Below are 54,098 nucleotides of genomic sequence, written 5' to 3' on the forward strand. Positions count from 1 at the left end.
GCAAATAAAGCATCATCTTCACAAATTAAGGTATATTCTTGTTCACCAATAGTTTCATCATTAATGATTTTTTCATAAATGGTTAAATGGCTTAATGTACAGCCAATTTCACCTTTGGTAACATTACGACCATAATATTGACCAAATTTAATAATATCGAAAATATTACCAAGGCTAACAAGATCTTTTCCCATAGTATTTATGGCATTAAATACTTCAAAATCCGCTGTATCAGGTTGTGAGAAAAATAATTCACGTCGTTGTACATCTTTTTCTAAAGAAATTAAAAATTTTTTCATTTTATACCGCACTTTTTTCTGGAGTTAGCTCAGTAACTGGATATTTAAAATAGTAAATAATTGAAATGACTAATCTTGTAAGGCTTGAACCAATAAAGGCATAAGCTACGCCATATAATTGATAATCTTTTAATAGATAAAACAAAATCACAAATACCGCTATTGCAATAATTTGTCGTGTAAATAATAAAACTTGCTTGCCAAGCAATAGCATATTTTGTGACAGCACCCAAGATAATCCTGCAATAATGGAATTAATAATAAACCAGATTAAGACTGGTGCGACTTCTACATATTTAGCACTAAAGAAGAACTTAATCACGGGTTCTGCAAGTAATGGAACTAACACTACTGCGCCAACACTCATTAAAGCAATCAACACTAATACCGACTTAATTCTATTCATATTATTCAGTAGTCCTGCATAGAAATAATCAGCTAACATATTAATAAATTTTGTTAATAATGAATCAAAAGCAATACAAACAGTATAAAGCCCCAATGTATAGTTGCCTAAGAAAAACATAATCATAAATTTATCTAAACTTGAAGTGGTTGCCCCAAAAATCTGTAACAGATTTTGCTTGAACCAAGTTTTTAGAAAAAAATTACGATTAATTGGTTTAATCTCGTTACCCACTTTAAAATTTTTATTAATATGAGCAAGAAAGTAAATGCAAGCGAGCGCTTGAATAAGACTAAATAATGTTAATAGATAAATAACAATATCTAAGAGTTGTTCTCCAAAAATAAAATAACAAAGCCCATAAATAGAAACTAATAAAATAGGTTGCTGTAATGTTAATTTTCGATAAATACGCAAATTGGCATCGATTTTACTTTTTTCTAAAGTCATTGTAAGAATCGCTGTAAGCACAACATTCAAGACAAACAAAAGATGAAAATCCGTAAAATCAAAGCAAATTAATCCAAGGGTGGCAATAATACTCGCAAACACTAAAAAAGCGATAAAATAAGTCTGCCAACCTTCATATTGTTTTTTACGCATTGATAACGCCAAAGCAAACCCAGAACCGCCCGTAGCAACAGTTACTGCATAAGAAACAGAAGTAATAAATAATTGATGTAAACCTCGGTCTTGCACAGATAATAATCGTGCTAAAACAAAGGAACTAACCATTGTTAGTATTAAACTTAAAACGGTAACAAATACTAAACGTACTAAATTATTATTGATGCTCATACTTTTGGCTATAGACTACATTATCCATTGGTTATATTGCTATTCTCACCATAAGCACAATCTAACTGTCTAATTATTCTAATTGACAAAAATATGGCAAAATATTAGCTAAAGTTTTTATTAGAGCAATGCTTTATGAAGTAGATAATACCTAGCAAAAAGCTATTGTCTAAAATATAGTTAAGTTGCTTATGATAGCATTTAGTCTATTAAACTTAAATAAGTGTGAACGCTTTAGACATTGCATTTAAAAAATAATTTATGAATAATACAAATAACCTCAAAAATACTTAGGAAATATTATGTTTGAATTAACCAAATTAATCACAAGTATCCTACTTCCACCTTTTAATGTGATTATTCTTTTAATTTTTGCTTTTCTTTTTATTATTATCGGATTAAAAAAACTTGCCATCCTATGTGCGCTTTTAGGTTTAGGCATTCTCTATATATTTAGTATTCCCTATACCACGCAATTACTAAGTGATAGTTTGGTACAAGAAGATAATTTATCTATTGAAGATTACCGAAAAGCCCAAGCTATTGTGGTCTTAGGTGCGGGATTAAGAGATAGTAAAGAACTTTATAATAATATTACTGTTCCTGGTGTTGCATTAGAACGTATGCGTTATGCAACTTATCTACATAAAGAAACAGAATTACCAATTCTTATTAGTGGTGCCAGCCCAAATGGCAACTCAGAAGCCAAAGTAATGGGACAAGAATTTTTTACCTTCTTCGGAATACAACCAAAATGGCTTGAGGAAAAATCGACAAATACTAAACAAAATGCAGAATATACGAAAAATCTATTTGTATTAGAACATATTAATAAAATTATTCTTGTCACTAACCAATGGCACATGCAACGAGCTAAATTGCTTTTTGAACAACAAGGTTTTGAAGTTTTACCTGCCAGTGTGGGATATGGAAAAACCCCTAACAGCTATGGGTTAAACTATATGCATTTTATTCCACAAGGTGGTGCCATAGCCGATAATATGCAACTATTAAAAGAATGGTTAGGATACTTAAAAGAAAAACTATTCTAAAACCAAACTGCGGTAATTTTTGGGAAAATATTATTTTTGATAAAAAATTGAATTGCAATAAATCATGCTCCAAAGGAAGGGGCTTCCTAGTTTTTTTGCATTATAAAAAACCTGAAATCATATTAAATGTCTTACTTAATATAAATAATTAGATTCGTTTAATATTCATAAAAAAGAGATATGTCATTATTGAGTTTAGTTTAATTTTTTGTCGGAGGAATAAAATGAAGCTGACATTGAACTCGGTTGGTGAAACTGCTTTAATAACCTTATACGCTAAAGCGATGGATTATAAATCAAAGAATTCTGTTCTAAAAGATCAAATCTCATGGGAGCTTTATTGTAAAATTGATTATGATTTTTCCAAGTTAAAAAATAAGTGGCTCTCCTATTATGGCATATTAGGAAGGGCGAAGACTTTTGATCAAGAAATTAGGAAATTTATAGAAGCTTCCCCAAATTGTATTATTGTTTCCTTGGGTGCAGGATTAGATACTGAGTTTTATAGAGTTGATAATGGACAAATTGATTGGTACAACATTGATTTTCCTGAAACTATTATAGCGAGAGAAAGTCTATTTGATAAACATCCTAGAGTTCATAATATTAGTAAATCGATACTGGATCCGAGTTGGGTTAATGATATAAAAACAGAAGGACGAAATGTTTTATTTATTAGCGAAGGGGTTTTGATGTATTTGACAGAACAAGAGGTGAAGTTTTTGTTGACTACTTTAACGGATTCCTTTGATTACTTTACAGCCTATTTTGATTTACTTTATAAAGGCATGGTAAAGAAAGGTAAGCATCATGATGTGGTAAAAAAAATGAATGTAGACTTTCTTTGGGGGAGCACTGATGGTAGCGAAGTGGTAAAATTAAATCCTAAAATTAAGCAAATAGGCTTTATTAATTTTACTCATAATATGATGTCTTTAGTGAGTGGCTGGAAAAAATTATTTTACCCTTTTATTTATATTTTTAATAATCGTATGGGCTTATATGAATATAAAAATAGTAGTAAGTGATAATATAAAACATATTTGTATAAAAAGAGAATGTTCAAAAGTTCAATAAACGAAAAAATAGAAGCTTTATATACAAAAGCTAAAGGCTAATCTGGCAGCCATGTTTAAAATCACCGTGACTGTCAGATTAATTTCAGCGTATTTACTCTATCCTATATTTAATAAGATGGTTGTAATGAATAAAATATGAGAGTTTCCTTTTGAATTTAGATTTAATTTTATACCTATATTCCAAACAAGAAACTCTCAATCTTTATAACAAATTATCAGTTCAATTCTATAATTAGGCACATCACATTATAAAATATCCCGCAATTTTTTTACTTTCCAAATGCCCTGGAATCGTTTTCTTTAGGTTAAGAGCATCATCCAATATCAGATTAAATGGATAGCCTTTAACTTTGGCTTGTTTGATAAGTTCACCACTTTCATCTAATAATACAGTAATATTTTTATAATCTAGCCCTTTATACCATTCAATAAATTTTTCTGTTGATTTTTCTCCTTTTTGATTTGGTGAAACGATAGTAATAACTTCAAAAGTTTTATTGGGTTCTGCACTAAGCTCATCAATTTCCGCTAAACCTGCTAAACAAATTGGACACCATGATGCCCACATTTTTATATAAAGATTTTTTCCTTTATATTTATCTAAAGTAACTATGTTGTTATTAAGATCTTTTAATTGAATGCCACTCATATTTTTTTCTGTATCTGCAAAAGCATTAAGGCTAAATAAGATAGTAATTAATCCAAGTAATTTTTTCATTTTGATTTTCTCCTATACTACATAAAAATATGCAAATTATTAGTTATCAATAAAACGCCCATTAAAATAATGAGTAACCCACCGAAAATTTTAAATTTGTTTAAATGTTTATTTAATAGCTTTACTCTTTTTAATAATTCATCTGAAAAGAATGAAAAAATGATAAAAGGTAAAGATAATCCTAATACATAAACAAACATCATTGCTCCACCATAAAGTGCTGAACCTTCATCACCAGATAAAGCTAATACGGATGCTAAAATAGGTCCTATGCAAGGCGTCCATCCTAGACTAAACGTTAATCCTAATACAAAGGCTTCAAATGAAGAACTTTTTCCATTGGTTTTAATTTCAACTAATTTAGTTTTTTCTAAAAAATTTATTTTGATAAGACCTAACTGGTGAATACCTAAAATTATTACGATAACTCCCGCAATAATTCGAGTTACATCATTCAATAATAAATCACCTAAAAAACCGAAACTAAAGCCTAAACTAACAAATGTGAGTGATAATCCCATAATAAATAGGAAGGTATTTAATACTTTCTTACCACCTTTACTAAGTATTCCAAAATAAATTGGTATAATTGGGAAAATACAAGGTGATAAAAAAGAAGCCAATCCTGCTAAGAAAACACTACTGATAAGTAAATTCTGCTCTAACATCTTATTTACCCTTTACTAGATTAATTAAATAACCATAATTTTCTTTTTCCATCTGGGATAATGGGATAAATTTGATAGACGCACTGTTAATACAATAACGTAAACCGCCTTTATCTTTGGGACCATCATCAAAAACATGCCCTAAATGAGCTTGACCACTACGACTTAATACTTCTGTTCTTAGCATATTAAAGCTGGTATCTTGCGCATAAGTAACTACATTTTTATCGATAGGTTGGGTGAAACTTGGCCAGCCACATCCAGAATCATATTTATCTGCTGAAGAAAATAACGGTTCTCCCGTAGTAATATCAACATAAATTCCTGGTTCTTTATTATCCCAATATTCATTACTGAAAGAATGCTCAGTATTTTTCTTTTGTGTAACGCTATATTGCAGCGGCGTTAATTTCTCTTTTAATTCTGCATCACTAGGTTTTGGATAATCTTTCGGATCAATAATGATATTATTCGCTTGTTCTAAATCTATATGGCAGTAACCATTCGGATTTTTTTTCAAATAATCCTGATGATATTCTTCTGCAAGAACGTAATTTTTAAGTGGTTCAACTTCAACCTGAATTTTGTCTTTATATTTTTTTTGTTGAGCCTCAATCTCTTTCAAAATAATTTCCTTATCTCGTTCATTTTGATAATAAATTCCTGTGCGATACTGTCTTCCACGATCATTACCTTGTTTATTAACACTTGTTGGATCAATAACTTGAAAATAATATTTAAGTAATTTTGATAATGAAACCTTGTTAGCATCATAAGTAATTTTTACAGTCTCAGCATGATCTGTTGCTTTTATGAGATGATAATTTGTCTTATCTGTTCTACCATTGGCATATCCTGAGGTAGCATCTTTTACGCCATATATTTTTTCCATATATGCCTCGATTCCCCAAAAACAGCCTCCCGCTAGGTAAATGCTACGAATATCTTCAGATTCTGATTGATACATTTTATTCTCCATCGTATTTTTCTTAACATCACTTGCTATAACTGGAAAAGTCAACATACTCATTGTTGATACTAATGTCAGTAAGAATGTAGAGTACTTCATTTTTTTCTCTATCAAAAAGCTCATAGTATTTTCCTTTTTTTGCTAAAATGAATGAAATCTATTAATAAATGAAAGAAAATTCCTCTTTCATTTTATTAGTCGTCATAACAACAAAATTCTGACAAAAATTTTTATTTTTTTTGAAAAAATTTATAACCATATGTTAATAAAAGAAATTTCATCAAAATTTTCTGACAAACAAATCTCAGAAATTCGATCGCAAATGCTAAAATTTGCTCAATTACAATTAAATGACCGTATTTCAGCAGAAGATATGGTACAAGAAGCGCTACTAAGTGCAGTTAAAAATATTGATAATTTTCGCCATCAAGCTGCGTTAAAAACTTGGATTTTCGCTATACTAAAAAATAAGATTATTGACTATTTACGCCAAAAAGATCGCTTTGTTAACGAAAGTGAACTAATTACTGATGAAAATACTAACTCATTTTTTGATGATAATGGGCATTGGCGTAATGAATACTCTCCCACTCGGTGGCAAGAAGATATTGTTTATTCAAAAGAATTCTGGATTTTATTTGAAATTTGTTTAACCAAACTCCCAGCAAAACAAGCGAGAGTATTTATGATGCGTGAATATTTAGATGCATCTTCAGATGAAATTTGCCAAACAATTAATATTACACAAGATAATTTATATACATTAATATATCGTGCAAGATTGCAATTGCAGCAGTGTTTATCTAAAAGACTCAAAGAAGGTGAATAATGAACTGCCAACAAGCCACTAAACTGATTTCAGATTCAAAAGAACGAGAACTTAATTGGCAAGAAAAAATAGGAGTTAAATCACATTTAGTTATTTGTCCTCATTGCCGTAACTTTAAGCAACATTGCGATAACCTCAGTAAACTAATGAAAGATTTTGCAGACGGGAAAATAGATAAGTCATTGTAAATGATATGTAGGAGATCAGACTTGAGCTGACACTTCGACATAAAAAATGAGAGTAACTTGTTTCGATTAAATTTAAAGAAATCATATCAACAAGTTACTCTCGCTTTTATCATAATCTATCTTATTAGATTAATGGTGTTGTAGCATAAGTGCAAAAATCATCATTGAAATATATTCTTCTGGGATCTCATGATCATTTAATTTCAATTTACCATTTTCTAAACGTAAATCTAATTTAACGGATTTCTCATCTTCCACAATAACATTTTGCTGATGTAAATCTTTTATTAATTGATCAATCTCTTGTTGAACTTGTTTATCAGACTTTTCATTTGTCTTCTCGGATAGACTATCAATATAATGATACAAGTTAGCTAAAGCAGATTTATCTACATAAGTACTCCATGATAATTGCTTAAATAAAGATAAAAACTTACCTGATTTTAAAGTTCTATTTAAGTCAACGTTAGCCAACTCAATATTTATATTATGGCTCATTAAACCTTTATCATTTTTAATCGAGAACGGCAAAATTTGCAAGTGCGGTTGATTTTTTAAAATTTCCATCAACAAACTATCAACGGCTTTATTATCCTCTAAGAGCGCAGCATCAGACAATTTATTTAGTGCCGAAGCTAATAAATGCTCAGCCTTTACATTAATTACCACTTCACCTAAATTTTTCTGATTAAATGTAACCGCAGATAATTTATTTTTTGAATCATAATTTAAAAAGCCATCATTCTCGGTAGCTTGATAGGAAAAATTCCATTGGTCAAACTGCATCATTGATAATCCATTAACCTCTGGCTTTTCATAATGGTAACTATATTTTAAATTACCCAATATGCCATCATAATTACCTAAATATAATTTTTGACTATCAGTAATCTCTGCTTGCCCTTTTAAATCTTGCATAGCGATATCCAAAGATTGCAATTTATTTTTAGTTTCATCGCCATATTCAAAGCTTTTTAGTTGTTCTCCTGATAAGGTTATCTTAGCATCTTGCAAACTATAATCGTATTTACCCTCCCCTTCTTTATTCACATCAAACTTTATAGATGCATCTGACCAGCTTGCTTTTATATCATCTGAAGACTCAAATTCACCTGCTGCAATAAATAAAGCACCTTTTAATTGTTGCGCATAAGTTAATGTCAACTCGGTATTAAGTGGGATTTTATCTTTTACTGTATCAAACAAAATTTGTGTTTGTTCATTTTTAACCAATTGACTTGTTTCTGAAAAAATTGCAGGTGTAAAATTAAGTTGACGAACCAAATTTAATGGCAATGGCCCATGGTATAATTTACTTTCAAAAGGCAATTTTCCTTTTTTGTTTTGATCTTTTAAAGAGGTATATTCAATTGCATAATGAATATCTGATGAAAATAAACCGCGTTCAAAGCTTACATCAGTAATTTTTAACTCATAATTTAACTCTTTAACTATATCCAATTGAGATAATTGTTGATTAACTCGATCAAGTTGATATTGATGCTCTGTTTCTGCGGTTTTTCCTGTAAACCATGCACCACCTGTCCAAACCGCCCCCAACGCAATAATCACAGCTGCTGCTAATTTAGATTTATTCATAAAGTTAATTTCCTATTTTTATTCTGTAAGTGATGTTTAAACTATCATAGTTTAAGATTTTTTTCGAGTTATTCATTTAGCATACTGATAAACCAAGCTTTATCATGATTTTTATAATATAGGGCAATATTCAATAAAAAATCTAAAAAATTTTAGTAATCACCCTTGAACTTTATCTGAATGTCCTTATTTATGGTAACAAGAATAAATGGAAACGTTTCTTCAAAAAGAAATTTATCAAAATTGCTCTTGAAATATCGAAACGCATCCACATCTTAGGAATACGTAAATAAATTACGAAACGAATTTAATCAGGAGACTCAAAATGGGAAAAATTATTGGTATTGACTTAGGTACAACAAACTCTTGTGTAGCTGTAATGGATGGTGACAAACCACGCGTTATTGAAAATGCAGAAGGTGATCGTACAACGCCATCAATTATTGCTTATACTGCTGACAACGAAACCTTAGTTGGTCAACCAGCAAAACGCCAAGCAGTGACTAATCCACAAAATACATTATTTGCAATTAAACGTTTAATTGGTCGTCGTTTTAGCGATGCAGAAGTACAACGTGATGTAAACATTATGCCATTCAAAATCACTGAAGCAGACAATGGTGATGCATGGGTGAATGTAAAAGGTGAAAAATTAGCACCGCCACAAATCTCTGCTGAAGTATTGAAAAAAATGAAAAAAACTGCAGAAGATTTCTTGGGTGAAACAGTAACTGAAGCAGTTATCACTGTGCCAGCATATTTTAATGATGCTCAACGTCAAGCAACAAAAGATGCAGGTCGTATCGCTGGTCTTGATGTTAAACGTATTATCAATGAACCAACAGCTGCAGCTCTAGCATATGGCTTAGACAAAGGCACTGGTAATAAAACTATCGCAGTTTATGACTTGGGTGGTGGTACATTCGACTTATCAATCATTGAAATTGATGAAGTGGGTGGTGAAAAAACTTTTGAAGTATTAGCAACTAACGGTGATACTCATTTAGGTGGTGAAGACTTTGACAATCGTGTAATCAACTACTTAGTAGATGAATTCAAAAAAGAACAAGGTGTTGATTTACGTAACGATCCATTAGCAATGCAACGTTTAAAAGAAGCAGGTGAAAAAGCTAAAATTGAACTTTCATCAGCTCAACAAACTGATGTGAATTTACCATATATCACTGCAGATGCTACTGGTCCAAAACACTTAAATATTAAATTAACTCGTGCAAAATTAGAAGCATTAGTAGAAGACTTAGTGGCTCGTTCATTAGACCCTGTAAAAGTTGCCTTGAACGATGCTGGTTTAAGTGTGAGTCAAATTGATGATGTTATCTTAGTTGGTGGTCAAACTCGTATGCCATTAGTACAACAAAAGGTAGCTGATTTCTTTGGCAAAGAACCACGTAAAGACGTAAACCCTGATGAAGCGGTTGCTGTAGGTGCTGCTGTTCAAGGTGGCGTGTTATCTGGTAATGTGACAGATGTGTTATTATTAGACGTTACACCATTATCATTAGGTATCGAAACGATGGGCGGTGTGATGACAACTCTTATTGAGAAAAACACAACGATCCCAACTAAGAAATCACAAGTATTCTCTACAGCAGAAGATAACCAAAGTGCGGTAACAATTCACGTACTTCAAGGTGAACGTAAACAAGCGTCAGCAAATAAATCTTTAGGTCAATTTAACCTAGAAGGTATTAATCCTGCTCCTCGTGGCATGCCTCAAATTGAAGTAACCTTTGATATTGATGCGGATGGTATTATCCACGTATCAGCTAAAGATAAAGGTACAGGTAAAGAACAAAAAATCACTATCAAAGCTTCTTCTGGTTTAAGTGATGAAGAAATTCAACAAATGGTACGCGATGCTGAAGCTAATGCAGAAGCTGACCGCAAATTTGAAGAATTAGTACAAACACGTAACCAAGCTGATGCTTTAGTTCATGCAACTCGTAAACAATTAACTGAAGCGGGTGATAAATTATCTGCTGAAGATAAAGCTCCAATTGAAACTGCAGTAAATGAACTTGAAGCAGCAACTAAAGGTGAAGATAAAGATGCTATCGAAGCAAAAATTCAAGCATTAATTCAAGTTTCTGAAAAATTAATGCAAGCAGCTCAACAGCAAGCACAAGCTGATGCAAATGCACAACAATCTCAAGATGGTAAAGCTGGCGATGATGTTGTAGATGCTGAATTTGAAGAAGTTAAAGATAATAAATAATTCATCTTCAATTAACTCATTAAGGGCGTAGCAATACGCCCTTTTGGTATATAAGAAAATGGCAAAGAAAGATTATTATGAAACGCTGGGTATTAATAAAGGTGCGGATGAAAAAGAAATCAAACGTGCTTATAAACGCCTAGCAATGAAATATCACCCAGATAGAACCAATGGTGATAAAGACGCTGAAGAAAAATTCAAAGAAGTCAACGAAGCATACGAAATCCTTATGGATAAAGAAAAACGAGCAGCTTACGACCAATATGGACACTCTGCTTTTGAACAAGGTGGATTTGGTGGTGCTGGTGGCTTTAGCGGTGGATTCGGCGGTTTTGGTGGTTTTGAAGATATCTTCAGTGAAATGTTTGGCGGTGGTAGCCGTCAACGTGTAGTACGTGGTGAAGATTTACGTTATGACATTGAGATTAGTTTAGAAGAAGCCGTTCGAGGTACCACAAAAGACATTAAAATTGATACTTTAGTTGCTTGTGATCATTGTAATGGCTCTGGTGCAGAAAATGGCTCTAAAGTAGAAACCTGCCCAACTTGTCACGGCTCAGGTCGTATTCGCCGACAACAAGGTTTCTTTATGACAGAAACCGCATGCCCAACATGTCATGGTACAGGTAAAAAAATTGAAAAAGCTTGTAAGCATTGCCATGGTGACGGCAGACTCCATAAGAAAAAGAATCTTTCCGTCAAAATTCCTGCAGGCGTGGATACCGGTAATCAATTACGTCTATCAGGTGAAGGGGCAGCAGGTGAAAATGGTGCTCCAGCAGGTGACTTATATGTTGTGATTCATGTAAAAAATCACCATATATTTGAACGTGATGGCAGTAACTTATATTGTGAAGTACCAATTAGTTTTACAATGGCAGCTCTAGGCGGTGAAATTGAAGTACCAACATTAGATGGCCGTGTAAAATTAAAGATTCCAGAAGAAACACAAACGGGTAAGCTTTTCCGTATGCGTGGCAAAGGGGTAATGTCCACAAGATCAGGCTATGCTGGGGATTTAATCTGTAAAATTACGGTAGAAACCCCTGTGAAATTAAATGAAGAACAAAAAGAGCTATTAAGAAAACTTGAAGATAGTTTAGAGGGGCAATCAAAGCAACGCCCTAAATCATCAAGCTTTTTAGATGGTGTAAAAAAATTCTTCGATAACCTAGGTAAATAGGTTTAACCTAAAATAAAAGTGCGGTAGAAATTTTAAAAATTCTTACCGCACTTTTTCAATCTAAAGGCTACATTAGTTAGATATAAAAAGATCTTGCCTTTCTCATTTTACAATACGTAAATGTGAAGATGACTTTTTATCTGTTGTTTTCTTCGTTTTTGCTTTAGTTTCTTGCTTTGAATCATCCACTACATTGATAAAATTATTAGGTTGATCAGTTGTCGCTAGGCTAGGTGCCTTATCTAACTCATCATAAATAGCTTCAGGCTCAAACATTACTCCATCACCATTTTCACGTGCATAAATAGCTAACGCAGCGCCCATAGGAATATAAATCTCACGAGGAATACCTTGGAAACGAGCATTAAAGGTAATTGCCTCATTGGTTAATTGTAAATTTGCTACCGCACTTGTGGAAAGATTCAATACAATTTGGCCATCTTTCACATATTCTTGTGGTACATCTACCCCATAATAAGTTGCATCGACTACTAGGTATGGTGTAAATATATTATCAATTAACCAATCATAATAGGCTCTTAATAAATAAGGGCGCTTTGGTGATGAGTTATTTTCCATCTTATTTTTCATCCATTAAATTTTTAGGAGCATTTGCACCTAAAGATTGCACGAATGAATCGCGTTCAAATATACGAGTCATATAGCTTTTAATTGCTTTTGCACCAGCACCAGTAAATTCAACTCCTAATTCTTGCATTCTCCATAATAATGGTGCCATATAGCAATCCACTAAACTAAACTCTTCACTCATAAAATATGGCATTTGTGTAAAAATAGGAGCAATAGACAAGATTTCTTCTTTTAGCTGTTTCAAAGCATTAGCACGTTCATCCTCATTCCCTTTTTCAGTTTTTTCTAATGTTGGATACCAATCTTGTTCAATACGTAACATTAGCAAACGTGTTTTTCCACGAGCAACTGGATAAACGGGCATTAATGGGGGATGAGGAAAACGTTCATCAAGGTATTCCATAATAATACGTGAATTAAATAATACTAAATCACGATCAACTAAAGTTGGTAATGTACCGTAAGGATTTAACTCCATTAAATCTTCTGAGAGTGCTTGCGGATCCACAATTTCCGTTTCATAAGCAACACCTTTTTCGGCTAAAACAATACGTACCTGATGGCAGTATATGTCTGATTTATCTGAAAAAAGAGTCATTATTGAACGTTTATTTGCAGCGCTTGTCATCTATTCCTCCGACGACTTAAAATAAATTTTTAAAAACTTTTATTAACTTATTTATATTAATAAATAAGAATTAGAAATGGTCGTTCATTTTACCATAAATCCACAAATGATTTCCAAGTTTCTATCTTTTTTTTATAAAAATACTTCTTTTTAATCATATTTCAGCAATAAAAGATAAAAAAAATTGCAAGCCCCGAAAGACTTGCAATCTCTGAATATAAACGAAAATATAAAATTAACGTTTTGAGAATTGTGGACGACGACGCGCTTTGCGAAGACCCACTTTTTTACGTTCAACACGACGTGCATCACGAGTAACAAAGCCCGCTGCGCGTAATACTGGACGTAAAGACTCATCATATTCGATTAATGCACGAGTGATACCGTGACGGATTGCACCCGCTTGACCTGAAATACCGCCACCTTTAACTGTAATGTAAAGATCTAGTTTTTCAGTCATCTCAACCAATTCTAATGGTTGACGTACGATCATACGTGAAGTTTCACGGCCGAAATATACGTCTAATTCGCGTTGATTGATAGTGATTTTACCACTGCCCGGTTTGATGAAAACACGAGCTGAAGAGCTTTTGCGGCGACCTGTGCCGTAGTTTTGATTTGCTGCTGTCATTTTCGTGCTCCGTGATTAGATATCTAAAACTTGTGGTTGTTGTGCTGCATGTTCGTGTTGTGAACCCGCATACACTTTTAATTTACGGAACATTGCTCGGCCTAAAGGACCTTTTGGCAACATACCTTTAACCGCAATCTCAATCACTGCTTCAGGACGGCGTTCGATCATTTCACGGAAAGTCGCTTGTTTGATACCACCTACATAACCAGTGTGCCAGTAGTAAAGTTTATCAGTTTCTTTACGACCTGTTACTGCCACTTTATCTGCATTGATAACGATGATGTAATCACCAGTATCTACGTGTGGAGTATATTCTGCTTTATGTTTACCACGTAAACGACGTGCTAATTCGGTAGCTAAACGACCTAAAGTTTTACCTGTCGCATCAACTACATACCAGTCACGTTTAACTGTTTCTGGTTTTGCTACAAAAGTTTTCATTAATTTAAATTACCAATATTAAATATTAATACCCAGTGTTCGTTTGAACACAACCATTGATCTTAATCTAACACCCCTTCGAGTGCGATTTCGATAAAATATAATGTGTGGTGGGAATCCAACACATCAACAGGGTTTGCGGATTATACATAAAATATACAATAAAAGCTAGTCGTAAATAAATTTACACAAATAAATCTATCTAGAGATACAAGACAAAAAACAAAAATAGCGATATGATAATCATATTTACTATAGTAAGGAGTACTAATTATGCAAACTGAAATGTTATTCCCTGCCCTCGTTGGTTTTATTATTGGTGTAATCTTAACCTATTTATTACTTCGCCTAACTAGAGGTTCAATCAAAGCTGAGCAAGAATTAAAGCATGTCAAAGCTGAATTAAATGAAAAACAAAAACAGCTTGAAAAACATTTTGCTGAAAGTGCCAATCTGCTAAAAACTTTATCCGAGGACTATAAAAACTTATATCATCATTTAGCAAATGCCTCTAATCAATTATTACCTGAATCAAAAGAATTATTTACAATCAATACATTAGAGGATAAAACTCGTATTGAACCAACGATTTCTGATTCTGAATCAAAAACTTTTATTAATGATAAAGAAGATCAACCACGCGATTACTCTTCTGAAGGTGCTTCAGGTATTCTACGAGCAGAACGTTAATTGTCATTATTTTAAAAAGTGCGGTAAAATTATCGCACTTTTTCTCTCACAGATCTTCCCTAAAACATTTAAATCCATTAAGTTAAATTTAAAATTTCTTACTAAAAATAGCTATTTACACCCAATAAACTTGAATTTTTCGAACAATTTCCCATTTTATTTGTCATAAGAGACATATCTCTTTGATATTATTTTACTTGTCATTTATTTAAGTATTTAAAGGAAATAAAGCAAATGAAAAAAACAAGTTTTACACTGACAGCAATTGCATTGGGATTATCTGTTATTATGACTCCAGCAGTAACTATGGCTGATTTTAGTTCATTTTTTGGTGATAAAAAAACAGAATCTGCCCCTTCTGCTCCCGATGAAACGAAAGTTCAACCAATGGCAACTCAAGTGTCAGCAACCTCTGTATTATCAGCTACACCAAGTTTAGCTCCAATGTTAGAAAAAGTATTACCCGCAGTAGTCTCCATTGCTGTAGAGGGGAATGAAAAAGTTGCTAATCGTTCATTTGATATTCCAGAAGAATTTAAATTCTTTTTTGGTGAGGATTTCTTTGGTAATGATTCATCTAAATCCTCTCCAAGAAAATTTAGAGGTTTAGGATCTGGTGTGATCATTAATGCAGAAAAAGGTTATGTATTAACTAACAATCATGTCATTGATAAAGCAGATAAAATTACTGTTCAATTACAAGATGGTCGAGAATTTAAAGCCAAAGTATTAGGAAAAGATAGTCAATCTGATATTGCTGTTATCCAATTAGAAAATCCTAAAAATTTAACCGCACTTAAATTTGCTGACAGTGATAAATTACGAGTTGGTGATTTCACTGTTGCTATTGGAAATCCATTTGGCTTAGGTCAAACAGTAACATCAGGAATTATTTCGGCATTAGGTCGTTCTACAGGATCTGATAGCGGTGCTTATGAAAACTATATTCAAACAGATGCAGCAGTTAATCAAGGTAATTCTGGCGGTCCATTAATTAATTTAAATGGCGAATTAATTGGTATCAATACGGCTATTCTTTCACCAAGTGGTGCTAATGCAGGTATTGCATTCGCAATCCCATCCAATATGGCTAATAATCTTGCACAACAAATTAGCGAATTTGGTGAGGTTCGCCGTGGTATGCTCGGTATTAAAGGTGGTGAATTAAATGCTGAATTAGCTAAAGCATTTAATGTCGATGCGCAACAAGGTGCTTTTGTCAGTGAAGTTATTCCTGGCTCAGCCGCAGATAAAGCAGGAATCAAAGCTGGTGATGTTATTACCGCAATGAATAGTCAAAAAGTTTCAAGTTTTGCTGAAATGCGTGCAAAAATTGCAACGGCAGGTGCAGGTAAAGAAATTAATTTAACCTATTTACGAGATGGTAAAACTAACGATGTAAAAGTCACCTTACAATCTGATGAAGAAGCGAAAAAACTAGCTGATGCACAGGAAATAAATCCTGCATTAGATGGTGCGGAACTCTCTAATATTGATGAAAATGGAAGAAAAGGGATTAAAGTAACTAAAGTTCATGAAAATTCGCCAGCTGCGAGACGTGGTTTAAAATCTGGTGATATTATTGTTGGTATTAATCGCACTAGAACAGAAAATTTAACTCAATTGCGTAAAGCATTAGATGAAAAAACTTCTGTTATTGCACTAAATATTGAACGAGGCAATAATAACTTTTATTTACTTATTCAATAAATAATTATCTTTTAGCCAACATAAAAAGTGCGGTTTTTATACCGCACTTTTTCATTTTATCCACTATCTGTCCAAGAGTTGAAAATAATCTCATCAATCTCTTTCAATAATTTAATTTACCAAATCAAATTTTTTTCTTATATATAAATAAGTTATTTTATGTCAACATTTAACAACAAAAATTTAAGGCTTGAAATATTCTTATTAACCCTCTATCTTGTAGCTTAATTGATTATCTCCCCCATATATAGTGTTTTTACAGGTTGGACTTTTTATGAATAAAGCATTAATGGTCACGAAACGTGATGGACAAATAGAGCCTCTTGATTTAGATAAAATTCACCGCGTAATTACTTGGGCGGCAGAAGGTTTAGATAACGTTTCTGTATCACAAGTAGAATTACGCTCGCATATTCAGTTTTACGAAGGTATTCGTACCTCTGATATTCATGAAACAATCATCAAAGCAGCGGCAGACTTAATCAGTAAAGACTCTCCAGATTATCAATATCTTGCGGCACGTCTTGCAATCTTTCACTTGCGTAAAAAAGCATATGGTCATTTCGAGCCTCCTCGTTTATATGAACATGTAAAAAAACTAGTTCGTTTAGGAAAATACGATAATGATCTTCTGATTGATTTCAGTCGTGAAGAATGGGATGAAATGGATAATTTCTTAGATCATAGCCGAGATATGACATTTTCATACGCAGCAGTAAAACAATTAGAAGGTAAATATCTTGTACAAAATCGTGTTACTGGTGAAATCTATGAATCAGCACAGTTCCTTTATATTCTTGTTGCAGCAAGTTTATTTTCTAAATATCCTGCTGAAACTCGTTTAGATTATATTCGTCGTTTCTATGATGCTATTTCAACATTCAAAATCTCATTACCTACACCAATTATGGCTGGCGTTCGCACACCAACTCGCCAATTCAGTTCTTGTGTGTTAATTGAATGTGCCGATAGCCTTGATTCAATCAATGCCACTTCATCAGCGATTATTAAATATGTTTCTCAACGTGCAGGCATTGGGATCAATGCTGGGGCTATTCGTGCATTAGGCAGCCCAATTCGTAATGGCGAAGCTTTCCATACTGGATGTATCCCTTTCTATAAACACTTCCAAACAGCAGTTAAATCTTGTTCACAAGGTGGTGTTCGAGGGGGTGCCGCAACAGTTTACTTCCCTATGTGGCATTTAGAAGTTGAAAGCCTGATGGTATTAAAAAATAACCGCGGCGTGGAAGAAAACCGAGCCCGTCATATGGACTACGGTGTTCAAATTAATAAAGCAATGTATCAACGTCTAATTAAAGGCGGCGATATTAGCTTATTCAGCCCTTCTGATGTTCCAGGATTATATGAAGCATTTTTTGCGGACCAAGATAAATTTGAAGAACTTTATACAAAATACGAACAAGATACAAATATTCGTAAACGCACTGTAAAAGCGGTCGAGCTCTTCTCATTATTGATGCAAGAACGAGCATCAACAGGTCGTATTTATATTCAAAATGTTGATCACTGCAATACACATAGCCCATTTAACCCAGCGGTTGCACCTGTACGTCAATCTAACCTATGTTTAGAAATTGCTTTACCAACCAAACCATTAAATAATATTAATGATGAAAATGGAGAGATCGCACTTTGTACACTTTCAGCATTTAATCTAGGTAAAATTGAAAATCTTGATGAATTAGACAATCTTGCCGATCTTGCAGTACGTTCATTAGATGCACTATTAGATTATCAAGACTACCCTGTCCCAGCAGCTCGTCGCAGCTCCTTAGCGCGTCGTTCATTAGGGATTGGTGTAATCAATTATGCTTATTATCTCGCTAAACATGGTGTTCGTTATTCAGATGGAAGCGCAAATGATTTAACGCACCGCACATTTGAAGCAATCCAATACTATCTATTAAAAGCCTCAATGAACCTTGCTAAAGAACAAGGTGCATGTGAATATTTCAATGAAACCACCTATTCTCAAGGTATTTTACCTATCGATACTTATAAAAAAGATGTTGATGCATTAACTCAAGAAGCATTACATTATGATTGGGAACAATTACGTAAAAATATTATGGAATTCGGTTTACGTAATTCGACCTTAACAGCGTTAATGCCATCAGAAACCTCATCACAAATATCTAACGCAACAAATGGTATTGAACCGCCTCGTGGGCATGTCAGTGTAAAAGCATCAAAAGATGGTATTTTAAAACAAGTTGTACCTGATTATGAAAACTTAAGTGATAGCTATGAATTACTGTGGGATATGCCAAGCATGGATGGTTATTTACACCTTGTTGGTATCATGCAAAAATTCGTAGATCAATCTATTTCTGCAAATACTAACTATGATCCAACTCGTTTTGAAGATGGTAAAGTACCGATGAAAGTCTTGTTAAAAGATTTATTAACGGCTTATAAATATGGTGTAAAAACCCTTTACTATCAAAATACACGTGATGGTGCCGATGATGCCCAAGAAGACATGGACGACGGCTGTGCAGGTGGTGCTTGCAAAATTTAATGCATCTAAAACGGCTAAAAGCTTAATAGTTTTTAGCCGTTTTTTATAAATAAAAGCTTCGGGGGAATAATATGCAGAATACAAAAATCCACACCTACTACGCCCATTCTGCTAAAGATCAGCCTTACTCCCAATGTATGATGTTTAAAAAGTTTCCATAAGTTATTAAAATTTACTGTAAATAAGAGTTTGATAAAACGAGGTGAAACAGAGAATAAGTGTCTTCTATTATTTTTAGTATTAGAACTTGAAATGAATAGAATTCAATTCAAATAGAAAGGACTAAGTCCGATAAAATATCGAAATTAGTCCTCGAAATAATCTGCCTTTTATGGGAAATCCTAAAGGCAATTAAGTAGAAAAACTTTACTGATTAAAGAACAACAACATCAATAGCAGATGGGCCACGTTGAGAATCTTGTACATTGTATTCTACTTTGTCGCCTTCATTTAATGTTTTAAATTTGTCGCTAACTATACCAGAAAAATGGACGAATACATCTTTACCACCAGCTGTTGGAGTAATGAAACCGAAACCTTTATCTGAGTTGAACCATTTTACTGTGCCTTGTAATTTAGACATGGTATTTCCTTTTTGTAAGAACTAAATTTGTATGCTTGAAAACAAGCGGTGACGCTAAGAACGATAATTGAAATTGGTATTAAGAAAAACCTAGAAACAAATTTAAAACTTGCAATGAGGAAGAACTATAATAACGAAATTTGATTAAAACTATACGCTTTATTAGCTTGGTTGGCATTAAAGCATGGAGAACAATGTAAAGCAAACACTTTCTTAAATTACATATCTATTATGTGATATACCCCACAATTATGACATTTTTATAGCCATGTATTAATAAAAGACAATTAATTTAATTGATTTTTAGTTTGTATAAGAGCTTCACATTCCCAACCAGCATATTCACCAAAATAGGTGTTAGCAAGTTGTTCAAACTTTTCAACTAACATATAAATTTCTTTCGTATTAAATGCCAATTCCTGTTCCATTTTAACCATATAAAGCCATTCTTCTTCATTTACTTGAATGGGTTCATCAGTATACTGCAATGTATTAAATGAAATATTGTCTAAACTCGCACTTTCAAGAAATTCAAATAGATTATCTTTATGTTCAAAATAGAATGTATGTTCTACAAGGAACGTATCTTCAAGATTACGTCCATGTTGAACTAATAAATCTAAAATTTCTTCTGTTGCATTTATTTTACTTTCTAAAGGTGAAGGTAACAGAAAATCAAAGTAAATATCCCAATTAGGATCATCCTGAATATCAATTTGGTTAGCATAACCAAGATCTTTTACCACGGAACAAAAAGCCTCTGTATTATTGGTATAAAAGTACAATTTAGCTTTACTTTCACTAACAATATACCCAGCATAAAGCGTTTCAGATAATGCATTTAATGTACTTAAGGCCTGCATAATATTTCTAAATAAAATTTGATGTTCTTCGGCTTGAGGTAACCCTTCATCATCTGCTGTATAAGGAATGGTAAACTGAACCACTTTTTTAAGTGATCCAGCTTCAGAGGCATATTGCTGAAAAATAGCAAGATTCACTGAAAAAATGGCAACTTTATCATTTACCAAAGTACGATAGGTTTGCCAATTTCGTTCCAATTCCATAGTATTTCCTTATAAAATTTATTCAAATATTGCCCAAATTGGTGCGTGATCTGAGGGTTTTTCCATGGCTCTAATATCTAATGCAATACCCGTATCAACACAATGTTCTGCTAATTTACTATTCACTAAAATATGGTCAATACGTAAACCTCGATTTTCATCAAAACCTTTTGAACGATAATCAAACCATGAATATTTATCACTTACTGTTGGATTTAATTTACGAAAAGTATCAACTAAGCCTGCTTCATATAAGCGATTATACCATTCACGCTCTTCAGGTAAGAAAGAACATTTACCTGTTCTTAACCAACGTTTACGGCTATCTTCACCAATACCAATATCTAAATCAGTTGGGCTAATATTCATATCTCCCATAATTAAAATATTGCTTTCTGGATTATGTTCAGTTGTCACATAATTTAAAAGATCTGCATAAAACTTTTCTTTTGCAGGAAATTTAGTTTCATGATCACGACTTTCGCCTTGTGGAAAATAACCATTAATCACAGTTAGCCCACCGAATGGTGTATCAAAATCTGCCATGATAATCCGTTTTTGAGCTTCTTCAGTATCCGTAGAAAAACCTCTACGTACGGCATTAGGTTCTTGTTTGCAAAGTAATGCCACACCGTAATGACCTTTTTGACCATGGTGATAAATATGATAACCAAGATGCTCCACTAACTCATAAGGAAAAACTTCATCTGCTACTTTGATTTCTTGTAAACCGATAATATCAGGTTGATATTGATTCACAATTTGCTCCAATTGATGAGGGCGAGCACGTAATCCATTAATATTAAAAGAAATAAATTTCATATTGTTCCTATAAATTTACTTTAATGTTTGAGAGTCATTATACTGTTTTTTAGTAATTTTATAAAATTTCCCTAAAATTTACCGCACTTTACTCTTCTATTTGTTGCGCTTTCTGTACTTTTTTAAATTGTTCGTATAAATTTTCTTCTTGAGGTGGCATTTGTAGATAAAAACCATTTTCTTGAATTTTTTTCATTACCTCGTGCTTATCCGCATGAATTAATTTTTTTTCACCTGCAAGATTAAATAACATTACAAAAATAGGTGTACCAAAGGCAGTTCTTAATTCACTTGGCACATCATTAAAATGATCTCGATTAGCAACATACAAATACATTCCTTCTTTTTTTTTGCTTTTATAAATTGCACATAACATTGTATTTTTCCTTTTAAAACTTTATATTGGTATTGAATGATATACTCATTCAACTTATTAATTGATTAAGGTGACTTTTATGGCTAATGATATTGTTGAACTTCGTACAGGACAATTTTCTGCTGTTTTTCTGACAATCAATAGTTCCAGTTTGAGCGTCATTAAAAGAGCACTTAATAAAAAATCAAAAAACTCACCTTCATTCTTCAAAAATCTTACTGTCGTTTTACAGTTTACCCCTCAGCTTGAGAAGTTAAATCTCCATACCTTAAAAGAACTCTTGAAAGAATTTAATATTCAAGTAATTGGCGTCGCTGACTGGCAAAATGCCTTACAAAAAGAAGTTATTCTAACAGCTAATTTACCAATTTTGGGTAAAACTTCACAATTAGATGAGATTTTATCTGAACCTCGAGTTCAACCCACAAAAATTATTGATGGAGATGTTCATACTCAACAAGTTATTTACGCGAAAAATTCTGATTTAATTATTCACGGTGATGTCGAAGAGGGTGCCGAAGTTGCCGCTGATGGAAATATCCATATTTATGGCAAATTGTTTGGTCGAGCCATGGCTGGAGTAAATAGTGGTTCTGGAGCAATTTATGTTCAACATCTAAGTGCTGAGTTTATCGCAGTCAATCATCGTTTTCTTTATAAAGAAAAAATCCCAACCGAATTTATGAATAAATCAGTTAGGATTTTTGCTGAAAAAGATAAATTAATCTTTAAACCATTTTTATCTTTATAAACTTGTTACTAATTATTCAGTTGCTTCAGATTTTTTCATCTCATCTGCTTTTTCAGAAACGGCTTCTTTAGCTGCTTCCATTTTTTGTGATGCAGCATCTTTCATTTCAGCTGCTTTTTCAGAAACTGCTTCTTTAGTCGCTTCCATTTTTTGTGACGCAGAGTCTTTCATTTCAGCAGTTTTTTCAGAAACTGCTTCTTTTGTTGCTTCTGCTTTTTGTGATGCAACAGCTTTCATTTCAGCGGTTTTTTCAGAAACGGCATCTTTAGCTGCTTCCATTTTTTGTGACGCAGCATCTTTCATTTCAGCTGCTTTTTCAGAAACCGCTTCTTTAGCAGCTTCAATTTTCTGAGCCGCAGCATCTTTCATTTCAGTTGCTTTTTCAGAAACTGTATTTTTTACTTCATTGGCTTTTTCAACTGTTGTATTTTTAGCATCTTTAGCTGCTTCAGTTACTGTTGCTTTCGCTTGTGAAGCTTGTTCTTTAGCTTGGTCACATGCAGTTAATGCTAAAGTTGCACCTAATACTAATGCTGCTAATGCGGATTTTTTCATTGTTTTGCTCCTAAATGGATAAGTAATTTAATTACATAAAATAACAAGACTCATATTCTTGTTGTGGGTGGCAAGTTTAAGACAAAAAAACAATAAACATGATCTTGAGATCACTTTTGCTTTTTCTTTCCGTCTATTTTTTAAAACATTCAAAATGCTCACTTAACTCTTTGATTACAAAGATTAAAAGAAAGTTCATTAAAAATGCTCATGTTATCGAATTATTTTTTTAATAAAACTGAATAAATTTAACTTATCTAGTTGATATTATTATAAAAATATAATTAATAAAGTGCGGTATATTTTATAAAAATTTTTATTCATTTGTTTATGAATTGAGCAATAGATTGATAATTCAGTTCAGAAAAAACATGAATATGATGCTGCTGCAAAAGTTGTGTTGTCATTCCATGTCCATCAATTAGTCGCCCTGAAAAGCTACCATCATAAATTTTTTGACTACCACATGAAGGACTTTTTTCTTTCAAAATTGCAAATTGTATATAATTATCTTGCGCAATTTTTAACGTTTTTTCTGCACCTAATTGAAATGCTTTTGATACATCATTTCCAGCTTGATCCACTACCTTGCCATAAATAATTTCAGCGGGAAGTCTTGGTGTGGATAATCCTCCCAATACTTCAGGACAGACAGGAATTAGTTCAATCTCATTTTTTTCCAAAAAGTTAACTAATGTCTGTGAAAGGTTATTCCCACCTGAATACTTAACATTTTCACCTAATAAACAAGCACTAATTAAAATTTTTATTTTTGGCACCGCAGTTTTATCCTTTATCAATAACAAAAAAGCCAAATATTAATATTTGGCTTTTAGATGCTTATTTATAATTATTCTTCAATAGTACGAAGCAACTCATTAAGCCCTACTTTACCTAAAGTTTTCGCATCGACTTTTTTCACGATGACAGCACAATATAAACTGTGTGAACCATCTTTAGATGGGAGGCTTCCTGAAACAACTACAGAACCGGCTGGAACTCGTCCATAATGTACTTCGCCCGTTTCACGATCATAAATTTTAGTAGATTGTCCAATAAATACGCCCATTGAAATCACGCATCCATCTTCAACAATCACACCTTCAACAATTTCTGAACGAGCACCAATAAAGCAATTATCGCCAATAATTGTTGGATTAGCTTGTAACGGTTCTAATACACCACCGATACCTACACCACCAGATAAATGAACATTTTTACCAATTTGAGCACATGAACCTACAGTTACCCATGTATCAACCATCGTGCCTTCATCGACAAATGCACCGATGTTTACATAAGATGGCATTAAAACAGTGTTTTTCGCAATATAGGCACCTTTACGTACTGTCGCAGACGGCACGACACGGAAACCTTCTTGTTGGAAACGTTCTTCAGTATAATCAGCAAATTTTAATGCGACTTTATCGTAATATTTAGTTTCAGCACCATCAATAAGTTGATTTTCATGAATGCGGAATGATAACAATACGGCTTTCTTTAACCATTGATGAGTTACCCATTCGCCCTCAATTTTTTCAGCAACGCGATACTTACCACTGTCTAGACCTGCAACAACTTCTTCAATCGCTGATTTAGTTTCTGCATCAACAGTTTTTGGAGTAATTTCAGCGCGTTTTTCAAATGCGGCTTCAATGATAGATTGTAAGTTTGACATCTTTTTTCCTATATAAAATAAAATAGTGAATAATCGCAATATTTTTACCATATTTTCACGAAAAACTCATCTGTTTTTCCTAAAATAGTCTAAAATAAACTTGCTTCAAAATATTGCTAAGCTATTCTAGCTACGACATAAATTTGGTAATGAACATGATGATAACACCTACTAGCTCAACACAACGTCCTGTCAATGTTGTTGCATTTGCTTTTTTACTAATGGCTTTTCTAACGGGCATCGCCTCTTCATTCCAAATACCCACATTGAGCTTATTTCTCTCCCAAGAAATTCATGTATCTCCCTTTATGGTGGGAATGTTTTATACTTCCAATGCAGTAATGGGAATCCTGTTAAGTCAGATTTTAGCTCACTATTCAGATAAACAAGATGATCGTCGTAAACTAATCATTTTTTGCTGTCTAATTGCAATGCTAGGTTGCATCACTTTCGCTTATAATCGAAATTATTATGTTCTAATGTTCTTTGCCACATTCTTACTTGCCTTAGGATCTTCTGCCAATCCTCAATCTTTTGCATTAGCTCGTGAATATGCAGAACATTCAAAGCGAGAGGCGGTGATGTTTACTACGATTATGCGTACCCAAATTTCACTTGCCTGGATTGTTGGTCCACCACTCTCTTTTTATATTGCTCTTGAATGGGGCTTTGAATATATGTATATGGTAGCCGCCACGGCATTTCTATTTTGTGCTATGATTACTAAAATATTATTGCCTTATATTCCATCTTTAACAGTTAACTCGATATCGCAAAAACAATATGCTTCAGAAAATCATTTATCTGAATCCAATCAGAAAAGCATTGCTTTATTATTTATTAGCTGTTTTCTCATTTGGAGTTGTAATGGCATGTATTTAGTCAGCATGCCACTTTACATCATCAATGAGCTACATTTATCCCAACGTTTAGCAGGAATTTTGATGGGAACAGCCGCTGGTTTGGAAATTCCAGTCATGCTGATTGCAGGCTATTTTACGAAATTTATTCGTAAAAAATTATTAATTTTGACCGCACTTTTTACGGGATTATTGTTCTATTTTGGTCTGTGGTTTGCTAAAGAAACTTGGCAATTTCTTTGTTTACAATGTTTAAATGCCATTTTTATTGGCATCATTGCAACCATTGGGATGGTCTATTTTCAAGATCTAATGCCTAGTAAAATGGGTTCTGCCACAACATTATTTACAAATGCCGCTAAAAGTAGTTGGATTCTAGCAGGACCATTAGTTGGAATAATTGCTCAAATTTGGAATTATGGCGCAGTATTTTATATTGCCGTCGTTTTTATTGTTATATCTTTACTTACCATGAGTAAAGTAAAATCAGTTTAACTTTTATTACTTATTAAGAGAATCATATGGATTTTGTACAGAATTTACCTATTTATGCAAAATTTTTCTTAGGTTTAGTTGCCGTTATCAACCCATTTGGGGTGCTGCCTGTTTTTGTTAATATGACAGATCATCTCACTAAAGCGGAGCGTAACCATACAAATTTTGTCACCTCTTTTTCTGTAGGGATTATTCTATTAGTTAGTTTATTATTTGGAAAAATGATCTTAAGCTTATTCAGTATATCCATTAATTCATTCCGTATTGCTGGTGGAATTTTAATTATCAGCATTGCCTTAACAATGATTAGCGGTAAACTTGCTGAAGAAAAACAAAATAAAGATGAAAAAAATACTGACTTTTCTAATATGAGTAGTATTGCTGTGGTACCGCTTGCTATGCCTATTCTTGCTGGACCTGGTGCAATTAGTTCTACCATTGTTTGGGCATCACAATACAATCATTGGTCTGATTGGCTTGGTTTTAGTTTTGCCATTATCATTTTTGCACTACTTTGTTATGGGCTATTCCGCTCCGGCCCTTCGGTGGTCAAGTTTTTGGGAAAAACAGGAAGCAATGTTGTCACCCGTATTATGGGGGTAATCTTGATGTCTTTGGGGATTGAAAGTATTGTAGTAGGTATTAGTAATTTATTCCCAGGACTACTACATTAATGAAAAAAGTGCGGTAGAAATTTAAAAAAATCTATCGCACTTTTAGCTAGAGACTAAAGGTTATTAACGCCATGTCTTAAATTGATTAATTAAACCATTTGTTGAACTATCATGGCTAGTAACTGGTTCACTATCGCCTAATTCAGGAAGAATGCGGTTAGCAAGTTGTTTGCCTAACTCAACGCCCCATTGATCAAAGCTGAAAATATTAAAAATTACCCCTTGAACAAAGATCTTATGCTCGTACATAGCAATTAACGCACCTAAACTAAACGGCGTAATTTCTTTTAACAAAATTGAATTTGTTGGTTTATTACCCGTAAATACTTTAAATGGTACAACATCTTTTACATCTGCTAACGCCTTTCCTGCCTTCACAAATTCTGCTTCAACTTCTTCTTTTGTTTTACCGAATGCTAAAGCTTCAGTTTGTGCAAAGAAATTAGACAGTAATTTATTATGATGATCTGCTAACGGATTATGTGTTTTGACGGGCGCAATAAAATCACATGGAATTAATGTTGTGCCTTGATGGATTAATTGATAGAAAGCATGTTGACCATTTGTACCAGGTTCCCCCCAAATAATTGGACCCGTTTGATAATCGCTGATAACTTTACCATCGCGTCCCACATATTTACCATTTGATTCCATATTTCCTTGTTGGAAATAAGCAGCAAAACGATGTAAATATTGATCATAAGGTAAGATTGCTTCAGTTTGAGCACCTTGGAAGTTAGTATTCCACAAGCCAACTAACGCTAAAGTTACAGGAATATTTTTTTCAATTGGTGTGGTGCGGAAATGTTTATCCATTTCATACGCACCAGTCAATAATGCTTCGAAGTTATCAAATCCGATTGATAACGCAATTGAAAGACCAATTGCTGACCATAATGAATAACGGCCGCCAACCCAATCCCAGAAACCAAACATATTGTCAGTATCAATACCAAATTCTGCAACATCTTTTGCATTAGTTGAAAGTGCTGCAAAGTGTTTCGCTACATGTTTTTCATCTTTTGCTGATGCTAAGAACCAATCACGAGCTGATTTTGCATTAGTCATTGTTTCTTGCGTAGTAAAAGTTTTTGATGCAACTAAAAATAAAGTAGTTTCTGGGTTTACTTTTTTAAACACTTCAGCAATATGTGTACCATCTACATTTGATACAAAGTGCATTGTTAAATGATTTTTATATGGACGTAGTGCTTCTGTCACCATATAAGGTCCAAGATCTGAACCACCGATCCCAATATTCACTACATCAGTAATCGCCTTACCTGTATAGCCTTTCCATTCACCAGAAATCACACGATTACTGAATGACTTCATTTTAGCTAATACTTCGTTCACTTCAGGCATTACATCTTTTCCATCCACTAAAACAGGAGTATTTGAACGGTTACGTAAGGCAGTATGCAATACTGCTCTATTTTCTGTACGGTTAATTTTTTCACCACTGAACATCGCTTCAATAGCTTCATTTAATCCGCACTCTTTTGTCAATTGATGTAATAAATCTAGAGTTTCCTTGGTGATTTTATTTTTGGAATAATCCACTAATATTTCATTATTAAAGGTTAATGAATAATCAGCAAAACGATCTTGTTGTTGATTAAAAAGATCTTGAATAGTGACATTTGTCAATTTTGCTTTATGTGCTTCTAAAGCTTTCCACGCCATAGTACTCGTAGGATTAATGTTTTGCATTGTTTTTCCTTTTTATTGAATAAATTAGTTAAATTTCGTTAACATCAAGTGTATGACAAATACTAACACGTTATAGATTAAAACTAATTATTGTTTTAATTATGGAATTAATAGCTTTAATCTACATACTCCGTTAACACACGAGGTGTTAATTTAGTCATTAATTCATAACTGAGCAAACCTGTAATATCTGCAACTTCTTCAATTGGTAACTCTTTTCCCCAAAGAATAGCTTCATCCCCCACTTTATCTTGGCAATCAGGTCCTAAATCCACAGTCACCATATCCATAGATACACGTCCTACAATTGGCACTCGGCGACCATTTATATAAACAGGGGTTCCAGTTGGAACATTACGAGGATAACCATCACCATAACCAATAGCAATTACGCCAATTTTAGTATCTCGCTCACTTATCCAAGTGCCACCATAACCAACAGGTTCGCCTTTTTTATGATCTCGAACAGCAATTAATGAAGAAGTTAATGTCATTACAGGAACTAAATCATATTCACTACTTGGCGTACTTGTCGGTGACACACCATACATAATAATACCTGGACGAATATATTCTAAATGAGAATCTTCCCAAAATAAGATACCTCCAGAGGCAGCAATAGTACGATCGCCTTGTTTATCTTTGGTCGCATTTAAAAAGCGTGATAATTGAATTTGGGTATAATCACAGTCTATTTCATCGGCACGGCTAAAATGACTTACAAAACCGATCTCTGAAACATTTTTGCAATTTGTTAATTCATCATAAAAATCATCTACTTGTTCAAGACTAACACCTAAACGGTGCATGCCCGTATCAATTTTTAACCACACTTTAATAGGATTATCAAGATGAGCTTGTTTTATTGCATCAAGTTGTTCTTGGTTATGAATAACCGTTTGAATATTATTTACTGACAAGATAGGCAAATCATCAATAGAAAAAAAGCCTTCAAGTAAAAGAATCGGCTTAGTCACACCGTTTGAACGCAAACTTAATGCCTCTTCTAAACGAGCTACGCCAAATCCATCAACTAAACGCTCTACCGCAGAAGAGACAAAAAGCACACCATGTCCATAAGCATTCGCTTTGACCACGGCAATAATTTTACTATAAGGTGCTTTTTTTCTAATGGTTTGAATATTATGTTTCAGTGCAACTGAACTAATTTTTACTGTTGCTGGTTTCATATAAACTTCTTAGTTATATTTTTATACTAATAATCGTCATCATTAAATTGATGCGAACCTGCATAATTATCAAAACGGGAATACTGCCCTTGGAAAGTTAAACGTACACGGCCAATTGGACCATTACGCTGCTTACCAATAATAATCTCTGCAACATTGTGATTTTCTTCAGTGGTTTCATGATACACTTCGTCACGATAGATAAACATAATCAAGTCAGCATCTTGCTCAATAGAGCCTGATTCCCTTAAATCTGAGTTAACAGGACGTTTATCGGTACGATTTTCAAGTGTTCGATTCAACTGTGAAAGTGCAACCACAGGCACTTCTAATTCTTTTGCTAGAGCTTTTAATGAACGTGAAATTTCTGCAATCTCTAAGGTACGATTATCAAAACCTGGGGCCCGCATAAGTTGTAAGTAATCAATCATAATTAAACTTAAACCACCATTTTCACGATAAATGCGTCTTGCTCTTGAACGCAATTCTGTTGGCGTCAAGCCCGCTGAATCATCAATATACATATTGGGCTTATTGGTAAGCATTCCCATAGTACTAGAAATACGCGCCCATTCATCATCTTCTGTGATTTGTCCGGTACGAATTTTTGTTTGATCCACACGAGAAAGCGACGCTAATGAACGCATCATAATTTGATCTGCTGGCATTTCTAAGCTAAAAATAAGTACAGGTTTATCACTTGATAAAGCCGCATTTTCACAAAGATTCATAGCAAAGGTTGTTTTTCCCATTGATGGGCGAGCTGCCACAATAATGAGATCTGAAGGCTGTAACCCAGCGGTTTTCTTATCAAGATCTTTAAAGCCCGTTGTGACCCCTGTTACGCCACCAGCATTTTGATTCTTGGATAAAAATTCAATCTTATCAATAGTACGTTCAAGGATATTGAGAATATTTTCAGGTCCTTCATTTTCAGAACTACGTTTTTCTGCGATTTTAAATACTTCACGTTCAGCTTCATCAAGAATTTCTTTAACATCACGACCTTTAGGTGCATAAGCACTTTGTGCAATAACATTACCGACACCAATTAACTCACGTAAAATCGCTTTTTCACGCACAATATCTGCATAAGCGATAATATTGGCGGCACTTGGTGTATTTTTAGATAATTCTGCTAAATAAGCAAAGCCACCGACATCTTCTACCACACCTTTATTTTTCAAAGCCTGATCTAGGGTAATTAAATCAATAGGATTATTTTGACGTGCAAGCTCTTCCATTTCTTTAAAAATAAAGCGGTGAGCTACTGTATAAAAGTCTTCGGCAATCACATGTTCAATCACATTTTCCCAATGTGAATTGTTCAACATAATCCCACCTAGGACGGCTTGTTCAGCTTCAATAGAATGAGGTGGAACATTAACTTGTGCGGTTTGCTTATCACTAGATTGGGAAGGCGGTCGTAGCATAAATATGACTCTCGATAATGACTGAAAAAACTGTTATATCATATACCAAATCACGATGATATTTAAGGGGCAATATAAAGTGCGGTGATAAAAATCAAAAATTTATCTTATTCTAGAAATTTAAAAAATATCATTTTGAACAGTCAAAAGAAATCTGATTACTCCCATTAATGATTTGTTGCAGAATATTCTAGAACTTCAACGAGTATTGTTCCTAAAGTTATGGTGAAGAAGTGATACTAAAAATAAAAGAGTCATATTTGATATTGCCCAAGTAACCCATGTTTTTTCTATGGCAAGCTTTCAAAGCCAGTAAGTTTCGCATTTAAATCGACTATGCTAATGCTTTTCGAATATTATTAGTGAAGGCTTTCCCTTTAAAGGTTCTATAAAGCTTAATACCGCTAATATGTGGAATTTTGGTTGTCGGACTTTATTCATTGTAGGAAGAATTTTTATTTATAGGTGAATATGATGAACAACTTTAGCCCTTTACTAAATTTTTATCTGGATCAAATTCCTGATGATCACGGGCGTTTTATTAGCGATATTTGGCAGTTTAGTATCTTTAGATTAGAAGATACTCATAATTATATTCAGTGGATTTTTCCCCTAGAAACCCCTTCTAGATTTCATCCAGCCCCAACTTTAACCAAACAAGATTGCTTAGATTTTAGCAATTCTGAATTGCTCAAAACCAATATGCAGAAATCTCTTGATGTGATGTTAAACTTTTGGGGCTTAACTCCTGATGGGCTGGAAATCACCGCACAAAAACCACTCACTCAACATGAATATCCATGGCTCAAACCAAATAATCACAACCAATTACGCATCCCCGAACCATTCATTCCCTTGCAATTTGTGGGCAGATAGAGCTGGCGAAAGCCTTGCAGCAAGCGGTAACGGTAGTTGCGAAAAAATATGGCGATGTATCAGAAAATACGATTTCATTTTGGCAAAATGCCACTGAAGTGTTGGCTTAAGACAGTTTATATAAAACCGCACTTTAGTTGTCCAAAGTGCGGTCTGTATTTTTAAAATTTTATCTTTATTTCTTTAGTTGACGACGAGCTTCTACGGCATCAGAAAGTTGTTGTAAGACAATTTCTGTATCATCCCAGCCAATACAAGCATCTGTGATACTTTGACCATAAGTCAAAGCTTGACCAGCAACAAGATCTTGACGTCCTTCCACTAGATGACTTTCCACCATGGCCCCGAAGATTTGTGTTGAGCCACTGGCAACTTGTTCACAAACATCAGTACATACGTCCATTTGTTTTTTAAATTGTTTACTGCTGTTAGCATGACTAAAATCGACCATAACATGTGGAATACGGCCAGACTTTTCAATACTTTCACAAACTTTTGCGACACTCTCAACATCATAATTAGTCGCTTTATCACCACCACGTAAAATGATATGGCAGTCAGGATTACCTTTAGTTGAAACAATCGCAGAATGACCAAATTTTGTAACTGATAAAAAATGATGAGAAGATTCCGCAGACCCCATCGCATCTAAAGCAATTTTAACACCACCATTTGTTCCATTTTTAAAGCCTACCGCACAAGATAAACCAGAGGCTAATTCACGATGCACCTGTGATTCAGTAGTACGGGCACCAATTGCCCCCCAACTCATAAAATCAGCAAGATACTGAGGAGTAATCATATCTAAAAACTCACTAGCGGTAGGTAAACCTAAATCATTAATATCTGACAATAATTTACGAGCCATCCGTAGGCCATCATTTAATGCATAAGTATCATTTAGATAAGGATCATTAATTAGCCCTTTCCAACCAACTGTAGTGCGTGGTTTTTCAAAATACACTCGCATAATAATTTCTAATGTTGCTTTATATTTTTCACGCATTATTGCCATACGCTGAGCATATTCCATAGCAGCTTTAGGATCATGAATTGAACAAGGTCCAATAATAATTAATAAACGATCATCTTCACCATGAATAATTTCATGAGCTTTTTTACGTGCATTTTTTACTGTTTTTATTGCAATATCACTTGCTGGATATTTTTCTAATAACGCAATAGGAGGAAGCAACTGTTCAATATTCGCAATTCTTGTATCGTCATTTGCGACATGAATGTCATTTTTATTTTTACTCGCCACTATAATCTACTCTCTGTATATAATATTTATTAAACTAAAAAACTTATAATGAATTATGTTTACTTACTCTAACATTAAATTTTGCATTGGTAAACTAGTACATTTATATTTTATTAATGACTACTTAAAACTTGTGCAGGTTGTAGTTTTGCAGCTCGATTAGCTGGGTATAAACTAGCAATTAAGCTGAGAATTAATGCTGCAACCAACACTAATAGTACATCTTGCCAATGCAATTCGCTAGGTAAGAAATCTACAAAATAAATCCCATCAGACAAGAGTTTTTTTCCTATTAAAGATTCAATGCTTTTAATAATTGAAGTTAAATTTAAGGAAAGAACTATGCCTAACACAATCCCAATTAAGCAACCTTTCATGCCTGCTTGTAATCCATACCAAATAAAAATACGCTTAATAAAGCTGTTATTAGCACCAAGTGTACGCATGATAGCAATATCACCAGCTTTATCTTTCACTGCCATAATCAATGTCGACACAATATTAAAACAAGCTACGCCAATCACCAAGACCATAGCAATATACATAACTGTGCGAATCAGCTGAATATCTCGATACATATAGCCAAATTTATTAATCCAAGTCTGTAAATTGAGCATTTGTGGATAATCATTGAGGCTAGAAAAATTAACCGACTGAACCTTGAATGGATCGGCCACTTTCATTTCCACACCCGTCACTTCATCTTTGTCAAAGCTCATAAATTCTTGTGCTTGTGTAAGCGACATTAATGCATAACTATGATCGAGCTGACCATCTAAACGTAAAATACCTGTCACTTGAAGGCGTTCACGTGTAGGTTGTGCCAATTGCTCACTGGAATTTGCTTCAGAAATTAATAAGGTCACCCAGTCTCCAGCATTTACATCAAGCTCTTTGGCAATGCCTGAACCAAGCACTAATCCACCTTGTGAAGCAAATTGTTGCCATCCATCCTCAAGCACAAATTTTCCTAATGAACTCACTTGATCTTGTGACTTCTGTTCAACGCCATGCACTTGCACAACTTTTAATTTAGCACCATTTTCAACTAAAGCGGTAAAACTCACATAAGGAGAAACTGCTTGAATATCAGGATTACTCATTAAACGCTTTTCTAAATTTTGCCAATGCGTAATACTGGAATGACTACCTGTAATATCAGCATGAGGTACAACGGCTAAAATACGATTATTCAATTCTCGTTCAAAGCCATTCATCGCACTTAAACCAAGGATCAAAACAGCCACCCCAAGGGCGATACCAATACTTGAGAATAAAGCTATCAGTGACACTAAATGATTTTTCTGCTTGGCTCGTTGATAGCGCCAGCTAATAAAAAATGGTGTATTCATACTCTTCCACCTTTATTCTTCTGGACGTAACACACCATCTTGCATCACATAACGACGAGATAATTTCTGTGCTAAATTTAAATCATGGGTGACTAACAAAAACGCTATGCCTTGTTCTTGATTCAATTGTTGAATCAATTCAAAAATACTTTCCGTGGTTTTATGATCAAGATTCCCCGTAGGCTCATCAGCTAACACTAAAGCAGGATTATTCACTAATGCACGGGCAATGGCGACACGTTGACGCTCCCCGCCTGAAAGTGCGGAAGGTTTATGAGAAATTCGATGAGATAAACCAACTGCATTTAACATTTTTTCTGCACGATGTTGAGCCTCAGTTTTATTTTGATGCCCAATCAACATAGGCATTAATACATTCTCTAACGCCGTAAAATCAGCCATTAAATGATGAAATTGATATACAAAGCCTAAATAACTATTACGTAATTTGGCTAATTCATCTGAAGAAGCTTTCTGCAAAGATTTTCCTTTAATAAACACTTCACCAGAAGTGGGTTGATCAAGTCCACCTAAGGTATGTAACAATGTACTTTTCCCTGAACCAGAGCTTCCTACTATTGCCACAAGCTCTTTATCATTTAATGAAAAAGTGACATCTTTGAGCACTTGAGTTTGTATTGAACCTTCAGTGTAATACTTGCTGATATTCTGACAATTTAATAAAATTTCGTTATTCATATTCATTTTGTTCTGTTAAGCAGGTGAGTTGACTTGCTAATAAAATTTTTTATTTTTCCACCGCACTTTTACTCATATCTTAAGGCTTCAGCTGGCTCTATTTTGGCGGCTCGATATGCAGGATAAATGGTAGATAATAGCGATAATAATAATGATAATGTGATAATCATAATAATCTGCACGGCTCTAATAGAAGTAGGTAGAAAAATGCCTCGTTGCCCAAGCAGATGGACGATAGTATCTAAATTCAAGGTCGCCAAAATACCTAATATAGTACCAATAGTGGTACCCACTAATCCCACTAAACAGCCTTGTGAAATAAAGATATGACGCACTTGCCGTTTGGTCAAACCTTGAGTTTGTAAAATGGCAATTTCTCCTTGTTTATCCACCACCATTAAACTAAGTGATGTGACAATATTAGAAATTGCCACAATAATAATTAAGCTAATCAATAATCCCATCATATTTTTTTCCATTCGTACCGCTTGGAAAAATTCGCCTTTTTGACTACGCCAATCAATAATTTGGTAGTTTTCTGAAAAATACTTCGGTAATTCAGTAATTAAAAAAGGATCATTAAGGAATAACCGATAACCTTGTGCCTCACCTGGTTTGATTCTCATTAAACGACCAATATCGGCTAAATTAGTAAAAACTTCATAACCAGAAATATCATTATTATCAGAAAAATAAATTTCACTGACTGTAAATATACGTTGAGTTGGAACTCGACCAAAAGGTGTATATTGACTATTTTCAGTAATCATTAACCGCACTTTATCGCCAATATTTAAATTCAGATTTTGTGCAAGTTGCGAACCAATAATTAATTTAAATTGTCCTTGTGGTAAAAGGCTATTAAATTGATTTTCATCTAAATAGCTAAGCAGAGAATCATCCTGAGATGACTGAACGCCGATTACTTGACCTGCACTAACACCTTTTGCTGTTTGAAAAATGACATTGGTCGTATTAATCGCAACAGCGTTTTGTACAAACTCAGGTAAGGGGGATAATGGCTGTTTGCTGTTTACATGCTGTTCAGCGACTAGTACTGCATGAGGTATATGAGCAAGCACTTGTTGCTTTTGATGCTTTTCTAAACCATTCATTACAGAAAGTACGATGATCAAAGCCATCACCCCTAGCACAATACCGGCACTGGCTAAATTAGTGACTAATCGACCAAAACGATCAGCACTTTTTGCTCGCCAATAACGAAGTGCAACATAAAAAGAAACAGGAAAATTCATATTACCTTGTGTCTAGCTTTAGCTAATTAATAATGTTTAATAAAAATAATGGAAATCAAAGCCATAGCATTAGATCACTTCTAATCACTCGTACCTTATCCACAAATTAGCGCCGATTATACGTTTATTTGCCTGTCGCGACAAATTCTTCAATATTATCCCGCACTTTACTGATTAATGTTTGAATAGCACTCTCAGATGCCCAAGCAACATGTGGGGTAATAATTAAATTAGGCATCGTTTTCGCAGCTAAAACAAGTGGATTATCTTTTTCTGGTGGTTCTTTTTCTAATACATCTAATGCAGCACCTGCGAGTTGACCTGATTTTAAGGCGTCTAATAATGCCTGTTCATCCACTAAAGGTCCTCTACCTGTATTAATTAAAAAAGCTTCTTTTTTAAAGAGTGACAGGGTTTCTTTATTAATTATATTTTTTGTATTTTCAGTCAATGGGCAATGTAATGTGACAATATCTGCTTGTCTAAGAACCTCTTCAAATGGTGTATAACCTGCTCGACAAGTTGTAGCACCACGATGTTCAGCATAAAGCACTTTCATGCCAACAGCTTCTGCCAAACGACCAACTTCAGAACCAATACAACCTTTGCCTACAATCCCCATAGTAGAATTTTTAATATCTCGGATTGGATAATCAAAATAGCAGAATTGTTTGCTTTGCATCCATTTTCCTGCTAATTGATCTTTATACCATCCCATCAAACTATGCATAAAAGAAAAACTCAAACCAATAACATGTTCAGGAACTGTTGTCGCTGAATACCCTGTCACATTTTTAACTACGACACCTAACTCTCTTGCAGCATCTAAATCTATGTTATTTGTTCCTGTAGCTGTTACAGCAATCAATTTTAAATTAGGTAACTTTTCTAATACTTGACGAGAGAAAATAACTTTACTGGTTACCACAATGTCAGCATCTTTAGCGCGCTCAATAGTTTGGTCTGCTGAAGTATAAGGATAATCAACCCACTCATGCTCAAAACTTGGGCGAGGAATAGGATGATGAGGAGGAAGTGCGGTGCTATCTAAAAAAACAATTTTCATAGAATCTCCTTTGCGTAAGAATATGAATCTAATTATTCAACAAAATAGTGAGGGACAAAATGGCTATCATTACCTGTTACAGGAGTGAAATCTTCTCGTAACCCCATGCCACAAGCTTCATCTCCAACTATCCAAGAACCTATCATTGGATACATTCCATCAAATGATGGCATATTAAATTTTTCTTGGTAGATATAGTCATTACGATTATAAAATTCTGAATGTTCGCTACCCTTTGCAGCAAATTCTAATTTATTTTCTAATTCACAATAAGAAATATTTGCCCCCTCTCTCCCAAGAATAGGCTTTTTCACCAGTATACGATGAGGCCTTGGATTGTCTTCTGGTTTGAAATAGGCTGGCAACAATAAATCATGACGTTTATGTTTTTGCCATAATTTAGCTAATAAGATTTTATTGCTAAGTAATAATTTCCACATAGGTTCAAAAAATTTCGTATGGGAATGAGGAATATATTGAGCAAATTCGACATTAGTAAACCATTCTAAAGGGCAAAGTTTGAAAATCAACTCAATATTATGATTGTTTAAATCAACAAACGCTTTATGTTGTTCATCATAACCAATATCTTCTATTGCAAGCTGGTGAATATTCCAACCAGCTAAATAAGCCACATCACATAAATAGTCAATATTTCCCCAATCTTCACGTCCGGCTTCTTGCATACCTGAGAAATGAAAACTCGATTTACCAGTGATTTGTTTAATATCCTGAAAACGTTTAACTAAAGCTTCATGAATCCAGTTAAATTGATCACGATGTTGTAAATTCTCGACTTGTTCTAACCATTTCCACTGCACTACTGAAGCTTCTAATAATGAAGTGGGCGTATCCGCATTATATTCAAACATTTTAAGGCTTGAACCATCATAGCCAAAATCAAACCGTCCATAGAGTGACAAATCTTTGCGATTCCAAGATTGTTCAATAAGCTGTTTTTGTAAATCAGTGAATTGATAATGTTGATAATCACCTTTCATCACCTCATCAGCAACAAAATCCAAGCACATAGCATGCAATTCATTAGTGGCATCTTCAATTCGATCTATTTCAGCCAAAGTAAACTCATAAGCCACATTATCTGACCAATAATTTGAACCATCTGTTGAAGGTAAATTATAGTAGTCAAACCCCACTTCTAATAATTGGGCTTGCATATCTACTCGCTGTGGAAAAGTTGCAATACGTTTCATCTAGCCACCAAAACTACTTGATTTACTTGCACTAGAATTACTTGAACTAAATCCACCACGTTTTACAGGACGGCTAAATGAATCGGCAACACTACCTTTCATCACAATGGGTTTTGCCGCAGAATGATTAGATTGTGGTCGAATTGTTTGCCCACTATTCGTTTGTACTGCGCGATTACCTTGAAAATAACTTGGACCCATAAATGATGACATCATACGAGCTGCCATATAGCCTGCGACAAAGCCTGAACCTGAATGACTAGATTCATCATGATTAGCTGATTCATTGAATATGCTTTGAGGTGTTTCATTTCCCTTATTCAAGTCAGCCAGTGCTTTCGTATCTTGCTCACATAATTCTGGCGTTCCCCAGTCTGCAACACAATCTTCGAGTGATTTATATACATCACGTTGCACATTTTCTTCTGAACAACCGCCTAATAAACCTACAATGGATAACGTCACTAAAGCTTTATTTTTCTTATTCAATATTATTTCCTTCATTTAAAATGAATTTTATAATCAATTTAGTTTATTAATACTAAAAGATTTCCCCCTAACAAGCGAGCTTTTTTATAAAAAAAGTGCGGTCAAAATTTCTAAAATTTCCGGTATTATGTAGCAGTTGCACAAAGACCGAAAATTTAACTCAAATTCTGACCGCACTTTTAGTGACTGTCTTAGAAATCCTCAAAGTATTGTTGAATCACTTTTGGATCTTTTGTTTGTGTTAAGGCTAATTGTAATAACACACGTGCTTTTTGCGGATTCAATGTACCTGAAGCCACAAAACCATATTTAGAATCATCTACTTCAGCATCACGTGTTGTGTAACCCGTTGGCACACGAGATGAACGCACCACTACCACACCATCTTTCGCTGCCTTTTCTAAACGTTCTAAGTGTGCGGCATTCACGTTACCATTACCCACGCCCGCTGAAACAATACCTTGATAGCCCGCATCCAATAATGAATTTAACGGCTCAATTGGTGCATTAGAATAAGCATAAACAATACCCACTTTCGGTAAGCTGTCTAATTTATCTACGTTAAATGGTGTGTTTACGGTATGTTTACTTTCAGGTGAACGTTCATAATCCACTTTACTGTTATGGATGTAACCCAAGGTACCATAGTTTGGTGAATGGAATGTTTGTACTGCAGTAGTGCTCATTTTGGTCACGTCGCGCGCACCTAATACTTCATCATTCATCGCCACTAATACGCCGCGACCAGATGATTTTTTATCGGTTGCCACGACGACAGCGTTATAAAGGTTTAATGGACCATCCGCACTTTTTTCTGTCGCAGGACGCATAGCCCCAACTAATACAATTGGTTTTTCACATTTTGCAGTAAGGTCTAAGAAATAAGCGGTTTCTTCCATGGTATCGGTACCGTGAGTAATCACGAAACCATCTGTATCTTTACATTGTGCATTAATGGCTTTAGCTAATTTTAACCACACATCATCGCTCATATCTTGTGAACCAATCTTCACAATTTGCTCACCTTTTACATTCGCAAGTCGCTTAATTTCAGGCACAGCCTCAATTAATGCCTCAACATTGAGCTGTCCGGCTTTATAAGCAGAAGAAACAGCGGTTTCACCGCTTCCGGCAATGGTGCCGCCAGTCGCTAAAATCGTAATATTGGGCAATTCCGCGGCTTGTGCGACCGAAAAACCTAGTCCAAGCATCATAAGTGCTGTTAATTTTTTTAATTGCATGCGCCACCATGCTTCATGGGTTTCTGGGCTGATTTCTAAGCGAGAAATTTGGAATTTTCCATCAAGATAGCCGCGAGCAAGGGCAAGATTTGAAATACTACTTTTATAATCATCGTATTTTTGATGCTCAACTAACTCGCCTTGTTTTGGCAAGTTTTTACGGAGTGCCGTGAAGTTTTCATCTTCTGCTGCTTCGCCTGTAATTTCAACGTCTGTTCCAGCAATTTTACTTGGCTCACCCGGAGTGACATTCGCAATAAGTAAATCTCGTTGACCTTTGCGTTTTTTTAATTCAAAGGCCACGGAAGAACCATAATAACCGAAGACTCGAAGGCCTTTATCAACAGCATTTGAAACTAATTGTTTATAACGATCTGAGCCGTCCATCTCACCTTTATCAATAAGTTTGACATTCATGTCAGTGTTGCGAATAGCACGCTCACCCTTGATCCCGCGGATCTCAATATCCACGGTTTGTTCTGCAAGGGCTGAAAAACTCATCCATCCAAGCAAAATTGCGGTTATTTTTAACGAAATTTTTTTCATTTTATTACAAGCTAAACTTTAAAAAAGATCCACATCAAACCGCTTTAGTTTACCGATAAAATAAGGGGATTACCAACGCAATTATAGATGGCATTTGAAATTTTTATGTGCGTGTGAGCGTTAATACGACAATGCGATCAAAGAAAGAGTTTCCTGAGATCTGAAAAAATAACGGTTTTTCTATTTATTCATACAGTTAACCAAAATGTAACTGGGCCATCATTGGTGAGGCTCACTTGCATATCTGCTGCAAATTGTCCGTTAGCAACGGTCACTTTTTCTGTACATTTTTGCGAAAAATATTCATATAATTCGTTAGCTAATGCTGGTGCGGCACCTTTTGAGAAACTTGGTCGTAGCCCTTTTTGTGTGTCTGCAGCTAAAGTAAATTGGGATACCACAAGCACTTCGCCACCGATTTGTTGCACGTTTAAATTCATTTTGTCATTTTCATCACTGAAAATACGGTAATTTAACACTTTCTCAGCGAGCTTATCTGCTTTGGCTTGGTCGTCTTCTTTTTCCACGCCTAATAAAACCAATAATCCCTTGCCGATTTGTCCCACAATTTGACCTTCAACTTCCACTTTAGCTTGAGTCACATGCTGGATTAATGCAATCATTTTACTTCCTCTAAATTTGTTTGATTCATTGACTGCACTTCTGCAAGCACTGCAGCTAACTGTGCACCGAATAACACCACCGTCCAGCTGATTTGAATCCACAATAACATGATCGGCAGTGTTGCCATGGCGCCATAAATTAATTGATAAGATGGGAAGGTGGTGATGTACCAAGTAAAAGCTTGTTTCCCTAAAGTGAAGAAGATTGCCGCAATTAATGCACCTGCGGCAGAATGTTTGATGCTGACTTTCTTATTTGGCACGACCATATAAATAAGCGTGAAGATAAACCAAGTAGAAAGAAATGGCACAAAACTGAGTAGTTTTAAGCTAAAAGAGAGCGTTTCCGATTGCACAAATACAGATTTGACGTATGAACTTGCCGCAATGCTGGTACCGATTAAAAGCGGACCGAGCGTTAAAATGAGCCAGTAAATGGCAAATGAAGTAAAGATCGGGCGATTACTGGTGTCTTGCCAAATGCCATTGAGTGTACGGTCGATAGAGTTAATGAGCATTAATGCCACTAAAATCAAACTCACAATTCCCACGGCGCTCATTTGCTTGGAATTATGGACGAATTCATCAATATATTGTCCCACAACATCACTCGCGGAAGGGGCGAAATTGGTGAAGATGAATTCTTTCAATGCACCTGTTACCTCGTTAAAAACGGGAAAGGCGGAGAAAATTGAAAACACTACCATAATTAATGGCACAATGGCGAGCATGGTGCTGTAGGTGAGTGAACCGGCGGCTTGCGTTAATTTATTTTCTTGAGAACGCTGCCAGAATAATGCGAGAAAAGAGGTTAAGGTCATTAGAGCAAGCCTCCACAACAATGTTTAAATTTCTTCCCTGAACCACAAACACAAGGCTGTTTATTGCTTGGGAGCGGCACAGTGGGGTCCACAAAATACCAACGTCCATCGATTTTTACAAAAAGAGAATATTCGTGATGCACTTGCGGCTGTTCGCTGCCTTGAAAATGTGCTTTAAATTCAACCGTACTTTGTGTTTTGGTTAAGGTTTCTGTTTTGATAATGTCTAAACCGAGCCATTGCGTTTCATTAGCCCAATCTTGCAGGGCTTTTTCATCTAATAAGGTTTGTTGGCTTGGCACAGTGGTTTGCACGATATAAGGAATATTTTTGAGCACAAATGCTGAATAGCGGGAACGCATAAGTTGTTCCGCTGTTTCTGGAAACATATTGCCTGAATGAAAGCGTCCGCAACAATCTTCGTAAGAAAGCGAAGATTGGCACGGACAAAGTGCGGTCGTTTTAGCCGACATTTTAGGCCGCCTGCTGTAAATTACGTAATTGTGAGTTAACAGAACGTTTAAACGCTGGCGCTAATTCCTCAATGGCTAAGGCTTCTTCTAATTCTGCGACACTTGAAGGAGCAGAAAGTAGCGTGTTTAAACGACGAATTGTCCATTCTGGATAAGGACGATGTTGCAAGATGAGTTCATCGCCTTGATGAATTTCACCTTCTTCGATCACGCGAACATACCAGCCTGTCCAACCTGATTGATGAATAACCTCTCTTGCATTCTCATTCTTGGTATTATGAGATAAACGTTTGCAAGGTTTACGTGGTTGAGAGACTTCTAAAAGCGTAGTGCCAATTTTGTAACGATCGCCTATACAAACATTATCTTCATGTAAGCCTGATACGACAAAGTTTTCACCGTAAATGGCACTACCGTGGAAATCAAACTTTTCACCAAGCAGCTCGTTTAAAGCGTCGAAAGACACATCAGACATAAAAAACAAGGCTTTATCAACACCACCGTGATGGGCTTTTAAACCAACATCGTTACCTTCTGCACCAAGCGTGTGCACTTTTACCATCGGTACCGGTTTTTTACGGATAGCACTTTCATATGAGCTGCCATAAGGGAACGTTAAGGTTTCTATCAATCCTGTTTTAATAATAAGAATTTTTGCGTTTGACATCTATTTTTCCTGCTTTGAGTTAGTTTTGATAAATTATACCGTAAAATCACTTAAATTTTGACCGCACTTCGTTTTTTCCTTATCATTCGTCTTAAATAAAACCAACAAAACAAAAGAATCTTTATGCAATATTCTCTCGCACGTACCGAACAAGGTCAAACCCTTGGCATTACCGCAAAAATGGCAAACCGTCATGGTCTGATCGCTGGGGCGACAGGGACGGGTAAAACCGTAACATTACGTAAAATGGCGGAGGCGTTCAGTGATGATGGCGTACCAGTCTTTTTAGTCGATGTAAAAGGTGATTTGTCTGGTTTAGTCAAAGCTGGCACATTCAGTGGCAAAGTGGCAGAACGCATTGAGCAATTTGATTTAGGTGGCGAGAGTTATTTAAATGGTTATCCTGTGTCATTTTGGGACGTATTTGGTGAAACAGGTATCCCACTTCGCACCACGATTTCTGAGATGGGGCCATTATTACTTTCCCGTTTATTAAATTTAAACGTAACCGAAGAAGGCTTATTAAACCTCGTATTCCGTGTTGCAGATGATAAAGGCTTGCTACTCATTGACTTAAAAGATTTACGCACAATGCTTAAATTTGTGGCAGAGAATGCAAAAACCTTCCAAGTAGAATATGGTAATGTTTCAGCCGCGAGTGTAGGGGCGATTCAACGTGCCTTACTGACACTTGAAAATGAAGGGGCGACCAATCTTTTTGGTGAGCCGGCATTAAATCTTGAAGATTGGTTACAAACCCGTGATGGTCGTGGTGTGATCAATGTTTTAAATTCTGAAAAATTAATTAATTCCCCAAGAATGTATAGTGCGTTCTTGCTTTGGTTAATGTCTGAATTATTTGAGCAATTGCCGGAAGTCGGCGATCCAGATAAACCAAAATTTGTGATGTTCTTCGATGAAGCACACTTACTTTTTGATGGCGCACCGAGTGTGTTGGTGGACAAAGTGGAACAAGTGGTTCGTTTAATCCGTTCTAAAGGGGTAGGGATTTATTTTGTAACCCACAATCCATTAGATTTACCGGATACCGTGTTAGGCCAATTAGGTAACCGCGTTCAACACGCATTACGTGCTTTCACGCCACGCGATCAAAAAGCGGTGAAATCCGCAGCAGAAACGTTCCGTTCAAATCCTGCTGTCAATGTGGTTGAAACCATTTCAACTTTAGGTGTGGGCCAAGCATTAATTTCATTCTTAGATGAAAAAGGCATGCCAACGCCCGTTGAAGTGGCGTATGTTTATCCGCCAAAAAGCCAACTTGCACCGATTACTGAAGAAGAGCGAGCAGCGTGGGTGAAAGACGATGATCTTTATGCATTTTATAAAGATTACGTGGATAATGAGTCAGCTTTCGAAGTGTTAAATGTGCAAGCGGATTTAGCAGCAGTGCAACAAAAACAAGCCGAACAAGCGCAGCAAGAGGAAGAGAGCGGTTTATTTGGTCGCTTAAGCCGTATGATTTTTGGAACACAAAAACGCGGGGATAAACTTTCTTCGACAGAACAAATTGTGAATAGCGTGGCAAAATCAGTCGGTCGCAATATTCGTAATGAAGTGACCAAACAAATCATGCGTGGTATCTTAGGGGCATTGAAAAAATAACGAAAATTTGACCGCACTTTGCGGCAAGAATGATAAAAAGGAGATGATTATGTCTGATGTATTTCACTTAAACCTGACTAAAGCACAATTAAAAGGTGCCACATTAGCTATCGTGCCGGGCGATCCAGCGCGTAGTGAACGTATTGCTAAGAAGCTTGATAATCCTGAGTTTCTTGCAAGCACACGTGAATACACTTCTTGGTTAGGCTATTTAAATGGTCAACCGGTAGTCGTATGTTCAACTGGTATTGGTGGTCCTTCTACGTCTATCTGTGTGGAAGAGCTGGCTCAGCTTGGCGTACGTACATTCTTACGTATTGGTACAACAGGCGCAATTCAACCACATATCAATGTAGGTGATGTTCTTGTTACAACGGGTGCAGTCCGCCTTGATGGTGCAAGCTGTCACTTTGCGCCAATTGAATATCCAGCAGTGGCAAATTTTGAATGTACCACGGCACTTTTCAATGCGGCTAAAGAAAAAGGTATTGAGCCATTTGTAGGAATTACAGCCTCTTCAGATACTTTCTATCCAGGTCAAGAACGTTATGATACCTACAGTGGTAAAGTATATCGTGATTACCAAGGCTTGTTAAAACAATGGCAAGATCTCAATGTGATGAACTATGAGATGGAGTCAGCCACATTATTTACGATGTGTAATGCCCTTGGCTTACGAGCAGGTATGGTGGCAGGTGTGATTGTGAACCGTACACAACAAGAAATTCCAAATGAAGCAACCATGAAAGATACGGAAGATAAGGCAGTATCAGTGGTAGTGGAAGCAGCAAGAAAATTGTTAGCATAATGTGTAAAAGGCGTTTTTAATAAAAACGCCTTTATTTTTTACCATATTAAAACAAGTGAATTCTGCTATTTCGCCTCTGAAAATATTTTTATCTCAATATTTAATTTTTTTTCAAAATGCTGCAAAAATGTGATGCGCGTCACAAAATTCGCTCTCCTTTTTCATTAAAATTCTAAAACTCTAAACAGTATTTTTACTAGAAAGGATTCATTATGAGCAGTACAACAAATCTTTCATCAAGAATGAATGGTATGAATAGTAGTTATTCAACCGAAATCAAAAGTAAATATTTAAAATATCAGCTTCATTCTCTTATCGGTGTTTTTATTGGTTACATGTGTTACTACATTGTCCGTAATAACTTCGTCCTATCCACTCCCTATCTGGCAGAAAAATTAGAGCTTTCTAAGACGCAAATTGGTTTACTGACATCCTCTTTGCTGATTACATACGGGTGTAGCAAAGGCGCAATGAGTATCTTGGCAGATAAAGCTAATCCTCGCTACTTTATGGCTTTAGGGCTTCTTCTTTGTATTCTTATTAATATTATGATGGGGTTCTCAACAAGCTTCTATTTATTCGTAGGATTAGTCATTTTATTAGGGGTATTCCAGGGAATGGGGGTTGGTCCTTCAATTATTACTGTTGGATATTGGTATCCACGTAGCCAACGTGGGCGAGCAAGTACAACTTGGAATGTATCACATAATTTAGGTGGTGGTATTGTGGCTCCTATTGTAGGTGCTAGTCTTGCTTATCTCGGTTCTGAACAATGGGAAATTTCTACTTATGTTGTACCGAGTATCATTGCCTTAATTGGTGTTTTCCTTGTGTTATTTTTTGTGAAACGCCGTCCTGCTGAAGAAGGACTGCCAACCGTTGAGGAAATGTATAACGAAGAAACGGTTAATACAAAATTAAAAGGTCATTTATCTGAAAAACCAGAAAACATGACTGCATTCCAAATTTTTTATAAATTTGTCGTTAAAAACCCTAATTCTTGGTATCTCGTTGGTGTTGATATTTTCACCTATATGGTTCGTTTTGGTATGTTAACTTGGATTCCGCTTTATCTTCTTAAAGAAAAAGGTCTTACTAAAACAGATATGGGCACTGCATTTATGATTTTTGAATGGGCAGCTATTCCATCAACACTCATTGCTGGATGGTTAATTGATAAATTTTTCCGTGGAAAAATTATGTATTTACCAATGATTTGTATGACGATTGTCTTCTTCTGTGTATTCGGCTACATGAACTCAGAATCTATTTTTGCCATTATTTTATTCTCTGCAATAGTTGGGTGTTTGGTCTATATTCCTCAATCGATGGTTGCAGTACAAGCAATGGAAGTTATTCCTAGTTTTGCATTAGGATCTGCAGTAGGGTTACGTGGATTTATGAGTTATATCGTTGGCTCCACATTTGGTACAACATTGTTTGGTTTTGTTGTAGATAAATTTGGTTGGAGTAGTGGATTCTATACCATCATGTGTGGTGCGGTGATGTGTTTTATTTTCTGCTATTTATCTCACCGTGGCTTGCAAAAAATTCTTAATATGCAATAAACGAAAAAGGCGTTTTGAATTAAAACGCCTTTTTTATTGAGCCTTAACTATTTGCCCTTGCAAAAGCAGCGGCTTCAGCAACTAATTGATCATCAGGTCGAATGCCTGTGTAGAGCTCAAATTGTTCGACGGCTTGTAGCACAATTACTTCAGCACCAGAAATAGTTTGTTTACCTTGCTGTTGAGCAAGTTGGATAAATGGTGTTTCAGCAGGAATCGCCACCACATCAAAAGCGGTTTGAGCTTGCTGAATGAGATTTTCAGGAAAGGCGAGATCAAATTCTTCTTTTCCACCTTTCATCCCAATTGGCGTAACGTTGACTAAAATGTCCGGTATTATTTAGCAGTTGCACAAAGACCGAAAATTTAAACAAAACCATACAAAAATGCCCTTATTTCGATAAGGGCATTATTTTTAATAAATGTATTTTACAGAATTCTACTTATTTTTCCATTACTCACTTTTCCGTTTTCTTCTAAACAGTCTTTCTCGTTGCTCCTCTAGCAACATTTGTTCCATCATTGCAGGATAAGCCTGTTCGCAGAGAGCAACGTATTCAGGTTGGGTGAGGTGTTCTCTAATTTTAGTCGGGCAACGTAGATAGATTTTATCTTCTGCAAAACTACTAATAATAGAAAGCATCTGATAAAGTTTCCCATCTTCGGTTTCAAACACTTCATCGGTAAATTGTATTTCAAAGATAGCGACCAAGACTTGATTATCAGTAATTTCATACGTTCCATAAAAGACAAGTTGATAGCGAGGTAACATAAGATACTGATTACTTTCGCTAAATGTTCTAAACTACTAAGCCTTTTTCAACCAACTTGTCTTATTATTCATTATTAATAGATTTTATCTTTGTTGAACTTAATACTTTACGAAGTTAATAGCCTTTATTTAAAATTATTAGTAATAGCTAATAATAATTGACATTTTGAATATATAACGTAGTATAGTTCCCTTTATATGATTTGCTTGATATAAAAATGACAACAAATGTTTGTAATTTACTGCCTGATTCGAAAGTTTTTGCGTGTGATTCTAGGTGGTCCTATGAAACTGATGATTTTTTCTATTACATAGATGATTCAGGTTATGATAAGATTTGCTACACAGATAAGGTGTTAGCCGTTTTTGCAGGGAATGCATCGGTAATAGATAGTCTAAAATCTGGATTAATAATGGTTGTATTGGTGATATGCCGTCCCCTGAAGGAGCTAGTATCATAGCGTATAATTTTGTTGATGATACTCATTTTAAAAGGAATCATTCGTTTACTTTACCATCAAAGGATGTAGTGGAAGTTATTTTTTCTGGTTCAGGCACTCGTGATGCAATCAGAAGCTGGAGAAGCAATAAATGTGCTGTACAAGCTGTAAAGGACGCTTGTGTTACCGATCTCTATACTGGTGGAAGAGAAAAGTTTTTTGATATACAATCAAGAAATAATAATATCAGTTCAACTCAATTAGAATTGTCCCAATTATTTAATTTACTACTAAGGGAGGGATTTGTTATGAAAAAACAAGTTTACCAAACAATGCCATATCCTCTGAAAGATTATGTAAATGATCCAGAAATAAGAAATGACTTATTTGCTCTTTCATCAGGAAAAGCTTCATTTGATGCCCCGTCTCCTGAAGCCGAAATGAAATGGGATGAAGAAGAAGTTCAAGAGCTGAATTTATTTTTTCAAAAATGTAGATAATAAGCTCTAATCTTACATAAACTAAAGCAATCCCTCATAGGATTGCTTTTTTATTTAATTATGCATTTATGCAATTGCAAGATATTGGCTATCATTTGAAGCTTCCATACATAAACTTTCCAATCCGAATTTTGCCGTAGGTTTCTTATTTCCCTGCCAGTAGCCAGTTAAATCTCGTGAAGGTCTGGCTTTCAAACAACGTTTTAATACGTTGTCGAATTTGTCTTTATCTGACTGGTAACGAAAATCCTCACGCCATGCGGCTTCAGTCGCGTAGTGCATCATGTAATTATTTCCCATCTTATGATACACACCCATAATCATTCTTCTAAATCTCGCAAAGAAGGATTCAGCTAGGTTATTGGTGGTGCCGTCAATCGAGCAATATTCTTGCGAATGATTTACGCGACATAAGTCATAGTGAAATGCCAAGCCATCATAAGCAGGATTTTCATCAGCACAAATTGTAGATTTTGGTGCGACTAAGCGATGTGTTAAAGCAAACATATCATCAGCATTTTCCTCTTTAACTAACGCAACGAGTGTGCGGTCTGCTCCTTTTATTATTTCCTGATTTGTAGCTTGTTGACGGAAAACCATAACGCAGGATTTGTCTTTACGTTGGTGACATCTCTTACGTCTATCAATTCGCTTATGTTTAAAATTTTTTGGTCGAAGGTAGTTATTCACATAACAACCATCAATATGAATAATGCCCGTGAGTGGTGTGTAATCTTGCGTTTTTTCAACTGCTTCACGGAATTTATGTAGTAATGCCCATGACGTTTTATATTGCACGCCAATATGACGAGATAAGTTAAGAGCAGAAATCCCTTTACTATTGATAGTGAAATAATAAACCGATAACAGTAGCTTTTTTAGGGAAAGTTTAGTGTGCTGAAAAATCGTACCACTTTTTACAGAAAAACGATGTTGGCAATGTTTGCACTGCCATTGCTTACGAGAAGAAATAAAATAGGCTTTATGCTCAATCTGGCAACGAGGACATTGAACAGTATGAAAACAATGAGAATTTCCCCAACGAGCATTTTTAAGAAGAATGAGTATTTCGGTATCTGATAAATCGTAAATAGCTAACGCAGAGAGATTGCGAAGTGCAGAAAGTAAGAGAGGTGATGTTTTTTTCTTGTTGTTTTTCATCTTTTCGTTCAACGTACATAATCAAGCTCCAACTTATTGTTTTATAGTCAATAAGTCATATTTCTCTTGCTAAATTGGTTGAACGAATTAAATATGAAAAAGCAAACGAGAAGATTTGCCTAAAGTAGGCAGTATTTTAGATCGAAACTTGATCGATTTGCAAGAATAAAAAGCAATCCCGAAAGGGATTGCTTATATATATTTTAAAGTAGCTGTTGTAAACTATTATTTTGTTGCTGAAATAAACAGCTTATATAGTCTTCCATATATTTCCAATCTGGAGTATTTTGATTAGTTATGGGTAGGGAAATATTTTCTTTTCTAAGTAAGTCTGGAAATAGTCCATTATTATATGAATATTTATGAGTAATAGTATTCAAACAAGCTACCAAGAACAAACAAGTGTTTTTAGATAAATAACTTGTGTCTATATAATAAATATCCCTACCTGAGACAAATTCTTTCTCTTGGTAGAAAAAAACGGTATTTTCTGCTCCAAATGAAATAACGCCTGATATTGTAGGTTGCATTTCTGATGTCTTAATAATATTGCATTTTATTCCATTGTTAAATTTTGTTCTCACAACATAAGGGATGCTATCAGATTCATTTTGCAAATTACATTCTTGAACATTTTTTGAGTGGATAACTTCAGGTTTTTTAATTTCAAATAATTCACCAATTTGAAAAGTTCCCCACTTTGTTATGTCTACACGTTTTGTTGTTGGTTTTCCTACATAGTTTACAACGGTAGAAATACCACCTCTCTTTATAAAATATAACCGCTTAATGTAGTTCTCCATATATTCCCAGTCTGGTTGATTGTTCGCCGTAGCTGGTAATTTTATTTTTTCTTGTTTAATTGAATTAGAACTTCCCATATCATTATATTCATAAAGTCTACTTAATGTTTTTCTTAAAATTGTACTTATAAACATACCATTTTTTTCATTAAGATTATCGTTATATAGCAAAATGATTGAGCTTCCCCCTCCCCCACGACCAAGAAAATCTGTTGGTTGATAAAAACAACTACCATCAACAGGACTAATCGTTATACAATTACCTCTATCTAAACATTCATCACTGAAAGGTGTAACAAATTTATCAATACCATTATTAAAATTGCCTGATGACACAAAAGGTACTGAGCCATCTTCATATTGTTTAATACTCCGACTATCAGGGCGTTTAATCTCAAATAATTTGCCAATAACAAACTCTTTCCAACCTGAAATATTTAATTTATTCATTGCTTTTCCCTTTTAGGTTTAATACGAGCTTATTATTTTCGATCTCTGATTGGTATAAAACTTTATTGAGCAGATTATCATTAAAGGTTTTCACATCAATACCATCTTCAAATAAGATATAGTCTAAGATGACTTTTTTGAAATCTTCTTCAAAGATCTCAAATTCTTTTTGTGGTTTTTGATATGATAAACATTCGAGTGGATCTAACCATTGATGTGTTTTGTATTTTTCGTCTTTTTTCATCAATACTACATCTAGCCAATAGCGTTCAATCTCAGCCCAGCGATTTTTAATATCGTGTCGCCCTTGGTTTTTCACTCGCTCCAAGCCGTCATCTTCCATATAGCAAGCAAAAACTTTTCGTTTATTCTGCGGTTTGCCTGCTTCAAATACAAAAATGCTGGTGGTAACGCCTGCATCGAATAGATTTTCAGGTAATTTAATAATACTTTCTAGAGTATGTTTTTTGAGCAAATTGCTCATTTTGTCTTTTTCCAGTTTTTTATCAGTAAGATAAAGGCGCATTTTGTCCCTACTGGCACATTTTCAAGTACATTTTCTACAATTTTTTTACAACCATATTTACGCTCATACGGAGGGTTCATCAATACTTTAGTTATTGGTTTGGATTTTATCCATTCACAAGCTTGTGTTTCTCTTGTATCTAGCTGCTCTAGGTTGGTTTTTCCGTCTTTATGAATGAGCATATTGGCACAGGCTAACGCGAAAATTTCTCTGTCAAACTCTATACCGAATAACTGATCTTTCTTGATATTTTCTGCTTCAATAGTATTTATACCACCCACTTCTTTAATCATATTTGCCATTGCTTTCACTAAAAATCCGCCACTACCACAGGTGGCATCTAGCACTTTATCGTTATGGCTAACTCCGATTAAGTCATACATAAAAGAGGTAATATGCTCAGGGGTAAATACTTGCCCACTCTCAGATTTTTTCTTATAGCGGTTAAACTCATTAAAGAAAATCCCCATTACATCTTCGCCATTCCAATTATTGGAATTAACAGAATGGGAAATATCAATCACACTATCAATAAAAGAATTGATGTCATCTTGGTTTTCCACGACATTCATTCTAATTTCGCTATATACTTCAAGCAAAATATCAATTTTTAGATTTTGCCTGCGATGTTCCTGCAATGACTTAGCTAATGTATCGTAAATTTTATTACGAAATGGCTCATAACCGTTATTTTTAATTGCATCTAAATTACCGCCAAATCGTTCTACCACTAATGCGGATGCAGTAAAAATCATTCGATGATACAAATTTTTAATACCGAATTTGAAGTGTAATAAATCATTAATTTTTTTAGTTAAAGAATAGATTTTATTTTTGTCTATGCTGTTATCTTTAAATAGATCTATATAGTATTGTTTATCTTGAAGAGTTTTAGCTGTATTGATTAGTTCTTTATTTTTATATACATCAACATTATAGCCATTATAGAGAATACCAATAATCTTTTTATATTTACTTGAAATAATGTCTATATTAGAAAATAATTCATCAATCCATTTTTCTTTTTTAATGTCTTCGTTACTATTTTTTGTTTCAAGAATTATTGCGACATCATTAGAATTACTAGGTAAATACCATCCATCAGGCTTTTTATCTGATTTAAAACCGAGTTGTTTGAATGTCGTAAGTTGCCCGACTCCAATCCCTAAAGTTGTAGATTTTAAATTATGGTCAAAACCAAGAATTTTTCCTGCTTCATCTCTAACAATATCTTCAGTTTTAAAAATAGCCATTAACAACCTCCCCAAATAAATTTGCAAGGTTGATATTTAGATAATAAGCTATTTGTAGGCTTGTAGGCTTGTAGGCTTGTAGGCTTGTAGGCTTGTAGGCTTGTAGGCTTGTAGGCTTGTAGGCTTGTAGGCTTGTAGGCTTGTAG

54 protein-coding genes and 2 pseudogenes (1 of these 56 running past the window's edge) are annotated in these 54,098 nt (G+C 34.8%); 17 read left to right on the forward strand and 39 right to left on the reverse strand.

Annotated features, from left to right (window positions below; translation table 11 throughout):
* On the reverse strand, nucleotides 1-299 hold the 5' end (the start) of the coding sequence (locus HMPREF1052_RS02245; RefSeq protein ID WP_005759156.1) for a glycosyltransferase family 25 protein. Its footprint begins 475 nt before the window's first position; only the first 299 of its 774 coding nucleotides appear in the window; its start codon is at nucleotides 297-299; its stop codon lies beyond the left edge, outside the window.
* 1 nt (nucleotide 300) lies between these two features.
* On the reverse strand, nucleotides 301-1,503 hold the full coding sequence (locus HMPREF1052_RS02250) for a lipopolysaccharide biosynthesis protein (protein ID WP_005759076.1): 1,203 nt from the start codon (nucleotides 1,501-1,503) through the stop codon (nucleotides 301-303).
* A gap of 302 nt (nucleotides 1,504-1,805) precedes the next feature.
* Here HMPREF1052_RS02250 and HMPREF1052_RS02255 point away from each other — a divergent pair, with 302 nt between their 5' ends.
* Nucleotides 1,806-2,555: a YdcF family protein gene (locus HMPREF1052_RS02255; protein WP_005759038.1), complete on the forward strand. Its 750-nt coding sequence runs from the start codon at nucleotides 1,806-1,808 to the stop codon at nucleotides 2,553-2,555.
* Nucleotides 2,556-2,779: 224 nt separating this feature from the next.
* The gene (locus HMPREF1052_RS02260) at nucleotides 2,780-3,583 is read left to right on the forward strand and encodes a class I SAM-dependent methyltransferase (protein ID WP_005759035.1); all 804 of its coding nucleotides are present in this window, start codon (nucleotides 2,780-2,782) and stop codon (nucleotides 3,581-3,583) included.
* Nucleotides 3,584-3,875: 292 nt separating this feature from the next.
* Here HMPREF1052_RS02260 and HMPREF1052_RS02265 read toward each other — a convergent pair whose 3' ends face one another.
* The 3 genes from HMPREF1052_RS02265 to msrB are packed head-to-tail and all read right to left on the reverse strand — an operon-like array spanning nucleotide 3,876 to nucleotide 5,999.
* The gene (locus HMPREF1052_RS02265) at nucleotides 3,876-4,352 is read right to left on the reverse strand and encodes a redoxin family protein (RefSeq protein WP_005759110.1); all 477 of its coding nucleotides are present in this window, start codon (nucleotides 4,350-4,352) and stop codon (nucleotides 3,876-3,878) included.
* 17 nt (nucleotides 4,353-4,369) lie between these two features.
* On the reverse strand, nucleotides 4,370-5,020 hold the full coding sequence (locus tag HMPREF1052_RS02270; protein WP_005759251.1) for a cytochrome c biogenesis protein CcdA: 651 nt from the start codon (nucleotides 5,018-5,020) through the stop codon (nucleotides 4,370-4,372).
* 1 nt (nucleotide 5,021) lies between these two features.
* On the reverse strand, nucleotides 5,022-5,999 hold the full coding sequence (msrB, locus tag HMPREF1052_RS02275) for a peptide-methionine (R)-S-oxide reductase MsrB (RefSeq protein WP_370446579.1): 978 nt from the start codon (nucleotides 5,997-5,999) through the stop codon (nucleotides 5,022-5,024).
* Nucleotides 6,000-6,249: 250 nt separating this feature from the next.
* Here msrB and HMPREF1052_RS02280 point away from each other — a divergent pair, with 250 nt between their 5' ends.
* Together HMPREF1052_RS02280 and HMPREF1052_RS02285 are read left to right on the forward strand one after the other, a co-directional pair.
* Entirely contained in the window at nucleotides 6,250-6,819 is a 570-nt protein-coding gene (locus HMPREF1052_RS02280; protein WP_005758802.1) for a sigma-70 family RNA polymerase sigma factor, read from the forward strand.
* Nucleotides 6,819-7,007 carry a zf-HC2 domain-containing protein gene (locus HMPREF1052_RS02285; protein ID WP_005759036.1) on the forward strand — a complete coding sequence of 63 codons (189 nt, stop codon included), beginning with the start codon at nucleotides 6,819-6,821 and terminating at the stop codon, nucleotides 7,005-7,007. Before HMPREF1052_RS02280 ends, HMPREF1052_RS02285 begins: the two co-directional genes overlap by 1 nt.
* A 129-nt stretch (nucleotides 7,008-7,136) precedes the next feature.
* On the opposite strand, the gene HMPREF1052_RS02290 is transcribed toward HMPREF1052_RS02285, so the two are convergent.
* Complete coding sequence (locus HMPREF1052_RS02290) at nucleotides 7,137-8,606, reverse strand: YdgA family protein (protein ID WP_005759131.1); 1,470 nt, start codon at nucleotides 8,604-8,606, stop codon at nucleotides 7,137-7,139.
* A gap of 325 nt (nucleotides 8,607-8,931) precedes the next feature.
* On the opposite strand from HMPREF1052_RS02290, the gene dnaK reads away from it, so the two are divergent.
* Nucleotides 8,932-10,842, forward strand: coding sequence for a molecular chaperone DnaK (gene dnaK / locus HMPREF1052_RS02295; RefSeq protein ID WP_005759232.1), 1,911 nt, complete (start codon nucleotides 8,932-8,934; stop codon nucleotides 10,840-10,842).
* 58 nt (nucleotides 10,843-10,900) lie between these two features.
* Nucleotides 10,901-12,025, forward strand: a complete 1,125-nt coding sequence (gene dnaJ / locus HMPREF1052_RS02300) for a molecular chaperone DnaJ (protein WP_005758777.1) — start codon at nucleotides 10,901-10,903, stop codon at nucleotides 12,023-12,025.
* A 102-nt stretch (nucleotides 12,026-12,127) separates the two neighbouring features.
* Here the strand turns inward: dnaJ and HMPREF1052_RS02305 are convergent, their stop codons facing one another.
* The 4 genes from HMPREF1052_RS02305 to rplM all read right to left on the reverse strand — a co-directional run bounded on the left by HMPREF1052_RS02305 (nucleotide 12,128) and on the right by rplM (nucleotide 14,319).
* Complete coding sequence (locus HMPREF1052_RS02305) at nucleotides 12,128-12,604, reverse strand: ClpXP protease specificity-enhancing factor (RefSeq protein WP_005759254.1); 477 nt, start codon at nucleotides 12,602-12,604, stop codon at nucleotides 12,128-12,130.
* 1 nt (nucleotide 12,605) lies between these two features.
* Nucleotides 12,606-13,244, reverse strand: coding sequence for a stringent starvation protein SspA (gene sspA, locus HMPREF1052_RS02310; RefSeq protein ID WP_005759213.1), 639 nt, complete (start codon nucleotides 13,242-13,244; stop codon nucleotides 12,606-12,608).
* 235 nt (nucleotides 13,245-13,479) lie between these two features.
* Nucleotides 13,480-13,875: a 30S ribosomal protein S9 gene (gene rpsI, locus HMPREF1052_RS02315; RefSeq protein ID WP_005758956.1), complete on the reverse strand. Its 396-nt coding sequence runs from the start codon at nucleotides 13,873-13,875 to the stop codon at nucleotides 13,480-13,482.
* Nucleotides 13,876-13,890: 15 nt separating this feature from the next.
* Entirely contained in the window at nucleotides 13,891-14,319 is a 429-nt protein-coding gene (rplM, locus tag HMPREF1052_RS02320) for a 50S ribosomal protein L13 (RefSeq protein ID WP_005759216.1), read from the reverse strand.
* Nucleotides 14,320-14,592: 273 nt separating this feature from the next.
* Here rplM and HMPREF1052_RS02325 point away from each other — a divergent pair, with 273 nt between their 5' ends.
* The 3 genes from HMPREF1052_RS02325 to nrdA all read left to right on the forward strand — a co-directional run bounded on the left by HMPREF1052_RS02325 (nucleotide 14,593) and on the right by nrdA (nucleotide 19,264).
* Nucleotides 14,593-15,009 (forward strand): YhcB family protein, encoded by a 417-nt coding sequence (locus tag HMPREF1052_RS02325; RefSeq protein WP_005759072.1) that lies wholly within the window; start codon nucleotides 14,593-14,595, stop codon nucleotides 15,007-15,009.
* A gap of 234 nt (nucleotides 15,010-15,243) precedes the next feature.
* Nucleotides 15,244-16,719: a DegQ family serine endoprotease gene (locus HMPREF1052_RS02330; RefSeq protein ID WP_005759003.1), complete on the forward strand. Its 1,476-nt coding sequence runs from the start codon at nucleotides 15,244-15,246 to the stop codon at nucleotides 16,717-16,719.
* 274 nt (nucleotides 16,720-16,993) lie between these two features.
* Nucleotides 16,994-19,264, forward strand: a complete 2,271-nt coding sequence (gene nrdA, locus HMPREF1052_RS02335; RefSeq protein WP_005758895.1) for a class 1a ribonucleoside-diphosphate reductase subunit alpha — start codon at nucleotides 16,994-16,996, stop codon at nucleotides 19,262-19,264.
* A 373-nt stretch (nucleotides 19,265-19,637) separates the two neighbouring features.
* On the opposite strand, the gene cspE is transcribed toward nrdA, so the two are convergent.
* From cspE to HMPREF1052_RS02355, 4 genes are all read right to left on the reverse strand, one after another.
* Nucleotides 19,638-19,847, reverse strand: a complete 210-nt coding sequence (gene cspE, locus HMPREF1052_RS02340; protein WP_005759256.1) for a transcription antiterminator/RNA stability regulator CspE — start codon at nucleotides 19,845-19,847, stop codon at nucleotides 19,638-19,640.
* A 287-nt stretch (nucleotides 19,848-20,134) separates the two neighbouring features.
* Nucleotides 20,135-20,914: a TIGR01619 family protein gene (locus HMPREF1052_RS02345; RefSeq protein ID WP_005758892.1), complete on the reverse strand. Its 780-nt coding sequence runs from the start codon at nucleotides 20,912-20,914 to the stop codon at nucleotides 20,135-20,137.
* 18 nt (nucleotides 20,915-20,932) lie between these two features.
* Nucleotides 20,933-21,736 carry an exodeoxyribonuclease III gene (gene xthA, locus HMPREF1052_RS02350; protein WP_005759211.1) on the reverse strand — a complete coding sequence of 268 codons (804 nt, stop codon included), beginning with the start codon at nucleotides 21,734-21,736 and terminating at the stop codon, nucleotides 20,933-20,935.
* 88 nt (nucleotides 21,737-21,824) lie between these two features.
* Complete coding sequence (locus HMPREF1052_RS02355; protein WP_005758796.1) at nucleotides 21,825-22,112, reverse strand: YcgL domain-containing protein; 288 nt, start codon at nucleotides 22,110-22,112, stop codon at nucleotides 21,825-21,827.
* A gap of 79 nt (nucleotides 22,113-22,191) precedes the next feature.
* Between HMPREF1052_RS02355 and minC the strand changes: the two genes are divergently transcribed.
* Nucleotides 22,192-22,863: a septum site-determining protein MinC gene (minC, locus tag HMPREF1052_RS02360; RefSeq protein ID WP_005758884.1), complete on the forward strand. Its 672-nt coding sequence runs from the start codon at nucleotides 22,192-22,194 to the stop codon at nucleotides 22,861-22,863.
* A gap of 12 nt (nucleotides 22,864-22,875) precedes the next feature.
* Here the strand turns inward: minC and HMPREF1052_RS02365 are convergent, their stop codons facing one another.
* The 3 genes from HMPREF1052_RS02365 to dapD all read right to left on the reverse strand — a co-directional run bounded on the left by HMPREF1052_RS02365 (nucleotide 22,876) and on the right by dapD (nucleotide 25,096).
* Nucleotides 22,876-23,418, reverse strand: coding sequence for a late embryogenesis abundant protein (locus tag HMPREF1052_RS02365; protein ID WP_005759040.1), 543 nt, complete (start codon nucleotides 23,416-23,418; stop codon nucleotides 22,876-22,878).
* A 320-nt stretch (nucleotides 23,419-23,738) separates the two neighbouring features.
* Nucleotides 23,739-24,197 carry a DUF523 domain-containing protein gene (locus HMPREF1052_RS02370; RefSeq protein ID WP_005759147.1) on the reverse strand — a complete coding sequence of 153 codons (459 nt, stop codon included), beginning with the start codon at nucleotides 24,195-24,197 and terminating at the stop codon, nucleotides 23,739-23,741.
* A 71-nt stretch (nucleotides 24,198-24,268) separates the two neighbouring features.
* Nucleotides 24,269-25,096, reverse strand: a complete 828-nt coding sequence (dapD, locus tag HMPREF1052_RS02375) for a 2,3,4,5-tetrahydropyridine-2,6-dicarboxylate N-succinyltransferase (RefSeq protein WP_005759189.1) — start codon at nucleotides 25,094-25,096, stop codon at nucleotides 24,269-24,271.
* Between the two features lie 158 nt (nucleotides 25,097-25,254).
* Between dapD and HMPREF1052_RS02380 the strand changes: the two genes are divergently transcribed.
* Nucleotides 25,255-26,451, forward strand: coding sequence for an MFS transporter (locus HMPREF1052_RS02380; protein WP_005758983.1), 1,197 nt, complete (start codon nucleotides 25,255-25,257; stop codon nucleotides 26,449-26,451).
* Nucleotides 26,452-26,477: 26 nt separating this feature from the next.
* Nucleotides 26,478-27,125 (forward strand): YchE family NAAT transporter, encoded by a 648-nt coding sequence (locus HMPREF1052_RS02385; protein ID WP_005759082.1) that lies wholly within the window; start codon nucleotides 26,478-26,480, stop codon nucleotides 27,123-27,125.
* A 63-nt stretch (nucleotides 27,126-27,188) separates the two neighbouring features.
* Here the strand turns inward: HMPREF1052_RS02385 and pgi are convergent, their stop codons facing one another.
* The 3 genes from pgi to HMPREF1052_RS02400 all read right to left on the reverse strand — a co-directional run bounded on the left by pgi (nucleotide 27,189) and on the right by HMPREF1052_RS02400 (nucleotide 31,461).
* A complete protein-coding gene (gene pgi, locus HMPREF1052_RS02390) occupies nucleotides 27,189-28,838 on the reverse strand; it encodes a glucose-6-phosphate isomerase (RefSeq protein WP_005759195.1) in 1,650 nt (549 codons plus the stop codon).
* A 116-nt stretch (nucleotides 28,839-28,954) separates the two neighbouring features.
* A complete protein-coding gene (alr, locus tag HMPREF1052_RS02395; protein ID WP_005758949.1) occupies nucleotides 28,955-30,028 on the reverse strand; it encodes an alanine racemase in 1,074 nt (357 codons plus the stop codon).
* A gap of 26 nt (nucleotides 30,029-30,054) precedes the next feature.
* Nucleotides 30,055-31,461, reverse strand: coding sequence for a replicative DNA helicase (locus HMPREF1052_RS02400; protein WP_005758886.1), 1,407 nt, complete (start codon nucleotides 31,459-31,461; stop codon nucleotides 30,055-30,057).
* A 474-nt stretch (nucleotides 31,462-31,935) separates the two neighbouring features.
* Between HMPREF1052_RS02400 and HMPREF1052_RS02405 the strand changes: the two genes are divergently transcribed.
* Nucleotides 31,936-32,337, forward strand: a complete 402-nt coding sequence (locus tag HMPREF1052_RS02405) for an opioid growth factor receptor-related protein (RefSeq protein WP_005758806.1) — start codon at nucleotides 31,936-31,938, stop codon at nucleotides 32,335-32,337.
* Between the two features lie 175 nt (nucleotides 32,338-32,512).
* Here HMPREF1052_RS02405 and aroG read toward each other — a convergent pair whose 3' ends face one another.
* The 13 genes and pseudogenes from aroG to HMPREF1052_RS02465 all read right to left on the reverse strand — a co-directional run bounded on the left by aroG (nucleotide 32,513) and on the right by HMPREF1052_RS02465 (nucleotide 44,048).
* Nucleotides 32,513-33,601 (reverse strand): 3-deoxy-7-phosphoheptulonate synthase AroG, encoded by a 1,089-nt coding sequence (gene aroG / locus HMPREF1052_RS02410; RefSeq protein WP_005758955.1) that lies wholly within the window; start codon nucleotides 33,599-33,601, stop codon nucleotides 32,513-32,515.
* Between the two features lie 113 nt (nucleotides 33,602-33,714).
* Nucleotides 33,715-34,953, reverse strand: a complete 1,239-nt coding sequence (gene lolE / locus HMPREF1052_RS02415; RefSeq protein WP_005759265.1) for a lipoprotein-releasing ABC transporter permease subunit LolE — start codon at nucleotides 34,951-34,953, stop codon at nucleotides 33,715-33,717.
* Nucleotides 34,954-34,965: 12 nt separating this feature from the next.
* Nucleotides 34,966-35,652 (reverse strand): lipoprotein-releasing ABC transporter ATP-binding protein LolD, encoded by a 687-nt coding sequence (gene lolD / locus HMPREF1052_RS02420; RefSeq protein WP_040596194.1) that lies wholly within the window; start codon nucleotides 35,650-35,652, stop codon nucleotides 34,966-34,968.
* 68 nt (nucleotides 35,653-35,720) lie between these two features.
* Nucleotides 35,721-36,908 (reverse strand): lipoprotein-releasing ABC transporter permease subunit, encoded by a 1,188-nt coding sequence (locus HMPREF1052_RS02425; RefSeq protein ID WP_005758913.1) that lies wholly within the window; start codon nucleotides 36,906-36,908, stop codon nucleotides 35,721-35,723.
* 124 nt (nucleotides 36,909-37,032) lie between these two features.
* The gene (locus HMPREF1052_RS02430; RefSeq protein ID WP_005759112.1) at nucleotides 37,033-37,974 is read right to left on the reverse strand and encodes a 2-hydroxyacid dehydrogenase; all 942 of its coding nucleotides are present in this window, start codon (nucleotides 37,972-37,974) and stop codon (nucleotides 37,033-37,035) included.
* 32 nt (nucleotides 37,975-38,006) lie between these two features.
* Nucleotides 38,007-39,188, reverse strand: a complete 1,182-nt coding sequence (locus tag HMPREF1052_RS02435) for a glutathionylspermidine synthase family protein (protein WP_005758986.1) — start codon at nucleotides 39,186-39,188, stop codon at nucleotides 38,007-38,009.
* The gene (locus HMPREF1052_RS02440; protein ID WP_115172902.1) at nucleotides 39,189-39,692 is read right to left on the reverse strand and encodes a DUF1190 domain-containing protein; all 504 of its coding nucleotides are present in this window, start codon (nucleotides 39,690-39,692) and stop codon (nucleotides 39,189-39,191) included.
* A 176-nt stretch (nucleotides 39,693-39,868) separates the two neighbouring features.
* Nucleotides 39,869-40,918: an L-asparaginase 2 gene (ansB, locus tag HMPREF1052_RS02445; RefSeq protein ID WP_040596196.1), complete on the reverse strand. Its 1,050-nt coding sequence runs from the start codon at nucleotides 40,916-40,918 to the stop codon at nucleotides 39,869-39,871.
* Nucleotides 40,916-41,464: pseudogene (locus HMPREF1052_RS11315) on the reverse strand (POTRA domain-containing protein); the annotation flags it as partial. The gene ansB and the pseudogene HMPREF1052_RS11315, both read right to left, overlap by 3 nt.
* Nucleotides 41,465-41,652: 188 nt before the next feature.
* Nucleotides 41,653-42,087, reverse strand: a complete 435-nt coding sequence (gene dtd / locus HMPREF1052_RS02450) for a D-aminoacyl-tRNA deacylase (protein ID WP_005759064.1) — start codon at nucleotides 42,085-42,087, stop codon at nucleotides 41,653-41,655.
* Nucleotides 42,084-42,908 carry a virulence factor BrkB family protein gene (locus HMPREF1052_RS02455; protein ID WP_005758941.1) on the reverse strand — a complete coding sequence of 275 codons (825 nt, stop codon included), beginning with the start codon at nucleotides 42,906-42,908 and terminating at the stop codon, nucleotides 42,084-42,086. Before HMPREF1052_RS02455 ends, dtd begins: the two co-directional genes overlap by 4 nt.
* On the reverse strand, nucleotides 42,908-43,381 hold the full coding sequence (locus HMPREF1052_RS02460; protein WP_005759031.1) for a YchJ family protein: 474 nt from the start codon (nucleotides 43,379-43,381) through the stop codon (nucleotides 42,908-42,910). Before HMPREF1052_RS02460 ends, HMPREF1052_RS02455 begins: the two co-directional genes overlap by 1 nt.
* 1 nt (nucleotide 43,382) lies before the next feature.
* A complete protein-coding gene (locus HMPREF1052_RS02465) occupies nucleotides 43,383-44,048 on the reverse strand; it encodes an MOSC domain-containing protein (protein ID WP_005758864.1) in 666 nt (221 codons plus the stop codon).
* A 123-nt stretch (nucleotides 44,049-44,171) separates the two neighbouring features.
* Between HMPREF1052_RS02465 and HMPREF1052_RS02470 the strand changes: the two genes are divergently transcribed.
* The 3 genes from HMPREF1052_RS02470 (at nucleotide 44,172) to HMPREF1052_RS02480 (ending at nucleotide 48,047) form a co-directional block, all read left to right on the forward strand.
* Complete coding sequence (locus tag HMPREF1052_RS02470; RefSeq protein WP_005759271.1) at nucleotides 44,172-45,671, forward strand: helicase HerA-like C-terminal domain-containing protein; 1,500 nt, start codon at nucleotides 44,172-44,174, stop codon at nucleotides 45,669-45,671.
* 49 nt (nucleotides 45,672-45,720) lie between these two features.
* Nucleotides 45,721-46,479, forward strand: coding sequence for a uridine phosphorylase (gene udp, locus HMPREF1052_RS02475; protein WP_005759059.1), 759 nt, complete (start codon nucleotides 45,721-45,723; stop codon nucleotides 46,477-46,479).
* A 212-nt stretch (nucleotides 46,480-46,691) separates the two neighbouring features.
* Nucleotides 46,692-48,047 (forward strand): MFS transporter, encoded by a 1,356-nt coding sequence (locus HMPREF1052_RS02480; protein WP_005758911.1) that lies wholly within the window; start codon nucleotides 46,692-46,694, stop codon nucleotides 48,045-48,047.
* 43 nt (nucleotides 48,048-48,090) lie between these two features.
* On the opposite strand, the pseudogene HMPREF1052_RS02485 reads toward HMPREF1052_RS02480, so the two are convergent.
* Nucleotides 48,091-48,378: pseudogene (locus tag HMPREF1052_RS02485) on the reverse strand (shikimate 5-dehydrogenase); the annotation flags it as partial.
* A gap of 123 nt (nucleotides 48,379-48,501) precedes the next feature.
* Nucleotides 48,502-48,819 (reverse strand): hypothetical protein, encoded by a 318-nt coding sequence (locus HMPREF1052_RS02490; protein WP_005759102.1) that lies wholly within the window; start codon nucleotides 48,817-48,819, stop codon nucleotides 48,502-48,504.
* 430 nt (nucleotides 48,820-49,249) lie between these two features.
* On the opposite strand from HMPREF1052_RS02490, the gene HMPREF1052_RS02495 reads away from it, so the two are divergent.
* Nucleotides 49,250-49,759, forward strand: a complete 510-nt coding sequence (locus tag HMPREF1052_RS02495) for a hypothetical protein (protein WP_040596171.1) — start codon at nucleotides 49,250-49,252, stop codon at nucleotides 49,757-49,759.
* A 66-nt stretch (nucleotides 49,760-49,825) separates the two neighbouring features.
* Here HMPREF1052_RS02495 and HMPREF1052_RS02500 read toward each other — a convergent pair whose 3' ends face one another.
* The 4 genes from HMPREF1052_RS02500 to HMPREF1052_RS11565 all read right to left on the reverse strand — a co-directional run bounded on the left by HMPREF1052_RS02500 (nucleotide 49,826) and on the right by HMPREF1052_RS11565 (nucleotide 53,952).
* Nucleotides 49,826-50,920: an IS1595 family transposase gene (locus HMPREF1052_RS02500; RefSeq protein ID WP_005759262.1), complete on the reverse strand. Its 1,095-nt coding sequence runs from the start codon at nucleotides 50,918-50,920 to the stop codon at nucleotides 49,826-49,828.
* Between the two features lie 203 nt (nucleotides 50,921-51,123).
* A complete protein-coding gene (locus HMPREF1052_RS02505; RefSeq protein ID WP_005758947.1) occupies nucleotides 51,124-52,173 on the reverse strand; it encodes a restriction endonuclease subunit S in 1,050 nt (349 codons plus the stop codon).
* Nucleotides 52,166-52,657: an N-6 DNA methylase gene (locus HMPREF1052_RS11560; RefSeq protein ID WP_256593593.1), complete on the reverse strand. Its 492-nt coding sequence runs from the start codon at nucleotides 52,655-52,657 to the stop codon at nucleotides 52,166-52,168. The genes HMPREF1052_RS02505 and HMPREF1052_RS11560 overlap by 8 nt, the downstream gene beginning before the upstream one ends.
* Nucleotides 52,654-53,952 carry an HsdM family class I SAM-dependent methyltransferase gene (locus HMPREF1052_RS11565; RefSeq protein WP_005759184.1) on the reverse strand — a complete coding sequence of 433 codons (1,299 nt, stop codon included), beginning with the start codon at nucleotides 53,950-53,952 and terminating at the stop codon, nucleotides 52,654-52,656. The genes HMPREF1052_RS11560 and HMPREF1052_RS11565 overlap by 4 nt, the downstream gene beginning before the upstream one ends.
* Between the last annotated feature and the right edge of the window lie 146 nt (nucleotides 53,953-54,098).

The sequence above is a fragment of the Pasteurella bettyae CCUG 2042 genome (assembly GCF_000262245.1).
GTDB classification, from domain to species: Bacteria; Pseudomonadota; Gammaproteobacteria; order Enterobacterales; family Pasteurellaceae; genus Basfia; species Basfia bettyae.

What these genes read in the sequence shown, in the direction of transcription:
- HMPREF1052_RS02250 (WP_005759076.1), bottom strand. Translation starts at nt 1,503, where the DNA reads ATGAGCATCAATAATAATTTAGTACGTTTAGTATTTGTTACCGTTTTA.
- HMPREF1052_RS02255 (WP_005759038.1), top strand. Translation starts at nt 1,806, where the DNA reads ATGTTTGAATTAACCAAATTAATCACAAGTATCCTACTTCCACCTTTT.
- HMPREF1052_RS02260 (WP_005759035.1), top strand. Translation starts at nt 2,780, where the DNA reads ATGAAGCTGACATTGAACTCGGTTGGTGAAACTGCTTTAATAACCTTA.
- HMPREF1052_RS02265 (WP_005759110.1), bottom strand. Translation starts at nt 4,352, where the DNA reads ATGAAAAAATTACTTGGATTAATTACTATCTTATTTAGCCTTAATGCT.
- HMPREF1052_RS02270 (WP_005759251.1), bottom strand. Translation starts at nt 5,020, where the DNA reads ATGTTAGAGCAGAATTTACTTATCAGTAGTGTTTTCTTAGCAGGATTG.
- msrB (WP_370446579.1), bottom strand. Translation starts at nt 5,999, where the DNA reads ATGGAGAATAAAATGTATCAATCAGAATCTGAAGATATTCGTAGCATT.
- HMPREF1052_RS02280 (WP_005758802.1), top strand. Translation starts at nt 6,250, where the DNA reads ATGTTAATAAAAGAAATTTCATCAAAATTTTCTGACAAACAAATCTCA.
- HMPREF1052_RS02285 (WP_005759036.1), top strand. Translation starts at nt 6,819, where the DNA reads ATGAACTGCCAACAAGCCACTAAACTGATTTCAGATTCAAAAGAACGA.
- HMPREF1052_RS02290 (WP_005759131.1), bottom strand. Translation starts at nt 8,606, where the DNA reads ATGAATAAATCTAAATTAGCAGCAGCTGTGATTATTGCGTTGGGGGCG.
- dnaK (WP_005759232.1), top strand. Translation starts at nt 8,932, where the DNA reads ATGGGAAAAATTATTGGTATTGACTTAGGTACAACAAACTCTTGTGTA.
- dnaJ (WP_005758777.1), top strand. Translation starts at nt 10,901, where the DNA reads ATGGCAAAGAAAGATTATTATGAAACGCTGGGTATTAATAAAGGTGCG.
- HMPREF1052_RS02305 (WP_005759254.1), bottom strand. Translation starts at nt 12,604, where the DNA reads ATGGAAAATAACTCATCACCAAAGCGCCCTTATTTATTAAGAGCCTAT.
- sspA (WP_005759213.1), bottom strand. Translation starts at nt 13,244, where the DNA reads ATGACAAGCGCTGCAAATAAACGTTCAATAATGACTCTTTTTTCAGAT.
- rpsI (WP_005758956.1), bottom strand. Translation starts at nt 13,875, where the DNA reads ATGACAGCAGCAAATCAAAACTACGGCACAGGTCGCCGCAAAAGCTCT.
- rplM (WP_005759216.1), bottom strand. Translation starts at nt 14,319, where the DNA reads ATGAAAACTTTTGTAGCAAAACCAGAAACAGTTAAACGTGACTGGTAT.
- HMPREF1052_RS02325 (WP_005759072.1), top strand. Translation starts at nt 14,593, where the DNA reads ATGCAAACTGAAATGTTATTCCCTGCCCTCGTTGGTTTTATTATTGGT.
- HMPREF1052_RS02330 (WP_005759003.1), top strand. Translation starts at nt 15,244, where the DNA reads ATGAAAAAAACAAGTTTTACACTGACAGCAATTGCATTGGGATTATCT.
- nrdA (WP_005758895.1), top strand. Translation starts at nt 16,994, where the DNA reads ATGAATAAAGCATTAATGGTCACGAAACGTGATGGACAAATAGAGCCT.
- cspE (WP_005759256.1), bottom strand. Translation starts at nt 19,847, where the DNA reads ATGTCTAAATTACAAGGCACAGTAAAATGGTTCAACTCAGATAAAGGT.
- HMPREF1052_RS02345 (WP_005758892.1), bottom strand. Translation starts at nt 20,914, where the DNA reads ATGGAATTGGAACGAAATTGGCAAACCTATCGTACTTTGGTAAATGAT.
- xthA (WP_005759211.1), bottom strand. Translation starts at nt 21,736, where the DNA reads ATGAAATTTATTTCTTTTAATATTAATGGATTACGTGCTCGCCCTCAT.
- HMPREF1052_RS02355 (WP_005758796.1), bottom strand. Translation starts at nt 22,112, where the DNA reads ATGTTATGTGCAATTTATAAAAGCAAAAAAAAAGAAGGAATGTATTTG.
- minC (WP_005758884.1), top strand. Translation starts at nt 22,192, where the DNA reads ATGGCTAATGATATTGTTGAACTTCGTACAGGACAATTTTCTGCTGTT.
- HMPREF1052_RS02365 (WP_005759040.1), bottom strand. Translation starts at nt 23,418, where the DNA reads ATGAAAAAATCCGCATTAGCAGCATTAGTATTAGGTGCAACTTTAGCA.
- dapD (WP_005759189.1), bottom strand. Translation starts at nt 25,096, where the DNA reads ATGTCAAACTTACAATCTATCATTGAAGCCGCATTTGAAAAACGCGCT.
- HMPREF1052_RS02380 (WP_005758983.1), top strand. Translation starts at nt 25,255, where the DNA reads ATGATAACACCTACTAGCTCAACACAACGTCCTGTCAATGTTGTTGCA.
- HMPREF1052_RS02385 (WP_005759082.1), top strand. Translation starts at nt 26,478, where the DNA reads ATGGATTTTGTACAGAATTTACCTATTTATGCAAAATTTTTCTTAGGT.
- pgi (WP_005759195.1), bottom strand. Translation starts at nt 28,838, where the DNA reads ATGCAAAACATTAATCCTACGAGTACTATGGCGTGGAAAGCTTTAGAA.
- alr (WP_005758949.1), bottom strand. Translation starts at nt 30,028, where the DNA reads ATGAAACCAGCAACAGTAAAAATTAGTTCAGTTGCACTGAAACATAAT.
- HMPREF1052_RS02400 (WP_005758886.1), bottom strand. Translation starts at nt 31,461, where the DNA reads ATGCTACGACCGCCTTCCCAATCTAGTGATAAGCAAACCGCACAAGTT.
- HMPREF1052_RS02405 (WP_005758806.1), top strand. Translation starts at nt 31,936, where the DNA reads ATGAACAACTTTAGCCCTTTACTAAATTTTTATCTGGATCAAATTCCT.
- lolE (WP_005759265.1), bottom strand. Translation starts at nt 34,953, where the DNA reads ATGAATACACCATTTTTTATTAGCTGGCGCTATCAACGAGCCAAGCAG.
- lolD (WP_040596194.1), bottom strand. Translation starts at nt 35,652, where the DNA reads ATGAATAACGAAATTTTATTAAATTGTCAGAATATCAGCAAGTATTAC.
- HMPREF1052_RS02425 (WP_005758913.1), bottom strand. Translation starts at nt 36,908, where the DNA reads ATGAATTTTCCTGTTTCTTTTTATGTTGCACTTCGTTATTGGCGAGCA.
- HMPREF1052_RS02430 (WP_005759112.1), bottom strand. Translation starts at nt 37,974, where the DNA reads ATGAAAATTGTTTTTTTAGATAGCACCGCACTTCCTCCTCATCATCCT.
- HMPREF1052_RS02435 (WP_005758986.1), bottom strand. Translation starts at nt 39,188, where the DNA reads ATGAAACGTATTGCAACTTTTCCACAGCGAGTAGATATGCAAGCCCAA.
- HMPREF1052_RS02440 (WP_115172902.1), bottom strand. Translation starts at nt 39,692, where the DNA reads ATGAAGGAAATAATATTGAATAAGAAAAATAAAGCTTTAGTGACGTTA.
- ansB (WP_040596196.1), bottom strand. Translation starts at nt 40,918, where the DNA reads ATGCAATTAAAAAAATTAACAGCACTTATGATGCTTGGACTAGGTTTT.
- dtd (WP_005759064.1), bottom strand. Translation starts at nt 42,087, where the DNA reads ATGATTGCATTAATCCAGCATGTGACTCAAGCTAAAGTGGAAGTTGAA.
- HMPREF1052_RS02455 (WP_005758941.1), bottom strand. Translation starts at nt 42,908, where the DNA reads ATGACCTTAACCTCTTTTCTCGCATTATTCTGGCAGCGTTCTCAAGAA.
- HMPREF1052_RS02460 (WP_005759031.1), bottom strand. Translation starts at nt 43,381, where the DNA reads ATGTCGGCTAAAACGACCGCACTTTGTCCGTGCCAATCTTCGCTTTCT.
- HMPREF1052_RS02465 (WP_005758864.1), bottom strand. Translation starts at nt 44,048, where the DNA reads ATGTCAAACGCAAAAATTCTTATTATTAAAACAGGATTGATAGAAACC.
- HMPREF1052_RS02470 (WP_005759271.1), top strand. Translation starts at nt 44,172, where the DNA reads ATGCAATATTCTCTCGCACGTACCGAACAAGGTCAAACCCTTGGCATT.
- udp (WP_005759059.1), top strand. Translation starts at nt 45,721, where the DNA reads ATGTCTGATGTATTTCACTTAAACCTGACTAAAGCACAATTAAAAGGT.
- HMPREF1052_RS02480 (WP_005758911.1), top strand. Translation starts at nt 46,692, where the DNA reads ATGAGCAGTACAACAAATCTTTCATCAAGAATGAATGGTATGAATAGT.
- HMPREF1052_RS02490 (WP_005759102.1), bottom strand. Translation starts at nt 48,819, where the DNA reads ATGTTACCTCGCTATCAACTTGTCTTTTATGGAACGTATGAAATTACT.
- HMPREF1052_RS02495 (WP_040596171.1), top strand. Translation starts at nt 49,250, where the DNA reads ATGCCGTCCCCTGAAGGAGCTAGTATCATAGCGTATAATTTTGTTGAT.
- HMPREF1052_RS02500 (WP_005759262.1), bottom strand. Translation starts at nt 50,920, where the DNA reads ATGAAAAACAACAAGAAAAAAACATCACCTCTCTTACTTTCTGCACTT.
- HMPREF1052_RS02505 (WP_005758947.1), bottom strand. Translation starts at nt 52,173, where the DNA reads ATGAATAAATTAAATATTTCAGGTTGGAAAGAGTTTGTTATTGGCAAA.
- HMPREF1052_RS11560 (WP_256593593.1), bottom strand. Translation starts at nt 52,657, where the DNA reads ATGAGCAATTTGCTCAAAAAACATACTCTAGAAAGTATTATTAAATTA.
- HMPREF1052_RS11565 (WP_005759184.1), bottom strand. Translation starts at nt 53,952, where the DNA reads ATGGCTATTTTTAAAACTGAAGATATTGTTAGAGATGAAGCAGGAAAA.